This window comes from Aliidiomarina minuta (assembly GCF_003987145.1).
Classification (GTDB): Bacteria; Pseudomonadota; Gammaproteobacteria; order Enterobacterales; family Alteromonadaceae; genus Aliidiomarina; species Aliidiomarina minuta.
In genome coordinates, this window is record NZ_PIPL01000001.1 from 2,065,580 (window position 1) to 2,122,381 (window position 56,802).

60 protein-coding genes (2 of these 60 only partly in view) are annotated in these 56,802 nt (G+C 47.8%); 38 read left to right on the forward strand and 22 right to left on the reverse strand.

Features of this window, described 5'->3' with window-relative positions; translation table 11 throughout:
- Positions 1 to 297: the 5' end (the start) of an AI-2E family transporter gene (locus CWE09_RS09915; protein ID WP_126803802.1), read on the reverse strand. It extends 798 nt beyond the left edge of the window; the window shows 297 of its 1,095 coding nt (coding positions 1-297); the start codon lies at positions 295 to 297; its stop codon lies off the left edge, out of view.
- A 219-nt stretch (positions 298 to 516) separates the two neighbouring features.
- On the opposite strand from CWE09_RS09915, the gene nhaD reads away from it, so the two are divergent.
- Positions 517 to 1,953: a sodium:proton antiporter NhaD gene (gene nhaD / locus CWE09_RS09920; RefSeq protein WP_126803803.1), complete on the forward strand. Its 1,437-nt coding sequence runs from the start codon at positions 517 to 519 to the stop codon at positions 1,951 to 1,953.
- On the opposite strand, the gene CWE09_RS09925 is transcribed toward nhaD, so the two are convergent.
- The 5 genes from CWE09_RS09925 to CWE09_RS09945 are packed head-to-tail and all read right to left on the reverse strand — an operon-like array spanning position 1,950 to position 6,061.
- Positions 1,950 to 2,291: a TraR/DksA family transcriptional regulator gene (locus CWE09_RS09925; protein WP_126803804.1), complete on the reverse strand. Its 342-nt coding sequence runs from the start codon at positions 2,289 to 2,291 to the stop codon at positions 1,950 to 1,952. The genes nhaD and CWE09_RS09925 overlap by 4 nt on opposite strands.
- An 18-nt stretch (positions 2,292 to 2,309) precedes the next feature.
- Positions 2,310 to 2,735 (reverse strand): hypothetical protein, encoded by a 426-nt coding sequence (locus CWE09_RS09930; protein ID WP_126803805.1) that lies wholly within the window; start codon positions 2,733 to 2,735, stop codon positions 2,310 to 2,312.
- Positions 2,728 to 3,633: a patatin-like phospholipase family protein gene (locus tag CWE09_RS09935; protein WP_241974355.1), complete on the reverse strand. Its 906-nt coding sequence runs from the start codon at positions 3,631 to 3,633 to the stop codon at positions 2,728 to 2,730. The genes CWE09_RS09930 and CWE09_RS09935 overlap by 8 nt, the downstream gene beginning before the upstream one ends.
- A 58-nt stretch (positions 3,634 to 3,691) precedes the next feature.
- On the reverse strand, positions 3,692 to 4,552 hold the full coding sequence (locus CWE09_RS09940) for a universal stress protein (RefSeq protein ID WP_126803806.1): 861 nt from the start codon (positions 4,550 to 4,552) through the stop codon (positions 3,692 to 3,694).
- 27 nt (positions 4,553 to 4,579) lie between these two features.
- On the reverse strand, positions 4,580 to 6,061 hold the full coding sequence (locus CWE09_RS09945) for a SulP family inorganic anion transporter (protein WP_126803807.1): 1,482 nt from the start codon (positions 6,059 to 6,061) through the stop codon (positions 4,580 to 4,582).
- Between the two features lie 367 nt (positions 6,062 to 6,428).
- Between CWE09_RS09945 and CWE09_RS09950 the strand changes: the two genes are divergently transcribed.
- From CWE09_RS09950 to CWE09_RS10050, 21 genes are all read left to right on the forward strand, one after another.
- The gene (locus CWE09_RS09950) at positions 6,429 to 6,875 is read left to right on the forward strand and encodes a flavodoxin domain-containing protein (RefSeq protein ID WP_126803808.1); all 447 of its coding nucleotides are present in this window, start codon (positions 6,429 to 6,431) and stop codon (positions 6,873 to 6,875) included.
- A 510-nt stretch (positions 6,876 to 7,385) separates the two neighbouring features.
- Complete coding sequence (mnmG, locus tag CWE09_RS09955; protein WP_126803809.1) at positions 7,386 to 9,287, forward strand: tRNA uridine-5-carboxymethylaminomethyl(34) synthesis enzyme MnmG; 1,902 nt, start codon at positions 7,386 to 7,388, stop codon at positions 9,285 to 9,287.
- A 56-nt stretch (positions 9,288 to 9,343) separates the two neighbouring features.
- Positions 9,344 to 9,967: a 16S rRNA (guanine(527)-N(7))-methyltransferase RsmG gene (gene rsmG / locus CWE09_RS09960; RefSeq protein ID WP_198679749.1), complete on the forward strand. Its 624-nt coding sequence runs from the start codon at positions 9,344 to 9,346 to the stop codon at positions 9,965 to 9,967.
- Positions 9,968 to 9,986: 19 nt separating this feature from the next.
- Entirely contained in the window at positions 9,987 to 10,772 is a 786-nt protein-coding gene (locus CWE09_RS09965; RefSeq protein ID WP_126803811.1) for a ParA family protein, read from the forward strand.
- Between the two features lie 35 nt (positions 10,773 to 10,807).
- The gene (locus CWE09_RS09970; protein WP_126803812.1) at positions 10,808 to 11,698 is read left to right on the forward strand and encodes a ParB/RepB/Spo0J family partition protein; all 891 of its coding nucleotides are present in this window, start codon (positions 10,808 to 10,810) and stop codon (positions 11,696 to 11,698) included.
- A 154-nt stretch (positions 11,699 to 11,852) separates the two neighbouring features.
- Positions 11,853 to 12,251, forward strand: coding sequence for an ATP synthase subunit I (locus tag CWE09_RS09975; RefSeq protein WP_126803813.1), 399 nt, complete (start codon positions 11,853 to 11,855; stop codon positions 12,249 to 12,251).
- Between the two features lie 14 nt (positions 12,252 to 12,265).
- Positions 12,266 to 13,117 carry a F0F1 ATP synthase subunit A gene (atpB, locus tag CWE09_RS09980; RefSeq protein WP_126803814.1) on the forward strand — a complete coding sequence of 284 codons (852 nt, stop codon included), beginning with the start codon at positions 12,266 to 12,268 and terminating at the stop codon, positions 13,115 to 13,117.
- A 47-nt stretch (positions 13,118 to 13,164) separates the two neighbouring features.
- On the forward strand, positions 13,165 to 13,419 hold the full coding sequence (atpE, locus tag CWE09_RS09985; RefSeq protein ID WP_126803815.1) for a F0F1 ATP synthase subunit C: 255 nt from the start codon (positions 13,165 to 13,167) through the stop codon (positions 13,417 to 13,419).
- Between the two features lie 38 nt (positions 13,420 to 13,457).
- Complete coding sequence (gene atpF, locus CWE09_RS09990) at positions 13,458 to 13,928, forward strand: F0F1 ATP synthase subunit B (protein WP_126803816.1); 471 nt, start codon at positions 13,458 to 13,460, stop codon at positions 13,926 to 13,928.
- 17 nt (positions 13,929 to 13,945) lie between these two features.
- The gene (gene atpH, locus CWE09_RS09995; protein WP_126803817.1) at positions 13,946 to 14,479 is read left to right on the forward strand and encodes a F0F1 ATP synthase subunit delta; all 534 of its coding nucleotides are present in this window, start codon (positions 13,946 to 13,948) and stop codon (positions 14,477 to 14,479) included.
- Between the two features lie 14 nt (positions 14,480 to 14,493).
- Complete coding sequence (atpA, locus tag CWE09_RS10000) at positions 14,494 to 16,035, forward strand: F0F1 ATP synthase subunit alpha (protein WP_126803818.1); 1,542 nt, start codon at positions 14,494 to 14,496, stop codon at positions 16,033 to 16,035.
- A gap of 63 nt (positions 16,036 to 16,098) precedes the next feature.
- Positions 16,099 to 16,959 carry a F0F1 ATP synthase subunit gamma gene (gene atpG, locus CWE09_RS10005; RefSeq protein WP_126803819.1) on the forward strand — a complete coding sequence of 287 codons (861 nt, stop codon included), beginning with the start codon at positions 16,099 to 16,101 and terminating at the stop codon, positions 16,957 to 16,959.
- Positions 16,960 to 16,997: 38 nt separating this feature from the next.
- Positions 16,998 to 18,383, forward strand: a complete 1,386-nt coding sequence (atpD, locus tag CWE09_RS10010; RefSeq protein WP_126803820.1) for a F0F1 ATP synthase subunit beta — start codon at positions 16,998 to 17,000, stop codon at positions 18,381 to 18,383.
- An 18-nt stretch (positions 18,384 to 18,401) separates the two neighbouring features.
- Positions 18,402 to 18,830 (forward strand): F0F1 ATP synthase subunit epsilon, encoded by a 429-nt coding sequence (locus tag CWE09_RS10015; protein WP_126803821.1) that lies wholly within the window; start codon positions 18,402 to 18,404, stop codon positions 18,828 to 18,830.
- A 121-nt stretch (positions 18,831 to 18,951) separates the two neighbouring features.
- Positions 18,952 to 19,848 carry a hypothetical protein gene (locus CWE09_RS10020; RefSeq protein WP_126803822.1) on the forward strand — a complete coding sequence of 299 codons (897 nt, stop codon included), beginning with the start codon at positions 18,952 to 18,954 and terminating at the stop codon, positions 19,846 to 19,848.
- A gap of 193 nt (positions 19,849 to 20,041) precedes the next feature.
- Entirely contained in the window at positions 20,042 to 21,007 is a 966-nt protein-coding gene (locus CWE09_RS10025; protein WP_126803823.1) for a glycosyltransferase family 2 protein, read from the forward strand.
- Between the two features lie 123 nt (positions 21,008 to 21,130).
- On the forward strand, positions 21,131 to 22,501 hold the full coding sequence (gene glmU, locus CWE09_RS10030; protein WP_126803824.1) for a bifunctional UDP-N-acetylglucosamine diphosphorylase/glucosamine-1-phosphate N-acetyltransferase GlmU: 1,371 nt from the start codon (positions 21,131 to 21,133) through the stop codon (positions 22,499 to 22,501).
- 16 nt (positions 22,502 to 22,517) lie between these two features.
- A complete protein-coding gene (glmS, locus tag CWE09_RS10035) occupies positions 22,518 to 24,347 on the forward strand; it encodes a glutamine--fructose-6-phosphate transaminase (isomerizing) (RefSeq protein ID WP_126803825.1) in 1,830 nt (609 codons plus the stop codon).
- A gap of 212 nt (positions 24,348 to 24,559) precedes the next feature.
- Complete coding sequence (locus CWE09_RS10040; RefSeq protein WP_126803826.1) at positions 24,560 to 24,976, forward strand: hypothetical protein; 417 nt, start codon at positions 24,560 to 24,562, stop codon at positions 24,974 to 24,976.
- Between the two features lie 15 nt (positions 24,977 to 24,991).
- The gene (locus CWE09_RS10045; protein WP_126803827.1) at positions 24,992 to 25,423 is read left to right on the forward strand and encodes a hypothetical protein; all 432 of its coding nucleotides are present in this window, start codon (positions 24,992 to 24,994) and stop codon (positions 25,421 to 25,423) included.
- A gap of 24 nt (positions 25,424 to 25,447) precedes the next feature.
- The gene (locus tag CWE09_RS10050) at positions 25,448 to 25,906 is read left to right on the forward strand and encodes a hypothetical protein (RefSeq protein WP_126803828.1); all 459 of its coding nucleotides are present in this window, start codon (positions 25,448 to 25,450) and stop codon (positions 25,904 to 25,906) included.
- Positions 25,907 to 25,929: 23 nt separating this feature from the next.
- Here the strand turns inward: CWE09_RS10050 and CWE09_RS10055 are convergent, their stop codons facing one another.
- Positions 25,930 to 26,577 (reverse strand): TetR/AcrR family transcriptional regulator, encoded by a 648-nt coding sequence (locus CWE09_RS10055; RefSeq protein ID WP_198679702.1) that lies wholly within the window; start codon positions 26,575 to 26,577, stop codon positions 25,930 to 25,932.
- A gap of 104 nt (positions 26,578 to 26,681) precedes the next feature.
- Between CWE09_RS10055 and CWE09_RS10060 the strand changes: the two genes are divergently transcribed.
- Complete coding sequence (locus tag CWE09_RS10060) at positions 26,682 to 27,302, forward strand: hypothetical protein (protein ID WP_126803830.1); 621 nt, start codon at positions 26,682 to 26,684, stop codon at positions 27,300 to 27,302.
- An 88-nt stretch (positions 27,303 to 27,390) separates the two neighbouring features.
- Here CWE09_RS10060 and CWE09_RS10065 read toward each other — a convergent pair whose 3' ends face one another.
- Both CWE09_RS10065 and CWE09_RS10070 read right to left on the reverse strand, forming a co-directional pair.
- Positions 27,391 to 27,906 carry a response regulator transcription factor gene (locus CWE09_RS10065; protein WP_126803831.1) on the reverse strand — a complete coding sequence of 172 codons (516 nt, stop codon included), beginning with the start codon at positions 27,904 to 27,906 and terminating at the stop codon, positions 27,391 to 27,393.
- Entirely contained in the window at positions 27,903 to 29,075 is a 1,173-nt protein-coding gene (locus CWE09_RS10070) for a sensor histidine kinase (RefSeq protein WP_126803832.1), read from the reverse strand. The genes CWE09_RS10065 and CWE09_RS10070 overlap by 4 nt, the downstream gene beginning before the upstream one ends.
- Positions 29,076 to 29,271: 196 nt before the next feature.
- Here CWE09_RS10070 and CWE09_RS10075 point away from each other — a divergent pair, with 196 nt between their 5' ends.
- Genes CWE09_RS10075 through CWE09_RS10090 form a run of 4 tightly spaced genes read left to right on the forward strand, consistent with a single transcriptional unit; the run spans position 29,272 to position 33,487 of the window.
- Positions 29,272 to 31,308, forward strand: coding sequence for a TonB-dependent receptor (locus CWE09_RS10075; protein ID WP_198679704.1), 2,037 nt, complete (start codon positions 29,272 to 29,274; stop codon positions 31,306 to 31,308).
- Entirely contained in the window at positions 31,305 to 32,735 is a 1,431-nt protein-coding gene (locus CWE09_RS10080; protein WP_126803834.1) for a hypothetical protein, read from the forward strand. Before CWE09_RS10075 ends, CWE09_RS10080 begins: the two co-directional genes overlap by 4 nt.
- A gap of 59 nt (positions 32,736 to 32,794) precedes the next feature.
- A complete protein-coding gene (locus tag CWE09_RS10085; RefSeq protein WP_126803835.1) occupies positions 32,795 to 33,010 on the forward strand; it encodes a TIGR02450 family Trp-rich protein in 216 nt (71 codons plus the stop codon).
- A 21-nt stretch (positions 33,011 to 33,031) separates the two neighbouring features.
- Positions 33,032 to 33,487: a hypothetical protein gene (locus CWE09_RS10090; protein WP_126803836.1), complete on the forward strand. Its 456-nt coding sequence runs from the start codon at positions 33,032 to 33,034 to the stop codon at positions 33,485 to 33,487.
- Here CWE09_RS10090 and CWE09_RS10095 read toward each other — a convergent pair.
- A complete protein-coding gene (locus CWE09_RS10095) occupies positions 33,465 to 33,941 on the reverse strand; it encodes a DUF4442 domain-containing protein (protein ID WP_126803837.1) in 477 nt (158 codons plus the stop codon). The genes CWE09_RS10090 and CWE09_RS10095 overlap by 23 nt on opposite strands.
- Positions 33,942 to 34,020: 79 nt before the next feature.
- On the opposite strand from CWE09_RS10095, the gene CWE09_RS10100 reads away from it, so the two are divergent.
- Positions 34,021 to 34,944: a pirin family protein gene (locus CWE09_RS10100; RefSeq protein ID WP_126803838.1), complete on the forward strand. Its 924-nt coding sequence runs from the start codon at positions 34,021 to 34,023 to the stop codon at positions 34,942 to 34,944.
- Between the two features lie 6 nt (positions 34,945 to 34,950).
- On the opposite strand, the gene CWE09_RS10105 is transcribed toward CWE09_RS10100, so the two are convergent.
- The 4 genes from CWE09_RS10105 to CWE09_RS10120 form a co-directional block, all read right to left on the reverse strand.
- On the reverse strand, positions 34,951 to 35,667 hold the full coding sequence (locus tag CWE09_RS10105; protein WP_126803839.1) for a YebC/PmpR family DNA-binding transcriptional regulator: 717 nt from the start codon (positions 35,665 to 35,667) through the stop codon (positions 34,951 to 34,953).
- A gap of 73 nt (positions 35,668 to 35,740) precedes the next feature.
- Entirely contained in the window at positions 35,741 to 36,274 is a 534-nt protein-coding gene (locus tag CWE09_RS10110; protein ID WP_126803840.1) for a DUF3617 domain-containing protein, read from the reverse strand.
- Between the two features lie 24 nt (positions 36,275 to 36,298).
- The gene (locus tag CWE09_RS10115) at positions 36,299 to 36,775 is read right to left on the reverse strand and encodes a prepilin-type N-terminal cleavage/methylation domain-containing protein (protein WP_126803841.1); all 477 of its coding nucleotides are present in this window, start codon (positions 36,773 to 36,775) and stop codon (positions 36,299 to 36,301) included.
- A gap of 89 nt (positions 36,776 to 36,864) precedes the next feature.
- On the reverse strand, positions 36,865 to 39,393 hold the full coding sequence (locus CWE09_RS10120; protein ID WP_126803842.1) for a S8 family serine peptidase: 2,529 nt from the start codon (positions 39,391 to 39,393) through the stop codon (positions 36,865 to 36,867).
- A 327-nt stretch (positions 39,394 to 39,720) separates the two neighbouring features.
- Here CWE09_RS10120 and CWE09_RS10125 point away from each other — a divergent pair, with 327 nt between their 5' ends.
- The 5 genes from CWE09_RS10125 to CWE09_RS10145 are packed head-to-tail and all read left to right on the forward strand — an operon-like array spanning position 39,721 to position 43,348.
- The gene (locus tag CWE09_RS10125) at positions 39,721 to 40,152 is read left to right on the forward strand and encodes a curlin subunit CsgB (RefSeq protein ID WP_126803843.1); all 432 of its coding nucleotides are present in this window, start codon (positions 39,721 to 39,723) and stop codon (positions 40,150 to 40,152) included.
- 19 nt (positions 40,153 to 40,171) lie between these two features.
- Complete coding sequence (locus tag CWE09_RS10130) at positions 40,172 to 41,770, forward strand: hypothetical protein (RefSeq protein ID WP_126803844.1); 1,599 nt, start codon at positions 40,172 to 40,174, stop codon at positions 41,768 to 41,770.
- Between the two features lie 33 nt (positions 41,771 to 41,803).
- Complete coding sequence (locus tag CWE09_RS10135; protein WP_126803845.1) at positions 41,804 to 42,184, forward strand: curli production assembly/transport protein CsgE; 381 nt, start codon at positions 41,804 to 41,806, stop codon at positions 42,182 to 42,184.
- Between the two features lie 11 nt (positions 42,185 to 42,195).
- Complete coding sequence (locus tag CWE09_RS10140) at positions 42,196 to 42,585, forward strand: curli assembly protein CsgF (RefSeq protein ID WP_126803846.1); 390 nt, start codon at positions 42,196 to 42,198, stop codon at positions 42,583 to 42,585.
- A gap of 1 nt (position 42,586) precedes the next feature.
- A complete protein-coding gene (locus tag CWE09_RS10145) occupies positions 42,587 to 43,348 on the forward strand; it encodes a CsgG/HfaB family protein (RefSeq protein WP_126803847.1) in 762 nt (253 codons plus the stop codon).
- A gap of 49 nt (positions 43,349 to 43,397) precedes the next feature.
- Here the strand turns inward: CWE09_RS10145 and CWE09_RS10150 are convergent, their stop codons facing one another.
- The 3 genes from CWE09_RS10150 to CWE09_RS10160 all read right to left on the reverse strand — a co-directional run bounded on the left by CWE09_RS10150 (position 43,398) and on the right by CWE09_RS10160 (position 45,470).
- Entirely contained in the window at positions 43,398 to 44,075 is a 678-nt protein-coding gene (locus CWE09_RS10150; RefSeq protein WP_126803848.1) for a helix-turn-helix transcriptional regulator, read from the reverse strand.
- 142 nt (positions 44,076 to 44,217) lie between these two features.
- Complete coding sequence (locus tag CWE09_RS10155) at positions 44,218 to 44,487, reverse strand: hypothetical protein (RefSeq protein ID WP_126803849.1); 270 nt, start codon at positions 44,485 to 44,487, stop codon at positions 44,218 to 44,220.
- A 50-nt stretch (positions 44,488 to 44,537) separates the two neighbouring features.
- Positions 44,538 to 45,470 (reverse strand): L,D-transpeptidase family protein, encoded by a 933-nt coding sequence (locus tag CWE09_RS10160; protein ID WP_126803850.1) that lies wholly within the window; start codon positions 45,468 to 45,470, stop codon positions 44,538 to 44,540.
- 203 nt (positions 45,471 to 45,673) lie between these two features.
- Here CWE09_RS10160 and CWE09_RS10165 point away from each other — a divergent pair, with 203 nt between their 5' ends.
- Positions 45,674 to 46,204, forward strand: coding sequence for a phosphatase PAP2 family protein (locus CWE09_RS10165; RefSeq protein WP_126803851.1), 531 nt, complete (start codon positions 45,674 to 45,676; stop codon positions 46,202 to 46,204).
- Positions 46,204 to 47,262: a glycosyltransferase family protein gene (locus tag CWE09_RS10170; RefSeq protein WP_126803852.1), complete on the forward strand. Its 1,059-nt coding sequence runs from the start codon at positions 46,204 to 46,206 to the stop codon at positions 47,260 to 47,262. Before CWE09_RS10165 ends, CWE09_RS10170 begins: the two co-directional genes overlap by 1 nt.
- Before the next feature lie 16 nt (positions 47,263 to 47,278).
- Here CWE09_RS10170 and CWE09_RS10175 read toward each other — a convergent pair whose 3' ends face one another.
- Together CWE09_RS10175 and CWE09_RS10180 are read right to left on the reverse strand one after the other, a co-directional pair.
- Positions 47,279 to 48,949, reverse strand: coding sequence for a M28 family metallopeptidase (locus CWE09_RS10175; RefSeq protein ID WP_126803853.1), 1,671 nt, complete (start codon positions 48,947 to 48,949; stop codon positions 47,279 to 47,281).
- Positions 48,950 to 49,063: 114 nt separating this feature from the next.
- On the reverse strand, positions 49,064 to 49,444 hold the full coding sequence (locus tag CWE09_RS10180) for a DUF4168 domain-containing protein (RefSeq protein WP_126803854.1): 381 nt from the start codon (positions 49,442 to 49,444) through the stop codon (positions 49,064 to 49,066).
- Between the two features lie 214 nt (positions 49,445 to 49,658).
- Between CWE09_RS10180 and CWE09_RS10185 the strand changes: the two genes are divergently transcribed.
- Genes CWE09_RS10185 through CWE09_RS10195 form a run of 3 tightly spaced genes read left to right on the forward strand, consistent with a single transcriptional unit; the run spans position 49,659 to position 53,281 of the window.
- Positions 49,659 to 51,146: a sensor histidine kinase gene (locus CWE09_RS10185; protein ID WP_241974334.1), complete on the forward strand. Its 1,488-nt coding sequence runs from the start codon at positions 49,659 to 49,661 to the stop codon at positions 51,144 to 51,146.
- 34 nt (positions 51,147 to 51,180) lie between these two features.
- Positions 51,181 to 52,539 (forward strand): sigma-54-dependent transcriptional regulator, encoded by a 1,359-nt coding sequence (locus CWE09_RS10190; RefSeq protein ID WP_126803855.1) that lies wholly within the window; start codon positions 51,181 to 51,183, stop codon positions 52,537 to 52,539.
- Positions 52,540 to 52,597: 58 nt separating this feature from the next.
- Positions 52,598 to 53,281, forward strand: a complete 684-nt coding sequence (locus tag CWE09_RS10195; RefSeq protein ID WP_126803963.1) for a type 1 glutamine amidotransferase domain-containing protein — start codon at positions 52,598 to 52,600, stop codon at positions 53,279 to 53,281.
- On the opposite strand, the gene CWE09_RS10200 is transcribed toward CWE09_RS10195, so the two are convergent.
- From CWE09_RS10200 to CWE09_RS10210, 3 genes are all read right to left on the reverse strand, one after another.
- The gene (locus tag CWE09_RS10200; protein WP_241974335.1) at positions 53,278 to 55,332 is read right to left on the reverse strand and encodes a TonB-dependent receptor family protein; all 2,055 of its coding nucleotides are present in this window, start codon (positions 55,330 to 55,332) and stop codon (positions 53,278 to 53,280) included. The two genes, CWE09_RS10195 and CWE09_RS10200, sit on opposite strands and share 4 nt — an antisense overlap.
- Positions 55,333 to 55,337: 5 nt before the next feature.
- The gene (locus tag CWE09_RS10205) at positions 55,338 to 56,477 is read right to left on the reverse strand and encodes a PQQ-dependent sugar dehydrogenase (RefSeq protein ID WP_198679707.1); all 1,140 of its coding nucleotides are present in this window, start codon (positions 56,475 to 56,477) and stop codon (positions 55,338 to 55,340) included.
- Between the two features lie 86 nt (positions 56,478 to 56,563).
- Positions 56,564 to 56,802: the final stretch of a hydrogen peroxide-inducible genes activator gene (locus CWE09_RS10210; protein WP_126803856.1), read on the reverse strand. Its footprint extends 676 nt past the window's final position; the window shows 239 of its 915 coding nt (coding positions 677-915); the start codon falls outside the window, past its right edge; it ends in the stop codon at positions 56,564 to 56,566.

Here is a 56,802-nt window from a genome sequence, read left to right on the forward strand (position 1 = left end):
AAGAGGTTTAACAATGCCATAACTAACAGATGCTATCAGGGCAATCACCATTAACATTAAGACCAATGCAGACAAAGCTCTGGGCACTTTAAGCCGACGTTCGGCTTTGCCAACCAAAGGCGCCAGCAACATGCTTAACAACAAGGCCAGTATGATAGGCAACAGAATTTCATGGGCCAGATACAAGGTATACAAAACGGCAAGGGAAAAAAGACCGTAGATAGGCGTAGTAAGATCCTGCTTTTTCAGTACTTCCTGTACCGAATACCCTGATTTTTGCTGATTATCTTCAGACATAATTCTCTCTTTAAAACCGCTCACTAAACAAGACTAGGTAAAAAACTTAATTAAGCATAGGTAGTTTTCATATAATTAAAGTTTGCACGAGCGTCAAAGCAGGACCCTTGTTATAATTAGCTGCCTTTTAGAGCTCTCTCCCCTCAGAGTCCTCAGGCAAAAAACGGGACCTCTTCCCAACATCCGTAAGTTAAACGAAACCGACTACAAGGCTCTGTTATGAACCCCTGGTTACTCGGCGTGTTCGCTTTAGGCTTAACACCCACCCCTGCGTTGGCCGCTACCGGCCCTATTGATCTGACCCAAAGTGCTATTGGCATTATTGCCCTGGTTATATTTGTTGCTGCTTATTTACTGGTGATGGGGGAAGAAAAGCTTCACCTGAGGAAATCCAAACCCGTTCTGGTAGCCGCTGGCCTTATCTGGGCATTAATCGGTTGGCACTATGTACAGGCAGGCATGCCTGATGAAACCAGCGATGCTTTCAAACATACCCTGCTTGAGTTCTCCGAACTCATGCTGTTTTTATTAGTAGCCATGACTTACATAAATGCCCTGGAAGAACGGCGGGTATTTGATGCCTTGCGCTCCTGGCTGGTGCGTAAAGGGTTCAGCTACCGAACCTTATTCTGGATTACCGGCATTCTGTCTTTTTGCCTATCCCCTATCGCCGACAACCTGACTACCGCATTGTTGATGTGCGCGGTTGTCATGAAGGTGGCACAGGATGATAGTAAATTCATAGCCTTAAGTTGCGTTAACATAGTGATTGCGGCCAACGCAGGCGGTGCTTTCAGTCCTTTTGGCGACATTACTACCTTAATGGTCTGGCAAGCCGGAATGCTCGAATTTCAGGAGTTTTTTGTACTCTTTTTACCCGCTCTGGTCAGTTACCTTATTCCGGCAACCATCATGTATTTCTTTGTTGCCAGAGAAAAACCCGGCGGGCTTATTGAAGATATAGAAATGAAACGAGGCGCCATTCGCATTACCTGCTTATTTCTGCTTACCGTGGCTACCGCTGTATGTTTTAAAACCTTCCTTCATCTGCCACCTGTCATGGGCATGATGATGGGTCTGGGTTATTTGCAGTTTTTTGGATACTACCTCCGTATGACTTTACCCGGTTCTCTCGCCCGTAAAAAAGCCTTGGCCGAGCGCAAAGGCGATGAACAGGCATTACGTCGTTTAGGGGGTGTGGTGCCTTTTGATGTATTCAGCCGGGTGCAGCGTGCGGAATGGGATACCCTGCTCTTTTTCTATGGTGTGGTGATGTGTGTCGGTGGTTTAGGCTACATGGGCTACCTGGCTATTGTATCCAACTTCCTTTATCTGGAATGGAATGCCACAGGCGCCAACATAGTGCTGGGCATTATCTCGGCTGTCATAGACAACATCCCGGTTATGTTCGCCGTGCTGACCATGCAACCGGAGATGTCACATGGTCACTGGTTGCTGATTACCTTAACCGCAGGCATTGGCGGTAGCTTATTATCAGTAGGTTCCGCGGCTGGTGTTGCCCTGATGGGGCAGGCCCGTGGTCATTATACCTTTTTCGGGCATCTTAAATGGTCACCGGTCATCTTACTCGGTTATTTTGCCGGTGTTGGCCTGCATATGTGGTTAAATGCAGCCTATTTTTACAAGTTCTTTTAACTTTTCTCTAATAGCTGCAAGCATTCAATGCAACGGAGCGTCGTTGGCTCAATTGCCAGGCGCTTCTCATTGATAGCTTCACCACAGTCAATACAATAACCATAGTCGTCTTCAGCAATGCGCCTCAAGGCGGCTTCTATCTGCAATAACTGTTGTGCACGGCGCCGCTCTGTAGCCTGGGCCATCTGTTGCCCCTGCATAGCATCCATACGCGAAAGCCGACCAACACTTTGCTGGTCCAACTGCACCGGCTTCTGTGAATCTGCGCTGGACGCTGAGGCTTGCTGTAACTCAGATTTGAGCGCCTGCAATCTGGCCTTATAAACTTCACTGTCCATTACTTTCAACCTTCTGATTTAACCTTTATAACCCACAGGCGGTCTTTTTATCGGGGTTTTATGATAGCGCTTACGCACCCAGTTTATCGCCTTTAACACACCAGGGCGCAATATAATCCAGCGCTCCATTCGGTATTTTCCAGACACATCCGATACCGCTAATGCAACCAGAATAGTAAGCAACCCCTGACCCGGGGCGAATAACATAATGACACCCGCAATTAGCAAAATAAGAGCCATAAAATTACGTAACAACGTGTACCAGAAACCCACTTTACTCTTGTGCCTGCGCCGTCTTGCGGCCAAAAAATAGTCGTCCGGCATTTTCACGATCAGCACCGGAACCAGAATTAATGACACCAAAGCCAGCAATACGCTAATCGAGGTTAATAACGGAATCCAGGGGGCCAGAACTTGATAGGCCTGCACAAAAAAATCATTCATGATGACCGTTTCTTACCATTAAATGATGGACGAATTCTTTCCCTTTGTGTTTACCATGTAAATACCCCTTTTTAAGAGCTTCCAGATTACGCGACAAGCGGCTTAATCTGAATTCAGGGCCTGGCGCTATCATTCTTACCCGACTGTCTTCCGGCGGTGCATCAATAAAATCGAGTGACTTGTTGTAATGACTGTAACGCTGCCGTGTGGCTTTTGCCAATGCTGGTTGTTTTCGCAATACCGTATTAGCGAACATCCGGTTAGCCGGGCGTTTCCGATAACCATGACCTTGTGAAAGTATCACGGTAATATCACGAGCCCCCCAATTATAAGCGGTCTCGACAGGAATAGAGTCGCTCAAACCACCATCGGCCATAGCCATGCCTCTCAGCTGAGGATAATCCCGGTAAGCAATAGGAATGGCACAGGTAGCGGATAGTACAGGGTACATATTCTCCGCGCAGACTTCACTGTAACAAGGTTTACCATCACGTATCCGGGTCGATACCACATACAGCGGAATACCACGCGCCTTAAACGTATCCTGGTCCAGTTCCACTTCGCGCAGTGTCTCTTCCAACAGCCATTTTATATCAGTTAAGTGACCGCCAGTCAGTGCGCGTCGAAAGTTTATGAACTCAGGACTGATGCCCTGACGGGAGAATATATTGAAGGTGCGCTCGTAATCTCCGGAGAGATAACTTAATGCAGCTGTCGATCCTGCTGACACACCAATAACAAAGTCAAAAGGATAAAAATCAGCCTCGATAAAAGCATCGAGCACCCCGGCTGCGAAAACTCCGCGCATGGCTCCGCCTTCAACCACGAGGGCGCGATTACCATGGGGCACATGCGGCATTAACATAAGAACCTCACTGATTTCACTACTCTTCAGCATAGACAAAAAAGCCGCCTTAAGTTAGGCGGCTTTGTAATCGCTGTATCTTTCAGTCTGTTTATCGTAACAGTAAAAGTGGTACTTTAGTTGAGGTTAACAAACGATTGGTATGACTACCGACAAAGAATTCACGAATTCGTGAATGCCCGTACGCTCCCATCACCATAGCGCCAATCTGATTCTCAGAGACATAGTTTAAGAGTACTTTTTCAACATCTCCCGCTTCAAGATTTGCAGTGACATCAAAACCGGAAGACTGCAGGCGTTCTTTAGCCCAGTTTAACTGTTCCTGATGGTCATCCGTTTCCGCAGCCACCATGACCACATGAACAGGGATACCTTTAAATAACGGACTGTCTGCGACCATTTCCACCGCTTTGCGCGAGGTAGCACTGTTATCAAACGCAATCATAATACGTTGCAAAGGCTGAAACTTACCAGTAATCACCCATACTGGTCGACTCACAGCACGTATAACCCGCTCGACTTGATGACCTATATGCTGACCCACACCCTCACCATGGCGACCCTGTCTGCCAATTACCAGCAACCGGGTTTCGTCTTCGACTTCAAGCAAGGTATCGACCAGATCACCATGACGCTGACGAGTACTGATTTCAGCGTTTCCGGCACTACTACTTTCAAGATGCCGCTGTGCACTATCAAGTACCATCAAACCCTGACGGCGTGCCAGTTTGGCTCGTTTTTCTTCGATCTCAGCCAGTTCTATAAGTAAATTCTGCCGTGTGTCCACGCCAATATTACCACTGAAATCGGTCTCAGTCGGTTTACGTACATCATCTAATACATTCAGCAATACCAGCGATGTGCCCATACGTTGAGCAGACCAGGCTGCATAATCGCACACTGACTGAGTTAATCCACTGCCGTCAATACAAGCAACTGTATGTGTAGTCATCGTTTAATCCTTATCACCGGCCACTACTTAGTGGCCGCCCATTAATTTATCTGCAGCTTCTGGTTTATCAGCTACGCCGAATTTATCAACCACAGTTGCAGTGGCCTTGTTCATACCAACCACTTCCACTTCTGTACCTTCACGACGGAACTTAAGAATCACTTTATCCAGTGAAGAAACCGAGGTGATATCCCAGAAATGAGCACGATCCAAGTTTATAGTTACCTTATCAAGGGCTTCTTTAAAGTCAAAGGACTCGACAAATTTATCCGCTGAACTGAAGAATACCTGACCTGTAACAATGTAATCGCGACTATGACCATCTTTTGCAAGCTTAGACGATACATACATGTAATTGCTAACTTTTGCTGCGAAGAAAATAGCGGCAAGTAATACGCCAACAAATACACCGTAAGCCAGATTATGCGTCCAGACTACAACAACTACGGTAGCTACCATCACTATATTAGTGCTCATAGGATGTTTCTTAAGGTCTGTTATTGAAGACCAGCTGAACGTACCTATAGCTACCATGATCATAACGGCTACCAGGGCCGCCATTGGAATTTGCGAGACCCAGGGGCTTAAGAATACCACCATCACAATTAACACTACGCCGGCAACAAGAGAGGACAAACGTCCGCGTCCACCAGACTTGACGTTAATAATAGATTGGCCAATCATGGCACAACCAGCCATACCACCCATCAAACCTGAGCCTACGTTCGCAATACCTTGACCACGACACTCTTTGTTACGGTCACTCTTAGTATCCGTTAAATCATCAACTATGGTTTGCGTCATCATTGACTCAAGCAAACCAACTACTGCAAGGGTCAGTGAATACGGCAGGACAATAAGCAGCGTTTGCAAAGTCCATGGTACATCTGGCCATAGGAATACGGGCAGGCTATCCGGCAATTCACCCATGTCACCAACGGTGCGAATATCCATACCTAAATACATAGCTAAAGCGGTTAAGACTACAATGCATATCAAAGGCGAAGGAATGGCTTTGGTAATGTAAGGTAAACCATAAATAATAACCAGGCCGCCTGCAGTCATCGCATAAACATGCCAGGTAACATCGGTTAACTCAGGCAATTGCGCCATGAAAATCAAAATAGCCAACGCATTAACGAAACCAGTAACCACCGAGCGCGATACAAAACGCATCAGACTACCCAGTTTCAAAGCCCCGAAAATAAACTGAATAACCCCAGTCAGCAAAGTGGCTACTAACAGATATTCAAGCCCATGGTCACGAACCAGAGTGACCATCAATAACGCCATGGCTCCGGTAGCAGCAGATATCTGGCCAGGCCGCCCACCAACAAACGCCATAACGACACAGATACAGAAAGAAGCGTACAAACCCACTTTAGGATCAACGCCAGCAATAATAGAAAAGGCTACGGCCTCTGGAATAAGCGCTAGGGCGACTACAATACCCGCGAGTACATCACCGCGAATATTAAAGAACCAGGACTGCTTTATTTGGTCGAACATGAGAAAATCCTTATTAAAGCAATAAATAGATCCTGTCGAAACGCCCACAAGGGCTTCGAAGACAGAATAATTTTGAAATATGGTGAAAAATCACCCATGTGTATTTTTTTAGTAAAGGTATACGCTCTGGTATCTGTAGCAAGATCCAGCGTATTAAAGGTTAGGAAAACCTTGGGAAATGATAGTTTTACTAGGGCGGCGTAAGCTGCACGTTAAAAGTCCTGCTTTAAATTAATAAATACGACTTACCCATAAAGTGGTAAGTTGAAAAACGAGCGCGAATACTACTCGAAAAGAGTGTGTAAAACAACCAACAGCCCTTATTAATAGATTTTTGAACTCAAATTCAGCCAAGGCAATCTTATTTATGACAATTCATATTCTGGTGGGTACAACGTCAGGCAACACCGAATTCTTAGCTCAGGAAATCAGCGATCATTTACAACAACAAGGATTTGCCCCCGAGTTCCACGATTTACCTGAGTACCAGGCAATAGCTCAACAGGATTGCACCTGGATACTGTGCATAGCTACTCATGGGGCAGGCGAATATGCTGATAGCATTGCCCAATTTATGCAGGATATTGAACAACATAAACCTGATTTAAGTCGTCTGAAGATCGCCATAGTTGCTGTCGGCGACTCCAGTTATGACACTTATTGTAAAGCCGGACAAGATGCAGAGCAGCTGCTCACTCAATTGGGAGCTGAGCAGATAATCCCCCGGTTAGAGATAGATATGATGATAGAGCTGGATCCTGAAGGAAAAGCTATGCAATGGCTAAAAAACTGGCAGGATCGCTTAACATCATAAATTGGGTATAAAGTTACCAACAAAGAAAAAACTGTTAAACAAGGATTTACGCCAATAAGTCAGATCTTACCCACAGTTTAGATCAGTAACTATCCCCAGATTTTAAAAGCTGTGCATAAACCCTGATCAAAGCTGTGATCCTGAACCGTATAACTTTGGGGATAAAAGCCATTGTGGATAAGCCCTGATTTATACCACTGGTTACACCCACTTTAGATCGCTGTTTACCCACACCTAAAAGGATCGCCTAAGATCCTGATCTCTTACTATAAAATGCCTTTATGCACAGAAAAGGGCTGAGCTAGTAGTAGTAATAATAAAAAGATCTAAATAAAGATCTTATAATAGATCCTTAACGACCCTTATGTTCACAGACTGTAAAAAAGCAGCGACTAACCTGAAACAGACGTTTCTAAGCAAAGCGATTCAAGGTAAAATGCTTGGCTAAGCGATCCTTTTTTTCTTTGCTGCACAGCAATGATCGCAACATGTGCAGGACCGAGGTATGAAATGGCAACTGAACAGATATTTGATGTAATAGTAATTGGAGGCGGTCATGCAGGTACCGAGGCCGCTCTAGCTGCTGCGCGCATGGGGCAAAGCACTCTGTTACTGACACACAATATTGACACTTTGGGCCAGATGTCCTGTAATCCTGCGATCGGAGGTATTGGTAAAGGCCATTTGGTTAAAGAGATCGATGCAATGGGCGGGATCATGGCAAAAGCAGCTGACCATGCAGGTATTCAATTTCGTACCCTGAATGCTTCAAAAGGGCCTGCTGTTCGTGCAACCCGCGCCCAGGCAGATCGCAACCTGTACAAAAACTTCATCCGACAAAGCCTTGAGCATCAGCCTAATCTGCGTATTTTCCAGCAAGCCTGTGACGATCTTATTGTTAAAGAAACCCCGCAAGGTCAGAAAGTATGCGGCGTGGTTACTCAAATGGGTCTGCGTTTCCTGGCCCCTTCAGTGGTATTGACCGTAGGTACTTTCCTCGGTGGACAAATTCATATTGGTTTGTCTAATCACAAAGGTGGAAGGGCTGGCGATCCACCTTCCATAGCACTGGCTGACCGTCTTCGTGAATTGCCGTTACGGGTTGACCGTTTGAAAACCGGTACTCCACCGCGTATTGACTCCAATACCATTGATTTTTCAGTTATGCAGGAACAGCCTGGTGATAATCCAACGCCAATATTTTCTTTTATGGGATCACAACAGGATCACCCTAAGCAAATCAGCTGTTACATCACCCATACCAATGCCAGAACGCATGATTTAATTCGCGAAGGACTGGATCGCTCCCCTATGTACTCTGGGGTTATCGAAGGTGTTGGGCCCCGTTACTGCCCATCGATTGAAGATAAAGTGATGCGCTTTGCGGAACGTGACAGTCATCAGATTTTTGTTGAGCCTGAAGGTCTGAATTGCACTGAAGTCTACCCTAATGGTATTTCAACCAGCTTGCCTTTTGACGTTCAGCTTGAGCTGGTACGGTCTATCAAAGGTTTTGAAAACGCGCACATAACACGACCTGGTTATGCCATTGAATATGACTTTTTTGATCCTCGCGATCTGAAACATTCGTTGGAAACTAAATTTATTGATGGTTTGTTTTTTGCTGGTCAAATTAACGGTACCACTGGTTATGAAGAAGCCGGCGCTCAGGGCTTAATAGCAGGCATGAATGCAGCTTTACAGGTGCAGGGCAAAGAAGCCTGGACACCACGCCGTGACGAAGGCTACATAGGGGTTCTGATAGATGATCTGGCGACGTTAGGAACCAAAGAACCCTATCGCATGTTTACTTCACGTGCTGAATATCGTTTATTACTGCGTGAAGACAATGCTGATCGTCGCCTTACCGCTAAAGCCCGTGAAATTGGTTTAGTAGATGACTCGCGCTGGGCCCGTTTTAATCAGAAAATGGAAGCAGTTGAACTTGAACAACAGCGTTTACGTTCAACCTGGATAGGCAAAGATCACGCGTCTATGGCACAACTGAATCCGCTGCTTAAAACACCGGTGAGCAAAGAAGTTAATCTGGAAGAATTATTACGCCGTCCAGATGTAAATTACCGTATGATGACGTCGGTTGAAGGTTTAGGCCCCACTCTGGAAGATCCGCAGGCCGCAGAACAGGTTGAAATACAAACCAAATATGCCGGTTATATAAGCCGTCAGCTGGATGAGATAAAAAAGAGTCTGCGCCATGAAAATACGGCCTTACCGACATCTTTTGACTACAGCAGTATTTCAGGGCTGTCCAACGAGGTGATTGCTAAATTAGCTGAACATAAACCGCAAACGGTAGGACAGGCCGGACGGATTTCAGGTATCACTCCGGCTGCTATCTCAATGTTGCTGGTACATCTTAAAAAGCAGGGTTTATTGCGTAAATCGGCCTGATTATAATTATTGAGTAAAACCGAGTAGAAATCATGACTGAGCAGGTAACCCCTGAGATACTTACCCAGCGCCTCGAGCAATTACTGGCGAACACTAGGCTAACGGTTACTGAACATCAGCAACAACAGCTGGTAAATCTGGTGATGCTGCTGAATAAATGGAACAAGGCTTATAATCTGACTTCAGTGCGCGATCCTGATGCTATGCTGGTCCGCCATATTATGGACAGCCTATTGGTCTCGCCTTTTTTGCAGGGCGCTAGAATCGCTGATGTGGGTACTGGCCCCGGTTTGCCTGGTTTACCCCTGGCGATCTGTAATCCGGATAAAGAATTTGTGCTCATTGATAGTCTGGGCAAACGTATTACATTTATTCGCCAGGTCATACATCAGCTTAAACTCAATAACGTAACTGCGGTACAAAGCAGAGTGGAAGATTACAGGCCTGATCAGGGTTTCAGCTGTGTTACCAGTCGCGCATTTGCGTCACTTGCAGATATGCTTGCCTGGTGTCATCATTTAAGGTCTGCGGAAGGTTGCTTTCTGGCCTTAAAAGGCCAGCTTGATGAACAGGAGTTAGCAGCTATTCCCGAAGCATATCAAATACATGCGACCCATCGTTTACTGGTACCTGAGCTCGATGCCGAGCGTCATGTGGTTGATATACGACAGTTAGCATAATTATAAATCAGAGGCGCCTGTGGCTAGAGTTATTGCAATTGCAAATCAGAAAGGTGGTGTGGGTAAAACCACCACAGCGGTGAACTTAGCTGCCTCCATGGCCGCCACGCGACGTAAAGTATTACTTATTGATTTGGATCCCCAGGGCAATGCGACCATGGGTAGCGGCGTTGATAAGTACAATGTTGAAAACACCATTTATAATCTTCTGGTGGATGAGAAAAAAGTTGAAGACGTAATTGTGCGGGATACCGATGGCAAATATGACCTTATGGCTGCCAACGGCGATGTAACTGCTGCTGAAATTAAGTTAATGGAAGTATTCTCACGGGAAACCCGTTTACGTCGTGCGTTGGAACCGGTACGCGATCAATATGATTTTATTTTCATTGATTGCCCGCCTTCCTTAAACCTGCTCACGGTAAATGCCATGGCTGCAGCTGATTCGATTCTGGTCCCTATGCAGTGCGAATACTATGCACTGGAAGGTTTAACCGCATTGATGGACACCATAGAGCAGTTAGTTGATGTGGTGAATCCAGACCTGAGCATAGAAGGCATTCTGCGTACCATGTACGACCCACGTAATCGCCTGGCCAATGATGTTTCTGAACAACTTAAAAATCACTTTGGTAATAAAGTTTACCGTACCGTTATTCCACGTAATGTGCGACTGGCTGAGGCACCAAGTTTTGGTGCGCCTGTTATGTACTATGATAAATCATCGACAGGTTCCAAAGCATACCTGGCGTTAGCCGGGGAAGTTATTCGACGGACTGAGCAGGATAGCGCGCAGGCTTCTTAAAAGAGGCCTACTACTTAAATAATAAAGGGTTCATTATGTCAGCAAAAAAACGAGGTTTAGGGCGAGGTCTGGATGCCCTGCTTACGGACAGTGCCAGCGCTGCTGCGCGTCATAGTTCGCAACAACCTGCTATTGAAGATATTGCTGCTGACAACGGTGAATTGCAAAAGTTACCGCTCGAATTTCTACAACCCGGGCGTTTTCAACCACGTAAGGATATGTCACCAGAAGCACTGGAAGAACTGGCTAATTCAATCCGCGCCCAGGGCATTATTCAGCCGGTCGTGGTACGTAAGCTGGCGACTGACAGTTATGAAATTATTGCAGGTGAAAGACGCTGGCGAGCGGCCCAGCTGGCCAAACTGGATAAAATCCCCTGTCTAATTAAAGACGTTGGCGATGAAGCCACTGTTGCTATAGCGCTGATTGAAAATATTCAGCGTGAAGACCTGAATGCCATGGAAGAGGCAACAGCGCTGCAGCGGTTGTTAGATGAATTTAATATGACCCATCAGGGTGTAGCTGAGGCTGTGGGTAAATCCCGTACGACAGTAACTAATTTGCTACGCCTTAATAATTTACATGACGATGTGAAAACCTTACTGGAGCGTGGCGATATTGAACTGGGCCATGCAAAAGTGCTACTCGCTGTTCAGGGTAATGTACAGAGTGATATTGCACGTATCATAGTGGCTAAGGCTTTAACTGTGCGTGAAGCAGAAAAACTGGTCAATAAAGCACTGAATCCTACAGAGAAAAAACCGCAACCGGAACCTGATGCGAACGTGCAGCAACTGGAACAGCAATTAAGCGAACGCTTAGGCGCTGCAGTAGCTATTTCGCACAACAGAAAAGGTAAAGGTAAAGTGGTGATAAACTATTCAAGCCTGGATGAACTCGACGGTATCCTGACTCATATTAAGTAACTTACTATTTTTATAGTTATTTTATTGGCGTCCATATATGCCAATGGTTTCGCTCCTGAAAAGTTGCAATTTGCACTCAAAACTTTATAATCGCCCGAGTTTTTAATGCACCGCTGTACGCTGGTGCAGAATTGGTCAGGTGGTAGGAAAAAGCATGTCGCGGTCAGCTCAGAATCGAATAAGTGCACCGGGACGCCATTTAGCTATCAGGTTACTGACCCTGCAAGGTGTTGTTGCCCTTGTCTTTATTGCCTTATTCTGGATTTTTCAAGGAGCAGGCGCTGCGCTCACAGCTTTTGTCGGAGCGGCTATCAGCCTGGTACCTAATATTGTATTTGGCGCATTCGCTTTTTTACACGGCGGAGCGCGATCAGCACGAAGTGTTGTAAACAGTTTTTATGCCGGCGAAGCATTTAAGTTAATGCTTAGCGTAGTTTTATTTATTTTAGCTTTCACACTGCTTAACGGACCCTGGTTACCCCTTTTCGTCGTTTACGTAGTGATTACCTTTATGCATTGGCTGGCACCGATTTTACTTTTAAAAACTAACTAGATTGGGTTATTAACATGGCTGCAGATGGAAACATGAGCGTCACTGGTTACATCACCCACCATTTATCGAATGCACAGGTAGGCTCAGGTTTCTGGACCTGGAACGTGGATTCCATAGCATGGGCGGTGTTTCTGGGGTGTGTCTTTGTATTTAGCTTTGCCTATGTAGGTCGTAAAGCTACTACCGGGGTACCGGGCAAATTTCAGTGCCTGGTGGAAATGATAGTTGAGTTTGTCAGTGGCTCAGTGCGTGAAACCTTTCATGCTAAAAGCAAATTGATAGCGCCACTGGCTTTAACCATTTTCATGTGGGTGTTTTTAATGAACCTCATGAAACTGGTCCCTGTTGACTGGTTCCCTACTCTTGCAGGCGTATTGGGTGTGTGGCTGGCTAGCGGCATGTTGGCTGACGGTGTTTCTGAATCTAATCTCGGCTTTTTCGAAAAAGCCATGGAACACCCGTGGAGCTATATGAAAATAGCCCCAACTACGGATTTAAATACCACCCTGGCGCTGGGTCTGGGTGTATTTGCTCTGATAATTATTTACTCAATAAAGCACAAAGGTCTTTTAGGCTTTATTAAAGAGCTGAGCTTCACCCCGTTTAATCACTGGGCACTGATTCCGTTCAACCTGGTGCTTGAGCTGGTTACTCTGGTCGCTAAGCCTATCTCACTGTCGCTGCGTTTATTCGGTAATCTGTACGCTGGTGAGCTTATATTTATCCTGATTGCCCTTATTGGTGTATTCCAGCTTCCGCTGCATTTCGCCTGGGCTGTCTTCCATATTCTGGTCATTTTGTTGCAGGCCTTCATCTTTATGATGTTGAGTATTGTCTATTTGAGCATGGCATCTGAAGACCACTAGAATTTATTTTTACTTTAACTTTAACTATCTGAAAACTGGAGAGATCAATGGAAATTGTAGTTTCAACAACAATCATCGCTGTAGCCATCATCCTTGCTGTTGGTGCACTGTCTACTGCTATCGCATTTGCTATCATGGGTGGCAAATTCTTAGAAGCTACTGCACGTCAACCAGAAATGGCTGCTCAGCTGCAGACTAAAATGTTTATTCTTGCAGGTCTTATCGATGCTATTTCTATGATCGGTGTTGGTGTTGCGTTGTTCTTCGTCTTTGCAAACCCGTTTGTTGGGTTAGTAGCTTAATTGAATATCGACGGTCACCAACTTAGAGGAGGTCCGTTGTGGATATCAACGCAACTCTGATAGGTCAATCGATCGCGTTCGTGTTCTTCGTACTGTTTTGCATGAAGTACGTATGGCCACCGTTGAACAACGCCATTGAAGAACGTCAGAAGAAAATTGCTGATGGTCTGGCAGCGTCCGAACGCGCAGAGAAAGACCTTGAGAAAGCACAATCGCTCGCTACTGAAGAGCTGAATAAAGCGAAAGCGCAGGCAGCAGAACTCATCGAACAGGCGCGTAAACGCGGTGCCAAAATTGTCGATGACGAAACTCAGCGTGCCCATGAAGAGCGTGAGAAAATCATTGCCTCGGGTCACACTGAAATTGAAGCTGAGCGCAATCGTGCGCGCGATGATTTGCGCAAGCAGGTCGCGATGTTGGCCATTGCTGGCGCCGAGAAGATTATCGAGCGTGAAGTGGATGCGTCGAAGCAAAGTGACATAGTTGAAAAACTAGTCGCTGAATTGTAATCACGGGGGTTGAGCAAATGTCAGAATTGACTACGGTGGCTCGCCCCTATGCGAAAGCAGCTTTTGATTTTGCTGTTGAGCATGGCGCGCTTCAAGAATGGCAGAACATGTTGTTCTTTGCTGCAGCAGTAGCAGAGCATGACAACATGCGTACCTTTCTGAAAAGCGCCGTTGGCCGCGATCAGACAGCGTCTGTATTTATTAGTGTGTGCGGCGAACAGCTCGACGAGAAGGGTCAGAATTTTATTAAGGTTCTGGCTGCTAACGAACGTTTAAGTACATTGCCTGCGGTCGCACAAGCTTACATAGCTTTGCGCGCAGACTACGACAACGAAGTGAGTGTCGATGTTACTTCTGCGGTTGCCCTTGATAAAGAGCAGCAGGCCAAATTAAGCGCCGCGTTAGAAAAACGTCTCGCACGCAAAGTTAAGCTCAATTGCAGTGTTAATCCGGAGATCATTGGCGGCCTGTTAATCCAGGCGGGTGATACCGTTATTGACGGAACTCTGAAAAGTAAGCTCGCGAAGCTTGCCTACTCACTGCAATCATAATCGGGGACGAGAGCATGCAACTGAATTCAAATGAAATTGCAGAACTGATCAAAAAACGAATTGATCAGTTTGAAGTCGTCAGCGAAGCTCGTAACGAAGGTACCATCATTGCAGTAACTGACGGTATTATTCGCATCAATGGCCTTGCAGATTGTATGCAGGGTGAAATGATTGAGCTTCCTGGAAATCGTTACGCTATCGCATTGAACCTGGAGCGCGACTCTGTAGGTGCGGTAGTTATGGGTCCTTATGCGGATCTGCAGGAAGGCGTAAAAGTACAATCGACAGGCCGCGTACTGGAAGTTCCGGTAGGTGAAGCCCTGTTAGGTCGTGTGGTGAACACCCTGGGTGCACCTATTGACGGTAAAGGCGCAATTGACGCTGCTGGTTTTGAGCCGGTAGAGAAAATTGCACCAGGCGTTATCGAACGTCAGGCTGTTGATCAGCCTATCCAGACTGGTTATAAGTCAATCGATGCCATGATCCCAGTAGGTCGTGGTCAGCGTGAGCTTATCATCGGTGACCGTCAGACCGGTAAAACAGCCATTGCTGTGGATGCCATTATTAATCAGAAAAACAGTGGCGTTAAATGTGTTTACGTAGCTATTGGTCAAAAAGCATCGACCATTGCTAACGTAGTGCGCAAGCTGGAAGAGCATGGTGCTTTGGATCACACCATCATTGTGGCTGCTTCTGCTTCTGAGTCGGCTGCATTACAGTTCCTGGCGCCTTACGCTGGCTGTACTATGGGTGAATTCTTCCGTGACCGTGGTGAAGACGCACTGATCATATACGATGACCTGTCTAAACAGGCCGTTGCATACCGTCAGATTTCACTGCTACTGCGTCGTCCACCAGGACGTGAAGCATTCCCAGGTGATGTTTTCTATCTTCACTCGCGTCTGCTTGAGCGCGCATCTCGTGTAAACGAAAACTACGTAGAAAAAGCCACTAACGGTAAAGTGAAAGGTAAAACCGGTTCGTTAACCGCCCTGCCTATCATTGAAACCCTGGCCGGTGACGTATCCGCTTTCGTACCTACCAACGTAATCTCGATTACCGATGGTCAGATTTTCTTAGAAACTGATCTCTTTAACGCGGGTATTCGCCCGGCGGTTAACGCAGGTATCTCGGTTTCACGTATCGGTGGTGCAGCACAGACTAAAATCGTTAAGAAGCTGGGTGGCGGTATCCGTCTTGCCCTGGCTCAGTATCGTGAACTGGCAGCATTTGCTCAGTTTGCTTCTGACCTTGACGAAGCGACACGTGCGCAACTTGAGCATGGTCAGCGTGTAACTGAGCTGATGAAGCAGAACCAATACAAGCCAATGAGCGTTGCCGAAATGGCGGTATCTATTTATACCGCTGAGAAAGGCTTCTTAAAAGACGTTGAACTGAATAAGATTCTGGCCTTCGAAGAAGCGCTGATTTCTTACATGAACAGCGAACATGCTGAGCTCATGGCTACTATTAATGAAACTGGTAACTACAACGACGATATCGATGGCCAGCTAAAAGCTGCTGTCGAAAAGTTCAAATCCACACAAACGTGGTAATTGAGCAGCCGCCCACTCGCAAGAGTCGGCGGCTACTGTCGTTTTAGTCGCAGGAGGTATGTCATGGCCGGCGGTAAAGAGATAAAAACCAAGATCGGGAGTATTAAAAATACTCAGAAGATCACCAATGCAATGGAGATGGTTGCTGCCTCGAAAATGAAACGAGCGCAGGAGCGTATGGAGCAAAGTCGCCCCTATGCTGATGCTATCCGTAATGTTATTGGACATATTGCCCAAGGCGACCTGGACTTTACGCATCCGTACTTGATAGAGCGTGAAGTTAAGCGAGTAGGTTACATTGTTATTTCTACTGACCGTGGTCTTTGCGGTGGTTTGAACGCAAACGAGTTCAAAACCGTACTCCGTGATGTCCAGCAGTGGGACAAGCAAGGTGTAGAAGTCAACTTCGCAGCCGTGGGCAGCAAAGCAACATCGTTCTTTAAGCGCGTTGCTGGCAGTTTAACATCACAGGCCTCAGGCCTGGGTGACAAGCCGTCAGTCGGCGACGTGATTGGTACGGTTGCTGTAATGCTTGAAGCATTCGATAAAGGCACGATTGATCGCCTGTACCTGGTGTATAACCGTTTTGAAAACACCATGACTCAGGAACCTGTTATCAATCAGCTATTGCCTTTGCCGAAGTCAGATAGTGCCAAGCGTGATCACGCCTGGGACTACATCTACGAGCCGAACGCGAAATCTATTCTGGAAACGCTGATTAAGCGTTTCATTGAAAGCCAGGTCTATCAGGGCGTGGTCGACAATGCGGCAAGTGAACAAGCCGCTCGAATGGTCGCTATGAAAGCCGCTACGGATAACGCGGGTGATATTATTGATGACTTGCAGTTGGTCTACAACAAAGCTCGTCAGGCAGCGATCACCCAGGAAATTTCGGAAATTGTATCCGGCGCCGGTGCGGTATAGGCAAAGGTCCTAAGAATTAAAGAGTTAGAGGAAACGTCATGAGTCAAGGTAAGGTAGTCCAAATCATTGGCGCCGTTGTGGATATAGAATTTCCACAAGACGCAGTGCCAAAGATCTATGACGCGCTCCGCATCACCGAAGGTCAGCTGGAAGGTTTGACCCTTGAAGTACAGCAACAGCTTGGTGGCGGTGTCGTGCGTACAATTGCAATGGGTTCTACTGATGGTTTGCGCCGCGGTTTAAGCGCGATGAACACCAATGAGCCTATTATGGTCCCAGTAGGTCTGGAAACTCTGGGCCGTATTATGAACGTTCTGGGTGAACCAATCGATGAAGCTGGCCCAGTCGGTGAAAAAGAGCGCATGTCAATCCACCGTGCAGCCCCTTCGTATGAAGACCAGTCAAGCTCGGTTGAGCTGCTGGAAACCGGCATCAAGGTTATCGACCTGATTTGCCCGTTTGCCAAAGGTGGTAAAGTTGGTTTATTCGGTGGTGCCGGTGTGGGTAAAACGGTAAACATGATGGAGCTTATCCGTAACATCGCAATCGAGCACAGTGGCTATTCAGTATTTGCCGGTGTTGGTGAGCGTACACGTGAGGGTAATGACTTCTATTACGAGATGAAAGATTCAAACGTACTGGACAAAGTTGCGCTGGTATATGGTCAGATGAACGAGCCACCGGGTAACCGTTTGCGCGTTGCTTTGACCGGTCTGACTATCGCTGAGAAATTCCGTGACGAAGGTCGCGATGTGCTTTTCTTCGTTGATAACATCTATCGTTATACCCTGGCCGGTACTGAAGTATCAGCACTTCTGGGTCGTATGCCATCAGCAGTAGGTTATCAGCCTACGCTGGCTGAAGAAATGGGCGTACTGCAGGAGCGTATTACTTCAACCAAGACAGGCTCAATCACCTCAATCCAGGCCGTTTACGTACCTGCGGATGACTTGACTGACCCGTCACCAGCCACTACCTTCGCCCACTTGGATGCGACTGTAGTACTGAACCGTGATATCGCATCTCTGGGTATCTACCCAGCGGTGGATCCTCTGGATTCAACATCACGTCAGCTGGACCCTCAGGTTATTGGTCATGAGCATTATGATACCGCTCGTGGTGTGCAATCAGTTCTGCAACGTTATAAAGAACTGAAAGACATCATTGCCATCCTGGGTATGGACGAGTTGTCAGAAGAAGATAAGCGTACAGTAGCCCGTGCTCGTAAGATCCAGCGCTTCCTGTCACAGCCGTTCTTCGTAGCAGAAGTATTTACCGGTTCACCTGGTAAGTATGTATCGTTGAAAGACACCATTGCCGGCTTTAAAGGCATTCTAGAAGGTGACTACGATAATCTGCCAGAGCAAGCGTTTTATATGGTCGGTTCTATTGAAGAAGCGGCTGAAAAAGCGCGTAATATGTAATCAGGCCGGAGGTTTGTAATGGCGGTATCAACAGTACACCTGGACATCGTAAGTGCAGAAGAGAAACTATTCTCGGATAAAGTGCGCGCAATTCAGGTGACAGGTAGCGAAGGTGAGATGGGTATATTACCAGGCCATCTCCCTTTGCTGACCGCCTTAAAGCCAGGCATGGTACAAGTGACTTTTGCTGACGGTAAAGAAGACCTGTTTTATATTGCAGGTGGCTTTATGGAAGTTCAGCCCGATCACATTATTGTACTGTCTGACACTGCCGTTCGTGGTGGTGATTTGGACGAGCAGGCAATTACGGCTGCCAGAAAGCAAGCTGAGGAAGCCATGGCGAATGCCAAGGGCGACACCAGTTATGCCGAAGCAGCCGCTGAGCTTTCTCGTGTCGTGGCACAGCTGCGCGTATTACAACAGTTACGTCGCCGCAAAGGTGGTTAACAACCTTTAAGCAATAAGCTTACTTAAAAAACCCGGCTAATAAGCCGGGTTTTTTGTATCTATGTTTCGGTATAATATGGATAAACCGCAGCTAAATTATTTACCGGATTGAATTAAGCGAATGCAGATAATAAAACGGGTACAGCATTTTTCTGAGTCACTTTCCTATCGTGTGGCCCGCAAGCTCAAGTCACTGGAAGCCAGTCGAGTGAAGCGTAAGTGTTTAGAGCGGGTAGCTGAAGGCTGGGAATGCCGACAAGAGCTAGAGCAGGCCGACCACTCGCTTCCCGCTAGCCTGATGATAAACCTGACTTCTTTTCCGGATCGTTTTGGCACCCTGCACTTAACTTTGAAATCGCTGCTTTTGCAAAATGTGAAAGCAGACGCGGTGAACTTGTGGTTATTTGAAGGCGATAAAGATCAATTACCGCAAAATGTATTAGATTTACAGCAATCCGGTTTGAGTATTCGTTGGGTCGATGAAGATATTCGATCGTATAAAAAGCTGATACCTGCATTGCAGCAATTTCCGGATGCATTCCATGTAACCGCTGACGACGACATTTACTACCGGCCTGACTGGCTTAAGTCTTTGGTCGAAGGATATACCGGGGATAACAAGCAAATCCTTGCGTTACGGGCTCATTTCGTACGTCGCTTTAAAGATGGAACTACACAACCGTACCGTAAGTGGGAAGCAAAGACAGAGCGTAGAGGTCCTTCAAAAGATTTATTTTTTACCAGTGGTGGCGGTGTGTTATTCCCGCCAGGCTCTTTGCACCCGGATGCCCGTAAAACACAAATTGCAGTAGACTTAGCGCCCACCGCTGATGATCTCTGGTGGTTTGTCATGGCGCTTATAAATGGCTCTACGGTAAGAAGAGTTGGTGAAAATAAAGGGCTGGTAACCTGGCCCTCTGTCGAAGCCAGCTACTTATGGGGCATGAATAAGTCGGCGGAGCATGGGAATGATATGCAACTTAAGAACCTTCTACGTCATTATAAACTTAAGATTTGATGAGCATGTTGAATAAATTCTGACTAAGTACATTAAAGTGAGTAGTTGATTTTTAAAGTTTTGAATAGAAGTAAAAGCAAAAACTGGAACCATTTGCGCCCTATTTGAAACCTATGTATTATTCTGTTTTTAACAAGAATATTTCAGAATCCTGAACTCAAATCAGGTGACTAAAGCAGTAAAGGATTTCGTAGTGAGCATTTCAGTAGTTTTGCCAGTATATAACATGGCACCATGGTTAGAGACGTGCATGGAATCTCTGAATCAGCAGACAGATAGCGATTTTGAAGTAATTTTTGTTAATGACGCTAGTAAAGATAAATCTTTATCCCTTTTATCTGATTTTGAAAACCAATACGAAAACGTAACTGTAATTGATTTGTCCGTTAATGTTGGAACCTTTCACGCCAGGCGTGAGGGAGTAATGAAGTCACAGAGAGGGCACGTACTTTTTCTGGATCCAGATGATAGTTTAGATAAAAAAGCCATAGAAACTCTTAAATCAGTCATCAATAAATCTGGTGCTGATTTTATTGTTTATGATGTGGAAGATAGCGGAAAACCTCCTAATAAGCAGCCATTAGCCTTTGCCCATAATAAATTAAATAAAAATAAAAATACTGTATTAGATTTTTATTTAAAAGAAGTTAACAGAAGTGTCTGGGGTACTCCGGGTAAATTAATAAGTCGTTCTGTGCTTGTTAATTCATATGAAGAGCTCAGTTTTATTAAGTCCAGGTTATGTTCCTCTGAAGATGTGTTATTAAACATTGTATCCGTAGGTTTATCTAAAAGTTTAGAATATCTGCGCCGTCCGCTGTATCGTTATTTCAGGAGGCCAGGCAGCGCCTCCAGAACCGTGGATTTAGGAAAAATACGTGAAAATTTTGAGCAGAAAGGGACGGTCATTAATTCACTGAACCATATTAAGTGTAAATGGGAAAAAGAGAGTTCGACAACTGATTACTCTGAGCTGGAATTGACCATTCTGGAGTTAAGGCTCAAGAGCCTTATGGGTGTCAGAAAGCACCTTCCTTTGCCCTCAATGAGCTTAAGTTATCAGGAATGTCTGAAAGAGTCTTATGCCCAAAAGCCTGATTTAAAAAAGTTGGTTTTTATGGCTGCTCATCGACTAAGTTTCAGCTCTATCCGACTATAGACCGCTGATTCACTTCCTACAATTTATGCATGACTTTTTATCTCATGCTTTTCAATTTAAGGGCAGCGAAGTAAGTGGTAGACTAGCCCCCATTAGTAAAATTCCTCGGTATGGTTTAAAGCAATGGAACAGAACAGTATCAACGCGGTCATCCTCGCTGCGGGCAAAGGTACCCGTATGCGCTCAGGTCTGCCCAAAGTATTGCACCCCATAGCTCACAAACCTATGGTGGCACATGTTATTGAGACGGCACAGGCGGTAGGTGCTAATAAGGTACAGCTCGTGTATGGCCATGGTGCAGCAAGCCTGAAGGCGCGTTTAAATAACTATCAGGTCAACTGGGTTGAGCAGGCAGAACAGTTGGGTACAGGTCATGCGGTGCAACAGGTAATACCGCATATCAACGATCAGGATAGTGTACTCATTCTGTATGGCGATGTACCTCTGATTCAAACTGAGACGCTGCGACAATTATTAGTCGCCAAAGGCGACAGCGATCTGGCTCTTTTAACCGTTAACCTGCCGGACCCCTCCGGCTATGGTCGCATCATGCGCGATGAGCAGGGTGCGGTTACTGGTATTGTAGAACATAAAGACGCCACCCCGGCGCAACGGTTAATCAGCGAAGTGAACACTGGCATCATGGCGGCCAGCGGCCAATCGCTGAAACGCTGGTTGTCTGCTTTAAGCAACGATAACGTCCAGGGCGAATACTACCTGACCGATGTAGTGGCTATGGCCGCTAATGAAGGGGTGGTTATTGCCAGTAGTCAGCCGGCCAACGCCGCTGATGTGGAAGGTGCTAACAATCGAGTGCAGTTGGCGGCTCTGGAGCGGGCTTATCAGCAGCGCATAGCGGAAGATTTGATGCTTGCAGGCGCTACCTTAATGGACCCGGCACGCATTGATGTGCGCGGTGAGGTTAGCGTTGGCAATGACGTTGTTGTTGATGTGAATGTGATTTTTGAAGGCAAGGTTCATCTGGGTGAAGGAGCCGTGATTGAAGCCAACTGCATACTACGAGATTGCACTATAGGCGCAGGTGCCCGGGTGAAAGCCAACAGTGTTATCGAAGGCGCAATATTGGGCGAACATGCTCAGGCGGGACCTTTTGCCCGTTTGCGCCCCGGTGCGGAACTGGCTAAAGACGCTGCCGTCGGCAACTTTGTAGAAATGAAGAAGTCGTACTTAGGCGAAGGGGCGAAAGCCGGCCATTTGGCTTACCTGGGCGATGCTCATATTGGTGCCGGTGCTAACATAGGTGCTGGTACCATTACCTGTAATTATGATGGCGTGAATAAATTTAGAACTGAAATAGGTGAAAACGCCTTTATTGGTTCTAACAGCTCTCTAGTCGCCCCCGTCCATATCGGTGCTGGCGCCACCACGGGTGCAGGTTCAGTGATAACAAGCGACGTTGCCGACCAGGAACTGGCCGTTGGGCGCGCTAAACAACGTAATATTAGCGGCTGGAAACGTCCGGCTAAAAAGTAATAATAAGGATTTCAATATGTGCGGGATAGTAGGGGCAACAGCAGAGCGTCGGGTAGCGGATATTCTACTGGAAGGTTTACGTCGTTTAGAGTACCGCGGATATGATTCTGCGGGCATGGCCTTACTCAATGACCAGGGCCTGCATACCGTCCGCCGGGTAGGTAAAGTGAAAGAGCTGGCGAATGCTGCTGAAGAGCAAGGCAGTAATGGTTATGCTGGCATCGCTCATACCCGTTGGGCAACCCATGGGGGCGTCACCGAAGCAAACGCTCACCCGCATGTCTCCAGTGACACCCTCGCCGTCGTACACAATGGCATCATTGAAAATCACGAAAGCTTGCGTAAACAATTGCAGGGCTTAGGTTATGTGTTTGCTTCACAAACCGACACTGAAGTTATTGCGCACCTGGTGCACCACGAAATGAAAAGCGCCCCGACCTTGCTGGCTGCGGTGCAAAAAGCCGTTAAGCAGTTAGAAGGCGCCTATGGCACCGTAATTATGGATCAGCGTGAACCTGGTGAATTGATAGTGGCACGTTCAGGCAGCCCATTGGTGATAGGACTTGGCATTGGCGAAAACTTTGTTGCTTCCGATCAGCTGGCGCTATTACCTGTGACCCGCGAATTTATCTATCTGGAAGAAGGCGATGTGGCTTCGGTGTCGCGTCAGAAGATTGCCATTTTTGATCATCAGGGCAACGCTGTAGAACGCGAACAAATCACCTCGGACATGCAGTATGACGCCGGTGGTAAAGGCGAATATAGGCATTTCATGTTAAAAGAAATTCATGAACAGCCTTTTGCGGTGCGTAATACCCTGGAAGGTCGCTTGCTGGATGGCAAAGTAGCCCTTGATGCTTTTGGCCCCGGTGCCGATGCTATTTTCAAAGACGTTCAGCACGTGCAAATCGTAGCCTGTGGCACTAGCTACCATGCGGGCATGGTGGCCCGTTACTGGTTAGAAGAATATGCTGGCGTGTCCTGCAATATTGAAATCGCTTCCGAGTTTCGCTATCGCAAATCCCATGTATTCCCGAACAGCTTGTTAGTGACCATTTCTCAGTCCGGTGAAACCGCCGACACCCTCGCCGCCCTGCGCCTGGCTAAAGAAATCGGTTATCAGTCCAGCTTAAGCATCTGCAACGTAGACTCTTCTTCTATGGTGCGTGAATCGGATTTAGCTTTCCTAACCCGTGCCGGCGCAGAGATCGGTGTGGCTTCCACCAAAGCCTTTACCACACAGTTAGCTGGCTTGTTGATGTTAACCGCCGCTATCGGCCGTTACCATGGCATGAGCGATGCAATTGAAGCTCGTATTACTAAAGCGTTGTCCTCTTTGCCAGCTAAACTGGAAGAATGCCTGGGTATTACTACTGAAATTGAAGCGCTGGCGCCGGAGTTCGCAGACAAAGACCACAGTCTTTTCCTGGGGCGTGGCAATCAGTACCCAATCGCTATGGAAGGGGCCCTTAAACTGAAAGAAATCAGCTACATTCATGCCGAAGCCTACGCCTCCGGTGAACTAAAACACGGCCCGCTGGCGCTAATAGACGCCGATATGCCGGTTATAGTAGTAGCGCCCAACAATGAGTTGCTGGAAAAGTTAAAATCTAATGTCGAAGAAGTGCGTGCACGGGGCGGCATTATGTATGTCTTCGCCGATCGTGATGCGAACTTTGTCAGCGATGAGAGCATGCGGGTTATTAACCTGGCGCATGTCGATGAACTGATAGCGCCCATCATCTACACCCTGCCCTTGCAGTTGCTCAGCTACTACGTCGCCATCATCAAAGGCACCGACGTAGACCAGCCCCGCAACCTGGCAAAATCTGTCACCGTCGAGTAGGGCAGGCTCCGCCTGCCGTTACGGGTGTGGCGTAGTAATAAAGCTTCATATTTAAACCCCGTATCAAACTGTTTTACGGTTTGATACGGGGTTTTTCATTTTCTTTAGCTCACAACCATCATTTATCATTTTGGAAATGATACGAATTCCCGCCTCATAATGGCTTAATTTTTGCACAGTTTTTAGTGTTAATTAAAAGAGAGGGAATTTTAATGGAAATTAATACAACTTCACCGAGAGTAAACGTCCTTACCACGAACTTAGTTGATCAGCCATCTCAAGAAGCGGCAGATCATGTGAAACATGCCTCTCAAAGCAATAACCAGGACAGCAACGTTGATTTCAGAAACATGAGTCGAGATGAGCTGAAAGTGTGGCTCAATGAGGAAATCAAAGCTGGAAATATGACCCTTGATGAAAGCCGACCATTTATGCACATGACACTTAATTTAAATGCGCAAACGCTAGAGCCAGGTAAGGGTTCTGAACCGGTTAACTTTATGCAAATGGCGGAAAATGTAGCTGAGTTTCATCGCTCAATTGGTAATAACGACTCTGCGGATGGACTCGACCGAGCTCTGCAAATAATGCATAAAGAGCAGCGCGGACCGTTGAGCGTAACCATCTGAAAAAAGGAGACAAGGATGAATATTTCAAATTATTCTGTACAACCAACATCTAATGTTACGTCGTCTAGTAGTAACAAGCGTCCTGTCACTGAACAGCTGTCGAACAAAAGCCCCGATCTACATACAGACCGCGTAGAAATCAGTACCGCTGGTTATGAAGCGCTGAAGGATAACGAAGGTCAAAAGAACATAGATATTAGAAATGCTTCCTATCACGACATTGAAAAGATTGCTGACCAATTGTTCGACGATGGTAAGATATCAGGTGGAGAACGAACGCTAATGAAGGTCTCCGCTCACCTCGAGATTATGAGTAAGCACGGCAAAGATTTAGATAAAAAAATAGATTTTCTGGAGGCATGGAAAGGGTGGGCCAGCTTTCAGCAGCCGTCCGTACAGGATGGTCCTCATCAGTCCATTTACGCCGCTTTACTTGAGTTGACTTGATGAATTAAAAAAAGGAGAGATAGTATGAATATTGATGGAAACAGTCACTATATGACGCAGGTTCGTCCGACTTCGAATGCAAGTGGTTCCCCCCAGGCCGACAAGAACACAAACGAGGTAACTCAAGATGCCGCTTCGGATTCTGCAAGTAGTGGCCCTAATTTTCATAACATGACGATTCATGAGCTGGAAGCATGGCGAAATGAGCAATATGAAAAAGGGATAGAGTTACCAGAAGGCATATCATTTGCGATCAGCGCGTTGTCGCTCAACAATTGGCAGATTAATTCTGCAACCGGTGAATTGGTACTCAAAGATCAGGTGGAACTTGATAAAAAGTATAATTTGTTCGATCAGGCGCAAAAAGGCGTCGACTTCTACCTTGGCAGAGGTGATTCTGAGCGCGCTCAAACCTGGCAGAATCTAATCGATTTTATGAATAATCAACAAGCCAGGGCTAAAGAAATAGATATCCTTGTATAGCCTAAAGGTAGTGAAACCTTTGCTTATTTCTGGCGGGATAATTGCGGGCTGTTGAGGCCGTGTAAGAAGATCTCAGTACGTGCCCTAATATGCCGGCGCAGGGCGTCCTGATTAGGAAGAACATGCTTTCCGAATCGAACTCTGTCCAAAAGGCCACCACTCCACAACCCCAGGAGGGCTTCTGCCAGCTCTCTGTCGTCAGCACAGTCTGGCCCTGGGGCATGCCGGAGAAAGTCGAGCGCATCGAGCGTGATATCTATGGCTCGCTCATAGCCCGCATCAAGCACTTGCTGCGCTAATTCAGGATAGCTTTCGGCGCCAGCGGCTAAGGCATTATCAAACTGCACTATCTCCTTCTTGCACATAAGAGACAGCAACCAGCATCCGGTATCTATAAGGTGATCCAGGTTTTTATTCTCTGCAGTCGTTAATTTCGGCGGAAAACCTGGGTGATTGTTGGTAGTTATTTGAACATAATCTTTGATTAGTTTTTCTTTTGAACCGAAACGTCGGTAAACGGTGGCCTTAGAAACTTCCGCCTCTCTGGCTACGCGCTCCATGGTAAGGGCGCTGAGACCCTCAGCACATACAATATGGCCAACTACCTCGAGCATGCGCTCGGTTTTATGTTGCTCGGTTGGACGCCCCGGGCTGCGTTTTGATGTCTTCATGCTGACCATAATACATTTTTGATACGCTACTGTTCAATAATTAGTTGACGCAGGCTGATAATCCTATTTATGATACGGTTACGTATCGTAAATAAGGTTGTCATATGAAAAGCCACAATGAGGATGAGTATCGTAAACCTCCAGTGACTCCGTCAGTGGACTGGCAGTACCCATCACCTTCAGGCGGGCTGGATCTTTTTATCGGTCCAGGCGCCAGCAAAGCCGAGCTTTGTCTGCAGTTTTTACCAACTTTAGTATTGGCATTTGCGATGACCGGGTGGGCTGGCATCAAGATGGAAAGCTGGAGTTGGTGGCAGTTCATTGTTTTCTGGATTCTGCTGGTTGATATGATCGGAGGTGTAATAACCAATGCGACCGCGAGTGCAAAGCGCTGGTATCATCGTTATCAGATAGCAGCCAAAGACCATCTCCTTTTTGTTGCACTGCATGCTATTCAGCCATTACTTATAGTGATTTTGTTTGCTCCTGAAAACCCAATGTATTTTGTAGTTACCTTCGGTTGGTTACTAGTGGGTGCATTAATGATTTTAAAGTGTGCTGTCTATTTACAGCGACCTTGTGCAGGCGCCTGGGTTGTTGCGGGTATTTTACTTGAGCAAGCTGTACTGGATACCCCCGAAGGGTTTGAGTGGTTCTTTGCTGTCTATCTGATTAAAGTTTTGATGTCTCACTTACTGCTTGAAGCACCTTATAAGGCTAATTGAGTTCGGTAACTAATGTTGTAAGGGATACTGGTATTTTCACGCCCCCTTCTTTCTTCGATCCTGGTTTTCTTCGTCTGAATAAGCTTTGCTACAACGTGCTTTTTTTCAAGAGCTTACGCTGTAAGGTGCGGCGGTGCATGCCCAGGGCGCGTGCGGTGGCGGACACATTGCCCTGATGTTGTTTCAGCACCAGCTGTATGTATTCATATTCCAGAGCTTCAACGCTAATGGGTTGATCGATGCGTAGTTCTTTAGTGGATGTGCCCTCAATTTCCTGCAGCAGAACCTTAAAATCAATGGGTTTGCTGAGATAGTTGTCGGCCCCTAGCTTAATGGCTTCAACGGTTGTTGTGATGCTCGCATAACCGGTCATCATGATTAGGTTGGCTGAGCGCCAGCGCGCTTTGAGGCGCGGGATAAAGGGCAAGCTCGATGCTCCGTCAATGTTGAGGTCGAGTAAAATACTGTGTAGCGGGCTTTCGTCTAAGTCCAGTGCATCTTTGGGGTTGCTGGCGGTTAATGTCTGCCAGTTGGACTTGGCGAATCTGCGCGCCAGTACCGCGGAGAATAGTGGGTCGTCATCAATAATAAGCACTTTCTTCATGAGGGATCCTGAACCGGCAAGGTTACGCGCTGGCGCACAAAATCTGACTCCACCACTATCTGAAGGGCGCCGCTGAAGCGTTCCAGAGTCGCATTACTTAACAATACCCCTACTCCCAGTCCCTGCTCACTTTCGACCGCGAAGCGCCCCAGATTAGCGAGCGACTCAGCAGGGGTACCGCTTATGCTGTTTTTGACTTCAAATTGCCAGTTGCCTTCACTCACCGAACTGCTGACCTGAACCTGGGTGTTGGGGGTGTCTTTGGCGCTTTGCTTGGCATTGCGTATTAGGGCCAGCAATGCGGGCAATAAAGTTTTGTCGGCATATACCTGTGCGTTGCTGGCTGACATGTTCCAGTGCATTTCAATGTCGGCCAGCATAAGTGCGGTCTGCTCCTGCAGACTGTGCTCAAGAGAGGTCACTGAAATCATCTCTAAGGTATTTTTCTGAACACTTTGAATAGTGTCCCTGAAGTCATTGAGTAAGACCGTGATTCGGCCTGTAGTTGTATTCAGATCTTTAGCTAAAGGGTCATTGGCATTTTGTTCATTGAGCTCTTCAAGCAGCAGTTTCAGGGTAGATACAGGGGAAGCCAGTTCATGGGCAAACTGGGCTGAGACGGTGCCGACAGCGACTAACTGTTCCTGGCGTAGCTGGTTTTCGCGCAGATGTTGAGTTTTTTGCTGCTGGGCAATAAGGCTGCGTTGCATGAGCTGAATAACCAGCGCCAGCAACGTGGCAGCAAAGAAGAAAGTAATGCTCATGCCAATAAAGTGCAGAGTATGTTCGCCGTGGCTTGATTCCCGGGTGACTAGATCCAGTAAAAAAGCCAGCTGCACGCTGATCAGCAGAGCGAAAATCAGCCAGGCTTTGCGGTTATTTAAAACCAGAAAGGCGGCAGCAATGAGGATCAAAGGTGCGGCGTTGGCGGCATTCATAGCACCACCCGATATGGCCAGAGCGGCTGACCAGAGCAGAGATAAACTCAGCAGCTGACTGAAGGGTGATTTTTTTGATACCCATCCCAGTAGCATTGCTAATACAGTAAGCGCTATCCATAACCTGTTGGATGGCGGTCCAGTAAAAAAGCATAGCAGCAGGAAAAGCCCTGCTGTGCCCGCCAGCAGACCTGTTAAATAGTAGGCACCGGTTTTTGTTGTTGAAAGCACGTGCTGGCTCCTGATTGATGCCGGATGAAGGCTATTCTCTATCATTTATCCGCCTGATGCATAGAGACTGCGACCTTATGACGCATCTTAGCCCAAAGCAGGGACTGCTATAGTCACTTTTTTATTTCCGAACTCCCCGACAATAATGAAGCATATAGCAATGGGTCTGGCACTGATGCTTTTCGCAGGCAGCAGTATGGCAAAGAATGATTATGAAGTCATAGTGGTCACCTCTACTCAGGAGCAAAGATCAAAATCTGAAATTGCCGAATCGGTATCGGTATTTGGTCAGGATGAGATTGAAGCGGTACTGCCCGGCCATCCTTCTGATTTATTAAACCGGGCTGCGGGTGTGCATGTTAATAACCTGGGCGGTGAAGGCCACATGACCTCCATTCGTCAGCCGCTGTCTACGGCGGGCGTATATCTTTTTCTTGAGGATGGCGTACCGACCCGCCCGACTGGGTTTTTTAACCACAATGGCCTGTATGAAATTAATTTAAGTCAGGCAGCCTGGGTGGAAGTGACTAAGGGGCCTGGTTCTGCGCTGTATGGCAGTGACGCTATTGGTGGTGTAATAAATAGCATGACGGCGACGCCTACTGAGGAAACCAGCGCTCAGGCGACGCTTGAAATGGGCGGCGACAACTGGCAGCGAGCTTTGATTTCGGCCAGTAGCGGCATAGGTACAAAGAACCAGGCGGGAGTTAGCTATAACCGGACGCAAAGCGATGGTTACCAGGAAGCCTCGGAGTATCAGCGCGATGCCTTAACCCTGCGTCTGGATTCGCAGTTATCAGATGCCATCAACGCAAAAACTATATTCTCCATGAACCAGGTGCGTCAAAGTGGAGCTTCCGGCCTGCGCGAAGATGATTTTAACGCGAGCCCAAGAAGCAATTATTTTGCCGGCGATGTGGGTGCCCGTGATGTGGATGCCTTTCGTTTGTCCAGTGAGCTGACTATAGGCATAGATGATCAGCGGCGACTGACGTTGATTCCATTTTATCGGCATAACGATATGACCTTGATGCCGCCGTGGATGGTCAGTTTTGACCCTAATCAGCAACGCACTGAATTTGAAACTCTGGGTTTATTAACAAGGTACCGCCAGCGTTTTGAGCATAGCGAACTTATTACCGGACTGGATATTGATCGTTCTGATGCGGACTATCACGAACGCAGAGTCATAGTGGATAGCGATGAAGCGGGAGTGCTTAGCCGCATTACTGACACCGACAGAGTAAATTATGACTTTAATGCCATACAGACCGCGGTTTCGCCGTATGCTCAGTATGAACAGGTAATTGGAGACTGGCGCTTAAGCGCTGGTGTGCGGCATGACCGTTTTCATGTCGACTACAGTGATAACCTGCCAGAAATTGTACCTGAGCAGGGGATTTTCCCCGGGATTCCTTTTCCGTCAACCCACCTGCGTCCGGCGAGCCAAAGCCTGAGTTTTTCGCGCACCACTCCTAAACTGGGCGCTATCTACTCGTTAAGCTCACGTCAGGAGATTTATGCCAGTCACCGGCATGCATTTCGCGCCCCTACCGTTGGCCAGTTGTTCCGCTCCGGGGCCTCAGCAGGTACTGAGGGATTGGCACCTGTCACGGCGGTCAGTAATGAATTAGGCTGGCGCTTACGGCAGAGCGCCTATGCCGTTGAGCTGGCAATCTATGATCTTCAGGTGGACAACGACATTGTCACTATTATTGATGACGAGCAGGTTACCCGACGAAATGTGAATGCAGGCAAAACTGAACATCAAGGGGTTGAGCTGGGTATAAATGCTCAGTTGAGCAACGCCTTTTCAACCAGTCTGGCATTTTCCCGTACCCGACAGCGCTATCGGAATTTTGAGTATGTGTGTGGCGATACCACCTGTAACTTTGCGGGCAATGACTTGCCCAGAGCACCTCGCAACATGGCCAATATGAGCCTGGCATGGCAACCCGCTGAACTGGATTCGCTGCGTTTGGAGGCGGAGTACAATTACCTGGGTTCGTATTATACGGATGAAACCAACAGCGCCCGTTATGGTGGCCACCAGCTGGTCAATTTTCGTGCGCAGTATGCCATTACTCCTAACCTTGAGCTCATACTGCGTCTTGAGAATGTTTTCAATGAAGCTTACTCGGCGTATACCAGCAACCAGGTCGGAAGCAGCGAGTTAGAGTATCGGCCCGGGCTTGCCAGGCGCGGCGTGCTAGCCTTGCGGTGGCGGTTATGAGAAGCCGGGCTTTTTGGTTGGGCCATGCCCGCACTTTACATCGCAGACTTATGTGGCCCGCCGGTATTGCCCTGATCTGCTTTGTAGTGTCGGCGATTACTCACCCCATTATGGTCTGGACCGGGCCTCAGGCTGAGCATCATCGTCCGCCGGCGATGCATGCATCCGTCGCCGTCTGGCAGGAGAATAGCGGGTTACTGAATCAGTTACCGGAAGTGAAGCAGGTGTTGCTAACACCGACTGAAACCGAGCCAGCGCTGCGGGTGACAACCGCGGACGCTGTTCATTACCTGCGTAACGGGCAGCCACTAGCTGACCATTTTGATCAGGAGCAGGCGGTTTGGCTAGCCCGGTATTATCTGGGCGAACAGGTGAGTCAGTCGGCAATCAACTCGGTTCAGTTTATTGATGCCTTTAGTGAAGCGTACCCGTCGGTAAACCGGCTGTTGCCGGTATGGCGCGTCGAATTTGATACAGAGGATCAGCTTCATGTATACGTAGATACGCAAACCCGCAGCCTGGCTTTAGTGGCGAATAACTATAAAGTGGTGTTGCAGCAGGTGTTTCAATGGCTGCATACCCATAGCTGGTTAGATGCAGTACCCCCGTTGCAGTTTTTGGTGACCTTTTTGCTGGTATTGTCTTTATTGGTATTTTCCCTTGCCGGCACTGTACTGATTTTTGCCTATCCGTTTGCCCGACGTATTAAGCAGCCTGCCAGGCGCTGGCATAGGGGGCTGGCGCTGGTTTTGTATATACCTTTAATAGCGCTTGCTGGCAGTGGTCTTTATCATACGCTCTATAAACAATTGCAAAACGCTCATGAAGGGCCGCAGCTGCTGTCGGAGGCGAGCACTGGCCAGCTGTCGATGCCTGAGTTGCCGTCACACATTGATGAGGTTCAGCAACTGAGTCAGGTGGTTTTTGCAGAGGGTTCGTCAGGTGTTCGTTTGCAGCTACCCGCTGATAATTACGCAACTTCCCGCTCTGAGCGTTATGCCGGGCGGCCTTCACATAACGAGGCTGTCTATCTGAACGAAACTGGCATCATGGACTATTCAGATTCGGATCTGGTGAATGAGTTACTGGACGCGTATGGGTTCGCAGCGCCTAAGACGTTAACTCTGGTGACCCGTTTTGGCGGTCTGTATGATTTTCGCAACAAAAGGCTTCCGGTATGGAAGGCCGTTTATGAGCATGAAGTGATTTTTGTGGACCCTTCAGCCCAGGTTCTCGTTGAGCGTGTCGCCACCAGCAGTCAATGGGAACGCTGGAGCTTTTCGCAGCTGCATAAATGGAACTTCACGACCCCCTTGTTGACCCGTCAAGGCCGCGATATTCTGGTGGTTGTTGTTTTAGTTGGGTTCCTGGTGTTGCTCTTGGTGGGGATTCGACTGGCTGTTAAGAAAAGGCTCAAAGTGCGCTAAAAGCCTCATAATGACGTATCCAGCTACATCAATACTGAAAGCTTACGCAGGACCTCGCAATGCATCAGATTAACCCGAAAAAGTTAATTAACAGTAAATGGACGGCGGTGGTGCCGAAAATGAAAGAAAAACACTTTATGGTGACTGAAGTCGAGTTCGATGAAGACGAAAAGCTTATCGGCTGCTCGATCGAAGCTGTCATGTCAAAACGTGTTTTTGAAATTGAATGGCGTGACTTAAAAGACGAAACACAATGGTTACAGGGTTGGAAGTAACCGGATAAAAGGTAAGGGATTATGACTGTGGTCAGTAAGGCGGGTTACAAAAGCTTACTAGGTATTATTATCCTGGCGCTGCTGATTGGCGCATTGATATATGGTGTGGTTCGTTTAGCCCAGCCGTCACCATGGCAGCTGCTGGAAGCTGAGTTTAGTCAAACGTTGAGCGGCACTATGAGTGAGCTTGAAAACGGCGAGGTTTACTTTAACCAGTATAGCTTTTATGCCGGAGACGGACGTTTATGCCGGATATACTATTATGGTGAACAGGACCTTACCGAAGGTCTGGTCTGCTGGCATGAGGAATCCGGATGGCAGTATATGCTGGCTGAGGAAGGGCCAGACTCGGTCACTCAGGACGACGCCCCTTCCTTGATTCGTGAGGTTATGGCCGAATTGGAGCCAGGCGATACCTTGTCTCTGGCTGAAGAGCGGCAAGCTCTGGCCGCCATCAACGACCGGCCTTCTTCTTAACATATAGGGTTTTATGCACCCGGGCGACCAGGTCGCCTTGCTCGTCGGTAATGTCCAGATCCCACTCAGGCAACACCGGGTCGCCACTGGCGGCCTGCTCTTTTATGTCGGCTAACTTAGCCGGCGTTATTGCAAACTGAGCTTTGACAGTTCCCTTGCCTGGGCGTATAAATTTTATGCTGGCGGCTTTGTCCCAGACAATATAGTCATTGCCCAGACTGCGCATCAGCAGCAACATATACATAGGGTCGACCATACTGTAGAGCGAGCCACCAAAGTGAGTGCCTACATAGTTGGTGTTGTACCAGTGCTGGCGCATGATCACAGTGGCGCTGCTGAAGTCTGCATTGATATGGGTGACCTTAATGCCAGCCCCCCGGTAGGGTCGGTACCAGTTGAGTAAGAGGCGAAGGGCCCGGGGGCTGGACAGCCGACGACGAATATAAGCGCGCATAAAAATCCCTGTAGTAAGCTAAGATGCTAAGCTTATCTGGAAACATAACCGTACGCCATGTCATAAAGGAGCCTGTCAGATGAGCAACCGAGGCCAGAACCCGCAAGCTTTGCAAGGCAAAGAAACCCACCCTGAGCATGTATTAGAGCGTCTGACTGCTCGTGAGGCCGATGTCGGGGGCATTCCTGTAGCCCGGGTAATACCGGTGCGAGGGCGACGTGTGATAGGCCCCTGGTGCTTTCTCGATCATGCCGGGCCAGTGCAATTCAGTGAGAGCAATCAAGGCTTTGATGTGGGGCCGCACCCGCATACTGGTTTGCAGACCTTTACCTGGATGTTAGAGGGTGAAGTTCTACACCGCGATAGCCTCGGCAACGAACAGGTGATTAAACCCGGTCAGGTCAATCTGATGACTGCAGGGCGTGGCATTGTGCATACTGAAGAGTCTTTGTCTAAAAGCGGTGCTTTGCATGCAACGCAGCTGTGGATAGCTTTGCCCAAAGAAGATAAAGCTACCGCGCCCCGGTTTGATCATTACCCGAAACTACCACGCTGGACTCAGGATAAGGTCGATTTCACCCTGCTAACGGGCAATTATCAGGATCAGAAAGCCCCCACACTGCACTTTTCGCCTATCCTGGGCATGGACATACAAAGCCCTGGGGATTCTGAGTTAAAGCTGTCACTGGATACCAACTTCGAACACGGTGTTTTTGTCTTGCAGGGCGAGCTTGAAATTGAAGGCGAGACCTTTACTGAGAATGAACTGGCTTTTCTGGGCCTGGGCCGGGAACACATTGAATGTAAACTGAAAGCCGGCAGCCGGGTGCTATTGGTAGGCGGTGAACCCCTGGAGAGCGAGATTGTGATCTGGTGGAATTTTGTTGGTCACAGTAAAGAAGAAGTGCGTCAGGCGGTAACTGACTGGCAACAGGGTACGTCGCGTTTCGGTAAGGTCGAAGGTTACGACGGGCCTCCGATGGAAGCACCGTCGCTGCCCTGAGTCTCTTTAGTACTGGGCGTTGTGGTAGATGTTCTGTACATCATCCACATCGTTCAGCATGTCGAGAAACTTCTCCAGCATGGCGACATCATCGCCGCTTACTTCCGTTGAAGTTTGCGCGATGAATTGAATGTCGTCGGTTTCAAAGTCAATGCTTTCGAAGCTTTCCTGTAATGCCTGACGAGTTTTTGCATACTCAGTATGTGGGGCGAACACTGTGATCATACCGTCTTCAGATTCTACGTCGGTAACGTCGACATCGGCTTCCATTAAAGTTTCCAGTACGGTGTCTTCGTCATCACCGGCAAAAGCAAAAATAGCGCAGTGGTCAAACATGTGCGCGGCGGTGCCGGGCGCACCAATTTTGCATTTAGTTTTAGTGAAGCAGTTACGTACGTCACCGTAAGTGCGGTTGGAATTGTCGGTCAGACAGTCGACGATCACCATGCAGTTACCCGGACCAAAACCTTCATAACGGGCTACGGCGTAGTCTTCGCCACCGCCACCTTTGGCTTTATCAATAGCTTTACTGACAACATGCGCGGGAACCTGATCTTTTTTTGCACGCTCAATCAGCGAACGTAAGGGCAGATTGCCGTCCGGATCTATGCCACCCTGTTTGGCGACCATATAAATTTCGCGTCCATATTTGCTATAGACCTTACTTTTTGCATTTGCCGTTTTCGCAATCGATTCTTTACGGTTCTGATAGGCTCTGCCCATGGTGTTATCCTGTCAGCCAATAGTAGAGTGCGAATTTTACACCCTGAGCGTTACATAATCCACGACTAGCTTTTTAACCGTCGCAATCATCCTGCAACCAGTAACCTTCCTGGGTCATCTGAATGTGCTCCTGACGGCCGGCCATCTCAGTACTGAACTCTGCACTGCCAGTATAGTGCTCTCTGTTCACCAAAGTCATACTGCCCTGCCCACTGTAAGGAGGATCACCAGCACATTCAAAGTCGAAATATAAAGTATCGTCCGTTTGCTGCTCAATACTTTGCTCACAATTTTCCTGTTGTGGCAGACTGCCGCGCTGAATGTCTTCCTCGGTGATGCAGATTTGCATCGTGGAGCCTGCCAGATCCAGGTTAATGCCCTGTTCGCGCATCATATTTTCAACCATACGGCGCTGGCTTTCGGGCAGGCTCTGTAGCTGACGCAATGCTTCCTCAATAGCGCTTTCCATCGCACCGCTCTCGCTTTCCATAGAAAAGCTGTGTTCCCATAAACCGGGCTTAATATCCAACTCAAAATCAGCGGCCAGCACTGATGAGCAGAGTAAGCTAAGCGCAATGGCGCCGCTGGTGATTGATTTTTTAAACATAATGTTACCCTCATTTAGTAGCTATCAACATTGGTTGGTGCGGGTTTCTATGGTTGGAGCCTGCACCCCTATGTCGTCATAGCGATAAATAACCCTGCACTCTGTACTTAATTTCTCGCTTGTGCGGGCAAAAGTGATGGCGTTTCCGGTACTTAATTCCAAATGTTCCCAGTCGTTAAGATTAACCACTTTATTGAGGTTCTCTACTGAGGCCGCCGGATATCCGAAACGTAGTAAAATTCCATTCTCTGAGCAATTGCCGTCGGCAGTATCAAATTTACCGCCCAGGCAGGACATATTTTCTGTTTCTAGCTGCCGAATACTGGCTTGATAGTGAGTGAGCTCGACCCCGGATTTCAATGCAGAGGAAAGGCTCTGTATAGCGCTATGTTCAGCGTTCGTCGAATAATTAAAAAACTGTGGGGCAGCTGAGACAGCCAGTATACCAAGTATCAGTATAACGATAATTAGTTCAACGAGTGTAAAACCGCCTTGTTTCATAGTTATATTTCCATAAATAAAGGGCACCTCGTTAAGAAGGTGCCCTTTTTTATAACACAGGTTTTACAATCTTCCAGTATTTACATCATTCAGAACTGGTAAGTTGCAGAACCACATCCAGCTTGTGAGCCTTCAGGACACACTTCGTAGTGAACGTCATCTTGATCCGTCTCAAAACGGTCACGATAGCGTTCCATACCACTTACGGTTTCAACAAACTCACCGTCACGGTAAATGTCTACGGCACCTTCTGCGCCAGACCAGCGGAGCTGGACTATAGCAGAGCCTGTGCGCAGCTTGACGCCACTCAGAACGCTGACATCAATGTCCGATAAGGCAATAGTCACACTCTTAGTGACTGAATCACTGAGTTCTTCTTCATCAGTTACTGTAAGTGTTACTGAGTACGTACCTTCTTCAGCATAAGTATGCTGTGGGTTCTGGTTGGTAGAGCTTGCGCCGTCACCGAAGTCCCACTCGTAGCTCATGATGTCGCTGTCAGCTTCACTTTCGTCGGTAAAGTTAACGGTCATGCCGTCGACTGAGTAGCTGAAGTCAGCTGCAGGAGGTCCTGGTACGCCATCGTCCTCAGTCGCAACGCTTAACACTAAGCCCCAGCTGTTAAGGGTTCCTGTGTCAAAAGCAGCGTTATCTGAAACGTGAAGCGTCCAGTCACCTGTCATGGACTCTCCGTTGAAGGTGCCCACATTCCAGGTTTCGATTAGATCGTCAGCGCTTCCACCAGCCCGATCATGCAGAACATGTTCGGTACCTTCAGGAGAAGTAAGAGTAACGATTAAATCGCCAATCCAGGTATGCGTAATATTAACACTGACTTCAGTGCCAAATACCGTACCTTCGTCAGAGACGCTGATAATGCTGCTGATACCTTCCGGATCGGCATCCGGGATATCAATTGGCGTGTTGTTTTCGAACGGAATGTCTACAATGCCTTGCGGGAATACATGCAGAGCGCCTTGAGCTTCACCGGTTAATTCTCCGGTTTCTGCGTCAGTGCCACTGATCACTACGCTGTACTCGCCCCAGGCAGTATTGGCTTCTGTATATACAGTTACCGTTACTTCATCACCTGGTTCAGCAGTCGTTGATGACAGTTCCACATCGAGTTCCGGAGAAACAGAAGCCGTTAACTCAACTTCACCGCTCCAGTCAGCCAGACTACCGACTTCAAGGCTGTACTCGGCATAGGATCCTGCTTCGATTTCCTGTGCCATCGGCGACAGACTTAAGCGGAAACCCGGATCCGGATCGGCGTCAATGAGTGCCTGATAGGCATTCAGACGGTTACCAGATACTGTACGGCCAGCCAGAGCAGACAGCGGGTCACCGGAGTCCATCATGATCTGTTTTACCTCGGTAATGCTCAGCTGAGGGCTGATTGACCAGATAAGACCGGCCACACCTGCAACATGAGGACTTGCCATAGAAGTACCGGAAGCCGTTGCATAACCTTCATTCAGGTAAGTTGATAGTATCTGAGTGCCTGGAGCACCTAAATCTACGCTTTCTAAGCCGTAAGTTGAAGTGCCCGACATGGCGTCGGTACGCGTAGTATTTGCAACCGCGACAATACCGTCCAGGTCATAAGAAGCCGGATAGCTAGGGATTACGTCGGAGTCGGTGCCGTCATTACCGGATGCTGCGACAAACATAATGCCCGCATCAATACCATCGGAGATAGCCATTTCCAGAGCTTCTGAATAGGCACCGCCACCCCAGGAATTGTTCGAAGCGACTATGTTTACACCATGGTTTAGTTTCAGGTTGGTGAAGTAGTCGACACATTCAATAGCGCCGGCAGTAGAACCGAATCCGTCAGCGTCCAAAAACTGACAGGCGACCATTTGCACATTCCAGTTCACGCCGACAACGCCCAGCTCATTATTGCCAACAGCGCCGATCGTGCCAGCTACGTGCGTACCATGACCATTTCCGTCCATGGGGTCGCCATAACCAGTAATCGCTGAGTAACCGTAACAGTCGTCAATGACCCCTGTACCTGAATCATCAACACCACTGTCGCAGATCTCATTAGGGTTGAGCCACATATTGGCAGCCAGATCCGGGTGTGTGTAGTCAACACCGGTATCAATAACGCCGATAACGATGTCCTGACTGCCGGTTGTGATGTCCCATGCAGGAACTGCACTGATATCAGCGCCTGCCGTTCCGCCCTGCTGACCTGTGTTTTGTAATGCCCACATGTCTCCGAAAGCCGGATCATTAGGAATGCTCAGCGGGTTAAACTCGGTATGCGTATTGTTAATCGAAATAATATAGTTTGGCTCAGCAACCTGAACTAAAGGATGTTGAGACAAACGTTTCATTACCCGATCCCGGTGTTGCGCATTGGCAACCCGAATTTTGTTGATGCGGCCGTTGGCTACATTTCGTAAGGAAAGATCGCGGCCGAGCGCATCAGTTTCACGCATCATACCGCCAACGCCCCGAATGGTTTCAAGACGTTCTTCCTTTGATATCTGGTCTTTAAAGACCACGAGCAGGGAGTCGTCCTCAGCCTGCTTGTTCGCTGCCATAGCAGAGCCCGCAAATAGGGCTAATGAAATGCCAACGACTAATGTCTTTTTATTAGTCATTTTGCTTCCTCAAATATTAAGTTTTGGTTGTTGTAGTGCCAGGAAATGTAAAGCACCTAAAAAGAAGTAGCACAAATCTGGGGTTTAAAAATAAAGAAGCAGGTAAAGACTGGGGTTTTCCTCAAATTAGGAAGAAGGTACTAGCCCTTGGTGACTAGCAAATTTTTAACAATCTCTATAACTATTTGTATTTATTGAGGTCTTATGGTTTTGACGTCGATTTTCGAGGCTAAAAAATAGCCCGATAATACGATTGTTAAGTAATTGTCAGCGGTTAGTCTTAGTCACGTATTTTCGAATCAATTCGATAGTAAGGAAGTTAGCACCGTGGCTATTTTTATAAGAACAATAATCGCGCTCACGTTCTCGTTATTTATGACAGCGACACACGCAAGTGATTCGTTGCCATTGCATTTGGCGAGTCTGCTTGAGCGTAACTCCATGGGGAGTATGACTGGTATCAGTGGTAATGCTGCCGAACTTCATCAGCTTGGTGATTATAACCATGCAATGGTGGAGCAATGGGGCGAACAAAATTACTTATATCTGATGCAAGACGGATTCGGGAATCAGTTCAATCTTCTCCAACAGGGGTTTGGTAATCAGGCTCATTTAGAACAGGTAGGAAATTATAACTCCGCGGATGTTATCCAGTCGGGTAACAGCAATGCTGTGTTTCTGCAGCAACACGGACAGGATAATTTTATATCGGTTCAACAATTGGGCAATCAATCTCAAGTTTCTATAACGCAGTATTAATACAATCAGGGAGACTTTTATGTCTATCTTAAAAACCAAAAAAAATACCTTAGCAATTGCAGTAGCGCTAGCATTTTCTGGCAGTGCCTTTGCAGATAACCAGTCAGCAACCGTTGAACAGGTTGGTGATGAAAACGAAGCCTATGTTGAGCAAGGTGGTATAGATCATGCCGCTACCGCTTTACAGTATGGCGATAGTAATGATGTCATTATTCTACAATCAGGAACGGGTCCTTTTTCAGGCAACGCTGCAGATTCTTTGCAGGATGGTCATGATAACAGTGCTGAAATCACTCAGGACGGTGACTGGCACATCGCTGAGTCTGAACAGGTTGGTGACGGTAACGTGACTACAATTACTCAGATGGATGACTGGCAGGAAGGTTTTGCTTACGTCTACGGTGACGACAACTTTGCGGCGCTGGATCAGTATGGCTTTTACAATATAGGCACTATCGAGATTGATGGTGATGGCAATGCCGCTTCTATTTATCAGGACGGTACTCAAAACTTTGCCGAAATTCTGTTATTTGGTGACGATAACGTGTCGGATGTTGTGCAGGAAGGTGATTTCAACGAAGCCAGCGCAGCGGCTTTCGGTAACGATAATGAGTTTTATCAGTCGCAGCAAGGTAGTGATAACTGGAGCCTGTTTGAAATAGAAGGTGACGGTAATACATTCCTGGGCGATACCACCGGCGACTTGAACGAGACAGGTGTACTATTTGGTGTAGGTAATGACAACTACGCTGACTTCTATCAGGTCGGTAACTCGAATGTCGCTGGCATCATAGGTCTGGATGGCGACAGCAATACTGTATTTACCATGCAGGACGGTGACGGCAACGTATTCATCGCTTATGACGTTGAAGGCAATGATAACTTTGTTGACGTGCTGCAGCGCGGAAATGACAACCTGTTCTTGTTAGACCCTCTGCAAGGCGATCAGAATGTAATTCTGGCTGACCAGCGTGGCGACCGTAACTTAATTGACGGTCCTTCAGGCATGGTAGGTAATGAAAATGAGGTTGATGTCTACCAGCGCGGCGACGATAACCTGGCTGTTTTTGAAACCGAAGGTGACCGTCACAATGTTTCGGTACAGCAAATTGGTGACTGGAACGAAGCGGTAGGTGCTTCATACGGCTATAACAACGATGTTGAAGTAAGCAGCCGTGGCGATTACAACTGGAATGCAGTAGCTGTTGATGGTGAGTATAACGACGTTGAAGCCTCTCAGTTTGGTGACGAGAATACCTCACTGGTTGAGTTTACTGGCGACGACAACACTATCCGTGCAAATCAGGATGGCGACAGTAATGAACTTTACGTTTCTTCAGGTGCAAGCGTTGCCAGCAACAATACAATTGATGCTGATCAGCAAGGCGATATTAACTTAATCGACCTTATGGTCACTGGTAACCAGAACCTGGTTAGCTTGCTACAGGATGGTACGAACAACAGTATCGAAGCTGAAGTTGGTGGTAACGGTGGTTCAGTTGACATCTTCCAGCAAGGCGATTATAACAGCGTAATGGGTCAACAAATGAGTAACAATAGTATGATGAGTGTTACCCAGGTTGGCTACGGTAACTCCGCTACTGTAATCCAAAACTAAGTTAGGACAGGCGGCTTCGGCCGCCTTTTTTTTATGTTGAAAAAGTTAGCACTGATAATTCTATTTTTAGTAAGCCCTTCTTCTTATGCCACTGACATTGAGTTAGGTGGCATTGTTATTGACCGGACTATTACAAGATTTGGCAAAGACTTCTTTTTTTATTACACAGGGTATTGGCGGGATATTCCCGCAACAGATGGCATTACCGTTGTTATTCATGAACAAGTATTTCCTCAGGCAGGAACCCGGCTATGGGTCGAAATGGAACGCGAAGTAATTTATGAAACCTATTTTGGTCGCCGACAGAATGATGTGCGAAAGACCGCAGAGCGAGCAATTATACTGAGCGTCAATAAGGTCGCTGAAATACAGGCGGAAGCCATGTTGGGTTCGCCCGTTAATAATAAACTATAAAAGGCAGCGCAATGAAAAAAACAATGATTACCGCAGGTTTGTTATTTCTATCGAGTCAGGCGGCAGCCACACAGCTAGTATACGAACCTGTTAACCCCAGTTTTGGGGGTAACGCAATGAATGGCAGTTACCTATTGCAGAAAGCACAAAGTCAGAATGACCATTCCCCGGCGGCCAGTCAACGCTCTTTCGTGCAGCGCTTTCAGGAGCAGCTGGAGCGCAATATTATCAACAGCCTGACACGACGCATTGCTGATGGCGATCTTGTGGAAGGTACTTATGATACAGGTGAATATACGGTAGAGGTTATGGGTCAGGGCGATGGTAGTGTACTGGTGCATATTATCAATAATGAAACTGGTGAAGTTACTATCATTACTATGCCTGGCTTCGGGGGTTAATATGAAGTATATCGCATTGATCACCCTGACTACGGTGATGTTGTCAGGCTGTTCGCTTTTCCCGAAGCCTGAGAATTATAATATTGAACCGGCTGAAATTGATCAGCGCAGTCCTGTTATGCAATATCTGCATGAATCCCCGGGTCCTTCAACGCCTATACCGGTTACGGTTTATGCTTTTCGCGATCAGACTGGACAATATAAGCCGCAGGCCAATGTTTCCAGCTTTTCTACCGCGGTAACTCAAGGCGGCACTTCGATGATGATCCAGTTACTTCTGGATTCGGGCTGGTTTGCTCCATTGGAGCGAGAGAATCTGCAGAATCTGCTTACTGAACGTCAAATTCACGGGTCGGCAAAGAAAGACCAAGAGTTACCTCCGTTACGCGAAGCACGTTTACTCTTTGAAGGCGGTATTATTAGTTACGATACTAATGTGACCACTGGTGGTATTGGCGCTGAGTATTTTGGCATTGGCGCTTCTGAGATGTATCGGGAAGATCAGGTGTCTGTTTATATGCGGGTCGTGGATGTACATACGGGACAGGTATTATTATCTGTATCGTCAACTAAAAAAGTGTTTTCAGTAGAGCTCAGAGCAGGGCTTTTCCGTTACGTATCACTTAATCGTTTAGCTGAGGCAGAAGGTGGCTTTACTATGAACGAGCCAGTACAGAACTCGGTACAACGAGCGATGGAAACAGCTTTGGTTGAGCTTATTGAGCGTGGTCAGGAGCGAGGTTTCTGGCGCGCGGCTGGTTGAGAATAAGGACCAGGCGGGTAAAAAAGCTGTGTAGCAATACACAGCTTTTTTAGTTTTTGAAATTAAAGTCTGGGTGGTAGTTCACAATATTGGATTGCTGAGACCAGCGTAATAGTTCTACCCGATTTCTGGCCTGAGTTTTGCGGAAAATTGAAGATAAGTGAGTTTTTACCGTATGAGCACTGATATTTAGCTGGTATGCCACTTCTTTATTACGTGCTCCTTGAGCTACCAGTTTAACAATATTAAGTTCTTGCTTAGTGAGCGAAGTTTGTGGGAAAGCACTGTCGCTATTATTAGTTTGTTCAAGCCTTCTTGTTAACATTTCGTTAACCAGCTCTGAAAGCAGCCAGCGTGGATAATAAAGTTCACCACTACTTAATACTTTAAAGGCTGTCAGCGTTTTATCCAGCTGGTCATCATGATAAATGATGCCACGAATGCCCAGATCCAGCGCATTTTGGGGATCGATGGCATCGCGCTCGGCATCATATACAAAAATTGCAAAGCGTTGAGCTATCAGATGAATTTCGTTGGCGACATGATTGTGGCTGAGTTGCTTTCCGGCCATTGAGTAGGCTACTAAAGTGTTTTCATGTGGCTCTATTTTAAACAGCTCACTTTTTTCCCTAATCTCTGTTTCTATCTCAATTGAGTTTGCCAATAGTGAAATGTTAGTTGGCTTACAGCTACTTGATACGATTATAAATTTATTATACTTGGACATAACATCCCTCGATAGCTAACTAAACATGGATGAATTTCACCCTATATCTTTAACCTGATGTTAACACTCTGTCCGTTTAAGAACCACAGTTATAAGCATAAAAAAAGCCCCATTTACGGGGCTTCCACGGAATTCCTGGGAGCTAAGTTTTGCTGCCCTGCATGCGTTCTTCCATACGCTGCATGCGTCTTTCTAATTCCTCTGCCCGATCCTCAGCCTGCTCTGCACGCTGACGTAGCTCTTCGACCTGACGTTCACAGTTCTCAGCGCTTTCAGCGGCCCGTTCTGCTGAGCGTAAATCAGCACGTAGCTGAGAAATTTCATCTTGCTGAGTTTGAGAGGCACAGCCTGTCATTAGCCCCAGCGTTAACAGTCCCAGTATTAAACCTGATTTAATATTCACACGTTTCATATTATTCCCCTTATGGCATGAAATTATATTGTAATTATTTATTGAACACCCTAATCATCATAATGTGCTAAATTTTGATTCACTGCAAATGGGATCCCATCTTTACGATTAAAGGCCTTATCTACTAGTGTCCAGTCAATTGGGGGGAGCTTGTGGCGCGCCCGCAATTCCACCAGCATTGTAACCATATCTTTGTGCGCAACGGCATTATCGGTTACGGAAACGGGGCGATGCGCTTCTATCAGAATGTTTTTCCCGGACCACCCAGTTTTTATAGGTTGCTCAATAATATTCACGGGCACCCCTATATAAGTCATTTCAACCAGTGCCTGTATATCCTGATTATTCATACGTATGCAACCTGCGCTGGCGCGGGTACCAATACCAAATCTTTGATTGGTGCCATGAATAAGGTAACCCGCTTTACTTAAGTTAATAGCGTAAGGTCCTAATGGATTGTCGGGGCCAGCGGGAATTTGCCGACGTACTTCTTTCCCCTGATCCTGCCAACGCTGACGTATTGATGCGGGTGGATACCAGGTTGGGTTAGCCATGCGCGCATTAATCTCCATACGCCCTATTGGCGTTGGTGTATTGCCTTGGCCAATACCAATCGGATAGGTATAAATAAGATTTTTTTCCGGCATGAAATAATAAAGACGATACTCTGCCAGATTAACGACTATTCCTTCCATGGGTGCCGTAGGTAAAATAAATTGCGTAGGCAATGTTACTTTAGCCCCAACTTCTGGAATCCAGGGGTCTAAATCGCGGTTGGCGGCAACGATTTCGTTATAACCTAAGCCATAACGTTCCGCGATATCTAATAAGGTCTCACCTTCTTCAACGGTAGTGCTTTGTATATTACCAATTACGCTGGAGCCCTCCGCTGGCCAGGCAAATTTATTATTGTCCTGTGCAGTGAGCGAAAATGAAAAAATAAAAATTAAACTAAAACCAAAAACTTTCACAAGGTACTTCATATGTGTCGCACTATCCCCCGAACTTATAGGCGCCTATCATACTGACATTTGAATAAATGGTTAAGTAATAACCGTAATTTTCTAATTCTTCATCAATATTCTTTCCGCTACTTTCATAAAAACGTCATATATCAGTAGCAATAGCTTCATTCAACCGGCCTATGGTAGCCCTGTGAGCAAAGCCACACAGCGAGGAAAACTTGATGAAGTGGATGCACCAAATTCAACGTCTGGATGAAGCGGGCTTTATCTGGTTATCAGCACAACTACGCTTTACTCCACGGGCGCAACCCGCGTTATGGGTTTCACGTAGTGGTGATGGTTATGGCTATCTGGCCTTTGTTGTCTTTGCTTATGGCATGGGATGGCCAGAAGCAAGCTTGCTGAGCCTGCTTTTATTGACCGGTTTTGCTATTGAGTTGCCTTGTTATTGGTTGCTGAAAAACCTGCTACGCCGACCACGCCCCTATCAACAGCTATCTTCAGTGGTCGCTGTGATCACCGCCAGCGATAAATTCAGTTTTCCATCCGGCCATACAACGGCGGCTTTCTTGTTTGCCAGCCTTTGTAGTACGCAACTGCCGGAGTTAACTTTTTACTTGTATGTATGGGCTTCGGCCGTTGGTCTGTCGCGAGTTGCTTTGGGTGTTCATTACCCGACTGATATAGCGGCGGGCGCCATGCTGGGAATTTTGCTATCGAGTTTCACCTTATTTATTTTCGGGGCTTTTTAATGAAAATACTGTATGCGATTCAGGGAACTGGCAACGGCCATTTAACCCGGGCTTATGCAATGGCGGCCGAGTTTGCACAGCGAGAGGACCTGAAAGTTGATTACCTGATCTCCGGACGGTCACCCTCAGCGCTTTTTGAAATGCAGGCCTTTGGCGACTTTAGCTGGCGACAAGGCCTTAGCTTTGCTACCCGAGGCGGTAGAGTGTCATTGTTGGGTACGGTAAGTAAAAATCCGTGGCTACAATTCTGGCAAGACGTGAAAGAGCTCAATTTAAGTTCTTATGACCTGGTTGTTACTGATTTCGAGCCAGTTGCCGCCTGGGCGGCGAAGCGACAAGGAGTGCCATGTGTTGGATTGGGCAGGCAATATGCTTTCCAGAAACACAATCATCAGTTACCCATCAATTCCCTACAACGCGCGATGTTAAAGCAGTTTGCTCCTTGTGATACCGCCATTGGCACACACTGGCAGGAGGTACCAGAGTTGGTGCCACCGCTATTGGGCCACGCATTAAACAGTGCAGGCCACGGGCGGACCGCTATGGATATAGGGCATTTTCTGGTGTATTTGCCTTTTGAATCGCTGGCTAAGATTAAAGAGCTGTTGGCTCCTTTTAATAACTTCCGCTTTAGTATTTTTCATCCGCAGGCGACTCGTATGGAAAATGCGCATTGCCAGTATTATCCCCCGTCCCGGCAGGGATTTGCGGAGGTATTTAGCCAGGTTCAAGGAGTAATCTCTAATGCTGGCTTTGAAACCAGTAGTGAGGCGCTGGCGTTGGGAAAAAAATTACTGGTGAAACCTTTGAGTGGGCAGTTTGAACAATACGCCAATGCTCATTGCCTGGCGGAACATGATTTGGCTTCTGTAATGTTTGGTTTAGATCGGGAGTGCATGTCCATGTGGTTACGGCATGCTATTCCAGCGCAGATCAAGTGGCCGGATATTGCACCGCAGTTAGTTAACTGGCTGGCTGACGGGGCGGATGAACCGGTGCGCAGCCTGAGTTTACGTTTGTGGGGGCAAGAAAAAGAAAACCGTCAGGCGACTGCCTGACGGTTTTAAGTTTTAATTACTGGCGCTGTTCGTCACTGCGTGTGCGCATAGCTTCAAATTCATTACCTTCAGCCCACTGCGGCCAACCGCGGCTATTTGCCAGGTGATTACCGATACGGAAATAAATCCATAAGTCTTGATGAGTGCCGCGTAAGTCCCATTCAGGGTCATACTCATCAGCTGGTTGATGGTAGGCTTCACGATTATATATAGCGCGTTGCTCCTGGCCCCATTCTTCACCTTTTTCAAAGTGATCATTACCGCCTTTGGCATACAGCATAGGAACGCCTTTGCTAGCCAGACTGAAGTGATCTGAACGATAGAAAATACCCGCTTCAGGGTTTGTTTCCGGTGCCAGGTAGCGGTTCTGAGCTTCTACATAAGGTTCTGCGTATTGCTGCATGTCGGAGTTTTCCCAGCCAACAACTACAAAATCCTTCATTGGGCCGTAGACGTTCATAACGTCCATGTTAATGCCAGCTGCTGCCTGTTCAAGCGGTAACATTGGATTATCCGCATACCAGGCTGAACCTAACAGGCCGCGCTCCTCAGCGCCAACCAGAAGGAAGACAACACTGCGTTCTGGTGCTTCTTCTGCCTGGGCAAACTTTTCTGCGATGGACAGAACACCGGCTGTACCGCTGGCATTGTCCTGGGCTCCGTTATAGATATCGCCACTGATAGGCTCGACACCCAGATGATCCCAATGAGCCATATAAATCACATGCTCTTCCGGGTATTTACTACCTTCAATGTAACCAAGAATATTATGCGTATCGATATATTCAAATTCGTTTTCTACGGTCATCGATAAGGATGTTTGCAGGTCAATGGCGGAGAAATCTTCAGCCAGCGCAAGCTCATGAGCTTCTCCCAGAGTCATACCAATGTTCGCGAACAGTTCTTCAGCTTTGTTGTCGGTAATCCAGCCTTCCAGAGTGCTGCGATCCATATTGCGATTTTCGCGAGCCAGGTCAAAACGAACCGGTGAACCACCGGCGATAACATTCCAGCCATAACCTGCAGGGCCAGTTTCGTGGATGATAATGGCGCCAGTGGCGCCCTGACGGGCCGCTTCTTCAAATTTATAGGTCCAGCGGCCATAATAAGTCATGGCATTGCCTGTAAATAAGTCGTCATCCTGGGTGGCATAGCCCGGGTCATTGACAAACATAACTACGGTTTTGCCTTCAACATCCAGGCCTTCATAATCGTTCCAGTCAAATTCCGGTGCAACGATGCCATAACCGACAAATACCAACTCGCTTTTGTTCACCTCAACCTGCTCTACTACCCGAGGTGTCCAGGCCATCATTTCTTCACGGTATTTGAATTCACTTTGCTCGTCGTTGTGTGAAAGTTGCATGTTAGTTACACGCGTCGGGGCGATGCGAACTAAGGGCACTGGCTGCAGGTAGCCATCTTCGTTGTACGGCTCTAGCCCCAGTGAAGAGAATATGTCCGTGGCGTACTCGATAGTGAGTTCTTCCCCACGTGTTCCGGGAGCCCGGCCTTCAAATTCATCGGACGAAAGTATGCGCAGATGTTCACGATAATTGTCATTAAAATGATAATCAACATAACCGTCTGCATCAACGGGGGGGGCAGTCTCAGGTTGTGGAGTCTGAGCTGGCGAACAGGCTACGGCAAGTAGGCTTGCGGCAGCGAGAAAAGTGAGTTGTCGCATGAGTCTTCCCTCTTGGTGTGGAGCAACATTTTTGTGACAACATCATAGCATTGAGATAAAAAAAAAGCGCGACCCAAAGGCCGCGCTTTTCCTGTTTGAGCAATGAAACTGCGATTAACGCAGGTCTTCAATTTGTTGCTGAACTTCAGGGTCGTTCTGCATGCGATATGCGATAGCGTTATATTCTTCAACGCTCAGACCACTGTCTTCAACTGCTTCAACCATTTCGCTCTGAGCTGAAATTTGTAGCTCTTGAGCTTCTTCCTGAGTTTCAGCGGCTTCAAGCTGCTCAACAAACTCATCGTTAATACGTTCAATATCGTTCAACGCTGATGCAAACTGTTCCAGTTGCTCTTGAGTTACTGGCTCATTCTGCATTTCTTCCATTTGCTGCTGTGCATATTCCTGCTGTTGTTGCTGTTGGTCCTGAGCAAGAGCTGGAACAGAAAACATAGCGGCTGCAAGTGCTGATAGTGCGAAAGTACGTTTTAACATAAGACGTTCTCCTCGTTGAAATATAATTTGTTAATTCACTAGTACTAAAGCGAACTCCATGCCAACCTTTCAGGGGTTGTTGTAAGTTATTGTTATATTTGATGTTTAAGTTATTTTTGGCGTTTTAGGCCGAGTTTGAAGAATTTAAAATGGAACTATAGTGTATACTTTTGTCACATATGACAGATTTGTCAGTGACAGAAGTGACACAACTATGAAAAAACTACCCCGCCAGTTCTGGCAACTTGCAGGCATGCAAAGAGCATTGCTCTTGTATGTGGTTCTGCCCTTACTGGTTACCGCTGGATTGGGCATTGGTTATGGCCTGGACCGCGTTTCTAAATTAGAGTCCGATCGATTAAAAGACGATGTCGAACTCATTGGCCGCGCCATTCGGCTACCTATAGGCGAAGCTTTGGCTGTTGGTGATGAGGAGGCCGTGCGCCGAACCTTGCAGTCAGTGTTTGATATTGGCCGGATTTACGGTGCTTCAGTATTTGATGTTAATGGTAACCAGGTTGCTGCAGCTGGCATTACTGAACGCGACCTGACATCCAGTCAGGTTGCCCAGCAGGTGGTAACTACAGGTGAACAACAGGAGCGTTACCGACAGGTCTCTGGCATGTTTTTGTTCTCTCATTTTATCCCTGTGTTTGATGACCTGGGGCGTACCAATGGATTTATCCAGATTAACCGGCGCGCTAGTGACTTTGATGCTTCTTTAGAGCAGTTATCAAGAACCGCCTGGGCAACTTGGTGGGTGATGTGTCTGGTGACTTTAGCTATTGTTATTTTCGGCCATTATGGTGGCGTGGGGCGGCATGTTAATGCGCTGAAAATGAGTATGAACAGAATAGAAACCGGGGAGCGTTCGCACCGTGCTCTGGAGACGGGCCCTACGGAAATCGCTGAAGTGGCGAAAGGGCTGAACCGAATGCTGGATAGCATTGATAGAAAAGACTTGGAACTGGCCAAGCGTCAGGCACATGAAGAAACCCTGGCCCAGCAGCTTCAGCATCAGGAAAAAATGGCTGCTATTGGTCGCGTGGCCGGCGGGGTTGCTCATGAACTGGGTGCACCATTAACCGTAATTGATGGTCGTGCCCGACGCTTATTAAAGGCGAACGAAAATCCTGATGAGATACGGCAGTTGACGGCTATTCGCGGGCAAGTGGCCCGGTTGACGCGTATTGTGCGGCAGCTACTTAACTATACCCGTCGCACGGGAAGTGGTTTCTCTAACGTGCAGCTTAATGAATTGATCAACGAATGTCTGGAAAACGTGCGTCATGAATTGCCCGAAGATGGTCCTCGATTGACGCTACTCTCTTCGCCATCTTTACATGCTTTATGTGATGAATCCCGTATCGAGCTGGCGTTGGTTAATATCATTCGCAATGCAGCTCAGGTTGCTGCAAAAAGAGTTGAGGTATCACTTGAGGACGGTGCTAACCAGGTCGTCATTCGGGTGCGCGATGACGGTAGCGGGCTGCCAGAAGATGTTGATGAATATCAGCTTCTGGAACCTTTTTACACAACAAAGGCACAGGGTGAAGGTACCGGGCTCGGCTTAGCTATTGTGGATAACGTAATGGCCGAGCATAACGGTAGCTTAAGTATTGGTAATCACGCTGATGGAGGCTGCGAGGTTACTTTGTGTTTCCCCAGGCAGCCGGACAGCCCGATTGAGCAGGAGTCTTAACGTGGTAGAAAAAGATGTGGTGCGGAAAAACACTATGGATGAACGAATTTACGTGGTGGAAGACGATCCTGGCTTACGAGAGTTATTGCAGGAAGAGCTGGAAGCCGAGGGTTACCAGGTGCAGGCGCAGGATTCGGTGGAACAGGCATTGCCTGAAATTGAAAACTGGCAGCCGGATTTGGTGATTAGTGATCTGCGTTTACCGGGTGCTAATGGTATGAGTATGATCCCACACCTGCAGAAGTTACCTGCAGCGCCGGCTATTTTGCTAATCACTGCCTTTGGAACGGTTTCGCAGGCGGTTGATGCTTTAAAACAGGGGGCCGATGATTTTCTTACCAAACCACTGGATATTGAGCACTTGTTGCTGGCTACCCGAAGGCTTATAGAAAACCGGCGACTGAAGAACACGGTGAATGCTTTTCGTCGCTCTCTGGGCGATAACTCTTTTCACGGCATGATTGGGAACAGCCGAGCCATGCGTGATCTGGTTAACCAAATTGCTCAGGTCGCGGGGGCTGAATCGGCCGTATTAGTATTAGGTGAAAGTGGCACTGGTAAAGAGCTTGTTGCTAAAGCTATTCATGAAGAAAGTAGTCGCAAAGACGGACCTTTTTTGGCAGTGAATTGCGCGGGTATTCCTCTGGAACTGATGGAAAGCGAATTCTTTGGCCATGCAGCGGGCGCTTTTACTGGTGCACAGAAAGCGCGCTCAGGTCTGTTGAAAGAAGCGGATCAGGGAACGTTGTTGCTGGACGAGATTGGAGAAATGCCGCTGGAACTGCAGGCCAAGTTACTGCGGGTGTTGCAGGAAGGCACTTTGCGTCCGGTTGGTAGTGATCAGGAAATTCAGGTTGATGTGCGGATTATAGCTGCAACGCACCGTGACCTTGAAGCTTTGGTCAGTGAAGGGCAATTTCGTGAAGACCTTTTTTATCGGCTGGAAACTTTTGCGTTGCAGGTTCCTGCTTTAAGGGAGCGGGGCGACGACCGGGAGTTGCTGGCACAGTTTTTCCTCGCCGCTCTGACCAAGGAAAATGACACACCTCCCGTGTTAAGTAGTGCGGCTCTGGACCGTATTTATAACTATCCATTTCCTGGCAACGTGCGCGAACTGCAGAATGCGATGGAACGAGCGGTTACGTTTTGTCAGGGCAAAGAGATTTTGCCGCAGCACTTACCGGACCGTATGCAAAAAGAAGCGCAGGTCAGTAATAACGAAGAACAAACACCTGGGTTTGGCGAAGTGCCGTTATCGCAGCTACGCTCCTTAAGTGATGTGCAACGAGACTATGTACGCTACGTATTGCGCGAATCTGGAGGCAATAAACGCAAGGCAGCTGAGATACTCGGGGTTACCCGACGTACGCTGTATCGTTGGCTGGAAGACTGATCCTGTTGCCCGGCGCAGGCGTAACAACCTTCGAAACTAAATAATAGAGAGTGTAATGATGAAAATATTAATGGTACTGACCTCGCACGATAAGCTAGGTGATACTGGCCATAAAACTGGCTTCTGGGTAGAAGAATTTGCAGCACCTTATTATGTATTCGCAGAACAGGGGGTTGATATTACCCTGGCATCGCCAGCCGGCGGCCAGCCACCGATAGATCCTAACAGTGAGGGTGATGATGCTCAGACCGAAGCTACCCGACGTTTTTATAAGGATGATGCTCTGCGTGAAAAGCTGGCGCATACTAAGCGGTTATCTGAAGTCAGTGCTGATGAGTTTGATGCGGTGTTCTATCCCGGTGGCCATGGTCCTTTGTGGGATCTGGTTGATGATAAAGACTCTATTCGCCTGCTTGAAAGCTTCTGGGAACAGGGCAAGGCGGTGGCTGCGGTCTGTCATGCTCCTGCGGTTTTACTGAATGCAACGCTGGCTGGCAAGCCTCTGGTCTCGGGTCGTGCGGTTGCCGGCTTCACCAACAGTGAAGAGGAAGCTGTGGAATTGACTAAGATAGTGCCTTTCCTGCTGGAAGATGAATTAAAAGCCAAAGGCGGGCGTTATGAATCGGGTCCTGATTGGGAACCTTTCATATTGCAGGATGGTCTGTTGATTACCGGTCAGAACCCGGCGTCTTCAGAACCCGCAGCGAAAGCTTTACTGCAGGTTCTGCACGGTAAGCCTTAAAAGCTTCGCTGAATAGTGACTCCTGCACTCAGCTGTCGGCCGGGTGCAGGTTCAAAAGAGCGGCCACTCCCCTGATTGACTACAACGGCTCCTACGTAGTCCCTGTCTAGTAGATTGTCTATACGTAACCACTGGTTAAAGGTCCAGCTCTGGTGGTCCTGACGGGCCTGAAGCGAAGCATTCCAGACCAGGGCCGAAGGTGCAAATTCGGTATTGTTATCGGTGGTTGCGATCCGTGAGCGGTAGAGAGCGCTGACGGCAGCCCGCAGCCGATTATCGTGCCAGGGCTGCCAGCTAAGCTGGCTGAACAAGTTGGTGTTGGCTATGCCCGGAAGGCGGCGACCATCCAGTTCGTCTCCTGTATAGCGAGCACTGATAAAACTGGCGCTGCTGCGCAGTTGCAAGGCAGGATGAAAATACCATTGATGGCTTAGTTCAGCGCCCTGGCGTTCTGTACGAGCGGCGTTGCGATAGGTTGTACGACCATCAATGGAGCGGTCGACGACGATATCGTCACGGCTTTGTATGTCGAACAGGCTGAATTGCAGCTGTCCCTGACGGCCCTGCCACTTGATACCAGCTTCGGCTTGCTCGATTTGTGCGGGCGTGAGTTCGGTATTCAGGCCGGTGCCTTCATTCTGATAGGCAAGCTCAGTCAGCGTAGGCGTTTCATAACCTTCACCAAAAGACACAAATGCAGACCAGTCAGGCAGAAACTGGTAATTCAGACCGGTTGACCAGGACTGCTCATCATAACTCAGTGACCCACTGTCATCCGGAACGACGCCTGGTACTATGTATCTGTCATCAACACTGAAATTGATTTGACTGTAACGGGCTCCAACGAACCAGTTCCAGTCATCACTAAACTGCCAGGTGCTGAGTGCGTAGATATCGTCACTTTCCACCTTGCCGGTTTCGTCGCGGCGCAATTCACCTCGTTGCCCAAAGTCATTTGCAAACCCCAGGCGGGTGTCTTCCTGGCGTTCCAGATCCAGTCCAAGGTTCAATTCCAGCCGCTGGTCTAAAGCATAAGGAAGCCAGCTATATTGTGCATGCATGCCATAGAACCCCCGCTCCAGATCAATAACGGCACCGGATGAGGTTTCGGCATCGCCAGGGAAAGGCAGATATTGTTCTATTTCACGCTGTCCATGCCAGCCAGCCACCTGCCACTGCTGGTTGTCCAGACGTTGGCGCAGGGTTATCGATTGCTGGCGGTGACGTATGCTTTTACGCGTGTTAAAGACGCTGGCGCCGGCAAAGGTTTGCTGAGGATCCTCGCGCCATTGTTCAGGGGTTAGCGACCCTGGGTCTTGCAGTAGGGGGGCATTGTTATCATCCAGGCGCGCAATCAGCTGAATGTTATTGTCCCATTCGTAATACATGCGTGCCGCCCACTGATCGCGTTCAACCTCTGACTGCTCACGATCGCCATCGGTGCGAAAGCGGGCATGATGCAAACTAAAGGCCATTGTATCTTCTCTATAAGCCGCGTCTAAAGTGCTACGGGCACGGCTGTTGGCGCCAGCCGCGTGGCCAGCCCTTAAATAACTGCTGTCCGGAATCGCGCTTTGAAAATCGATAATGCCGCCCGCACCATTGCCGTAAACGCCAGCTAAAGGCCCGCGCAGGACTTCTACCCGCTCGGGTTCATCGAGGAAAATACTGGATGTCTGTGCCTGGCCATCGGGCATCGACAAAGGAATGCCATCCAGTCGCATGAGAATGCCCCGTACACCGAAGGCGGCCCGGGCTCCGAAACCACGCAGGACAATGCGTGTATCCTGAGCGAAATTATACCGGGTATCCGCCTGAACGCCGGGAATGCCTTGCAATAACTCGGCGGCATCGACTCGTAACCCAGGGTGTTGCTGTTCCACAGAAACACGCTGCACACTCGCAGGAGTGGTTAACCAGGGTGTTTCTGTGCGGGTAGCGGTAACCACTATTCGCTCTTCAGAACTGGGTTTCGTCACTTCGTCGTCTGCCATGGCGGCAGGCATGAAAAGGCTCGCTGAAATAGCGAGCCCCAGACTGTGTTTGACCACGTTAACTACTCCGCAGGTGAAAGACGTAAAATTTTACCGTTCTCATGATCCGTTAACAGGTAGATATTACCGTCTGGACCAATACGGACTTCCCGGATGCGCTGGCCAAGATCCATATCTTCTTCGTGGATAACCCGATCACCGTCCATTTCTAATCGGGCCAGATTTTGACCACGAAGGCCGGTGGCCAGAATATTGCCCTGCCAGGCAGGGAATTGATTGCCGTCATAAAATGCCATACCGGAAACCGCGATAGAAGGGGTCCAGTGCCAAACGGGTAATTCCATGCCCTCTTTGTCAAAACCAATGCCTACCTCACCACCGCCGTATTGTTCGCCATGGGTAACCACTGGCCAGCCGTAGTTTTTACCAGCTTCAGGCAGGTTTACTTCATCGCCCCCCTGAGGACCATGTTCTACCGCCCACATCAGGCCAGTGTCAGGTTGGATATCCATACCCTGAATATTACGATGTCCGTAGGACCAGATTTCAGGTTGTGCACCCTCTTCACCGACAAAGGGATTGTCTTCCGGTACTGAGCCGTCGGGATAAATACGAATTAACTTGCCGGTGTGATTATCTAAGGTTTGCGCGTCGTCCTGGCGGTCGCCGCGATCACCGAGGCCGAGAAACAGATACTCGCCATCTGCGCTGAATATCATGCGGCCGCCGTAATGTCGGCCACCCTGTTCTTTCGGATACTGACTGAAGATAACTTCCAGGTCATGCAATGTGTTGTCTTGTAACCGAGCTTTAGCAACCGCAGTGCTGGTTATCTCACTACCTTCGCTTTCCGGCTCAGAATATGAGAAATAAATAATTTGGTCGTTCTCGTAATCAGGGCTCAGTTTGACGTCCATCAAGCCGCCCTGTCGCATAACTTTGATTTCAGGGAGGCCTTCTATGGGGTCGCCCTTATTGCCATCGGATTCAACAATACGCATGTGGCCTGCGCGTTCAGTGACCAGCATACGACCGTTACTCAGAAAGGCGATGCCCCACGGATGGTTGAGTCCTTCGCTCAGGGTTTCCACCTGAATATCAGCCCATCGGGTTTGTAGGGTTTCAGCCGAGGCTGAGGCGGTGTAGCCCGCAGTAAAGGCCAGGGTTGAGGCCAGGACCAGCGCTTTTTTCAGCTCACGCATAAAATCATGCTCCGATTAGTGTCAATTGATTAATAATGTACGTATATAGCGTAGACAAAGATTACTGTTTTATGTCTTCTTTCAACTTACTTTAAGGTACTTTGCGGCAACAATGCAGCCACTACCTCTGCTAATTTACGAAAAGTTTGCCGACGACTGGTGGTTGGTCGGAAAACCAGGCCAATTTCACGGTAAGCTTCACTGTCCGTGGGAGAGACCGGCACCAGACTGGTTTGTTTTAGAATACCCTGGTCGATGGCCATCTGCGGCACAAAGGTAGCTCCTACGCGGGCATCCGCCATTTGCACCAGACTATGCAGACTCG

Coding starts and splice junctions, on each gene's coding strand:
- CWE09_RS10100 (WP_126803838.1), top strand. CDS start 34,021: ATGAGCAACCGAGGCCAGAACCCGCAAGCTTTGCAAGGCAAAGAAACC.
- CWE09_RS10155 (WP_126803849.1), bottom strand. CDS start 44,487: ATGAAACGTGTGAATATTAAATCAGGTTTAATACTGGGACTGTTAACG.
- CWE09_RS10110 (WP_126803840.1), bottom strand. CDS start 36,274: ATGTTTAAAAAATCAATCACCAGCGGCGCCATTGCGCTTAGCTTACTC.
- CWE09_RS10085 (WP_126803835.1), top strand. CDS start 32,795: ATGCATCAGATTAACCCGAAAAAGTTAATTAACAGTAAATGGACGGCG.
- glmS (WP_126803825.1), top strand. CDS start 22,518: ATGTGCGGGATAGTAGGGGCAACAGCAGAGCGTCGGGTAGCGGATATT.
- CWE09_RS10165 (WP_126803851.1), top strand. CDS start 45,674: ATGAAGTGGATGCACCAAATTCAACGTCTGGATGAAGCGGGCTTTATC.
- CWE09_RS09930 (WP_126803805.1), bottom strand. CDS start 2,735: ATGAATGATTTTTTTGTGCAGGCCTATCAAGTTCTGGCCCCCTGGATT.
- glmU (WP_126803824.1), top strand. CDS start 21,131: ATGGAACAGAACAGTATCAACGCGGTCATCCTCGCTGCGGGCAAAGGT.
- atpG (WP_126803819.1), top strand. CDS start 16,099: ATGGCCGGCGGTAAAGAGATAAAAACCAAGATCGGGAGTATTAAAAAT.
- nhaD (WP_126803803.1), top strand. CDS start 517: ATGAACCCCTGGTTACTCGGCGTGTTCGCTTTAGGCTTAACACCCACC.
- CWE09_RS09950 (WP_126803808.1), top strand. CDS start 6,429: ATGACAATTCATATTCTGGTGGGTACAACGTCAGGCAACACCGAATTC.
- CWE09_RS10080 (WP_126803834.1), top strand. CDS start 31,305: ATGAGAAGCCGGGCTTTTTGGTTGGGCCATGCCCGCACTTTACATCGC.
- CWE09_RS10150 (WP_126803848.1), bottom strand. CDS start 44,075: ATGTCCAAGTATAATAAATTTATAATCGTATCAAGTAGCTGTAAGCCA.
- CWE09_RS10095 (WP_126803837.1), bottom strand. CDS start 33,941: ATGCGCGCTTATATTCGTCGTCGGCTGTCCAGCCCCCGGGCCCTTCGC.
- mnmG (WP_126803809.1), top strand. CDS start 7,386: ATGGCAACTGAACAGATATTTGATGTAATAGTAATTGGAGGCGGTCAT.
- CWE09_RS10195 (WP_126803963.1), top strand. CDS start 52,598: ATGAAAATATTAATGGTACTGACCTCGCACGATAAGCTAGGTGATACT.
- CWE09_RS10190 (WP_126803855.1), top strand. CDS start 51,181: ATGGATGAACGAATTTACGTGGTGGAAGACGATCCTGGCTTACGAGAG.
- atpA (WP_126803818.1), top strand. CDS start 14,494: ATGCAACTGAATTCAAATGAAATTGCAGAACTGATCAAAAAACGAATT.
- CWE09_RS10135 (WP_126803845.1), top strand. CDS start 41,804: ATGTTGAAAAAGTTAGCACTGATAATTCTATTTTTAGTAAGCCCTTCT.
- CWE09_RS10015 (WP_126803821.1), top strand. CDS start 18,402: ATGGCGGTATCAACAGTACACCTGGACATCGTAAGTGCAGAAGAGAAA.
- CWE09_RS10050 (WP_126803828.1), top strand. CDS start 25,448: ATGAATATTGATGGAAACAGTCACTATATGACGCAGGTTCGTCCGACT.
- CWE09_RS10045 (WP_126803827.1), top strand. CDS start 24,992: ATGAATATTTCAAATTATTCTGTACAACCAACATCTAATGTTACGTCG.
- CWE09_RS10105 (WP_126803839.1), bottom strand. CDS start 35,667: ATGGGCAGAGCCTATCAGAACCGTAAAGAATCGATTGCGAAAACGGCA.
- CWE09_RS09945 (WP_126803807.1), bottom strand. CDS start 6,061: ATGTTCGACCAAATAAAGCAGTCCTGGTTCTTTAATATTCGCGGTGAT.
- CWE09_RS10205 (WP_198679707.1), bottom strand. CDS start 56,477: ATGCGTGAGCTGAAAAAAGCGCTGGTCCTGGCCTCAACCCTGGCCTTT.
- CWE09_RS10040 (WP_126803826.1), top strand. CDS start 24,560: ATGGAAATTAATACAACTTCACCGAGAGTAAACGTCCTTACCACGAAC.
- CWE09_RS10180 (WP_126803854.1), bottom strand. CDS start 49,444: ATGTTAAAACGTACTTTCGCACTATCAGCACTTGCAGCCGCTATGTTT.
- CWE09_RS10115 (WP_126803841.1), bottom strand. CDS start 36,775: ATGAAACAAGGCGGTTTTACACTCGTTGAACTAATTATCGTTATACTG.
- atpH (WP_126803817.1), top strand. CDS start 13,946: ATGTCAGAATTGACTACGGTGGCTCGCCCCTATGCGAAAGCAGCTTTT.
- CWE09_RS10060 (WP_126803830.1), top strand. CDS start 26,682: ATGAAAAGCCACAATGAGGATGAGTATCGTAAACCTCCAGTGACTCCG.
- CWE09_RS10160 (WP_126803850.1), bottom strand. CDS start 45,470: ATGAAGTACCTTGTGAAAGTTTTTGGTTTTAGTTTAATTTTTATTTTT.
- CWE09_RS10170 (WP_126803852.1), top strand. CDS start 46,204: ATGAAAATACTGTATGCGATTCAGGGAACTGGCAACGGCCATTTAACC.
- CWE09_RS10185 (WP_241974334.1), top strand. CDS start 49,659: ATGAAAAAACTACCCCGCCAGTTCTGGCAACTTGCAGGCATGCAAAGA.
- CWE09_RS09975 (WP_126803813.1), top strand. CDS start 11,853: ATGTCGCGGTCAGCTCAGAATCGAATAAGTGCACCGGGACGCCATTTA.
- CWE09_RS10120 (WP_126803842.1), bottom strand. CDS start 39,393: ATGACTAATAAAAAGACATTAGTCGTTGGCATTTCATTAGCCCTATTT.
- CWE09_RS10075 (WP_198679704.1), top strand. CDS start 29,272: ATGGCAAAGAATGATTATGAAGTCATAGTGGTCACCTCTACTCAGGAG.
- CWE09_RS10145 (WP_126803847.1), top strand. CDS start 42,587: ATGAAGTATATCGCATTGATCACCCTGACTACGGTGATGTTGTCAGGC.
- CWE09_RS10175 (WP_126803853.1), bottom strand. CDS start 48,949: ATGCGACAACTCACTTTTCTCGCTGCCGCAAGCCTACTTGCCGTAGCC.
- atpD (WP_126803820.1), top strand. CDS start 16,998: ATGAGTCAAGGTAAGGTAGTCCAAATCATTGGCGCCGTTGTGGATATA.
- CWE09_RS09925 (WP_126803804.1), bottom strand. CDS start 2,291: ATGGACAGTGAAGTTTATAAGGCCAGATTGCAGGCGCTCAAATCTGAG.
- CWE09_RS10065 (WP_126803831.1), bottom strand. CDS start 27,906: ATGAAGAAAGTGCTTATTATTGATGACGACCCACTATTCTCCGCGGTA.
- CWE09_RS09935 (WP_241974355.1), bottom strand. CDS start 3,633: ATGCTGAAGAGTAGTGAAATCAGTGAGGTTCTTATGTTAATGCCGCAT.
- atpB (WP_126803814.1), top strand. CDS start 12,266: ATGGCTGCAGATGGAAACATGAGCGTCACTGGTTACATCACCCACCAT.
- CWE09_RS10090 (WP_126803836.1), top strand. CDS start 33,032: ATGACTGTGGTCAGTAAGGCGGGTTACAAAAGCTTACTAGGTATTATT.
- CWE09_RS10140 (WP_126803846.1), top strand. CDS start 42,196: ATGAAAAAAACAATGATTACCGCAGGTTTGTTATTTCTATCGAGTCAG.
- CWE09_RS09940 (WP_126803806.1), bottom strand. CDS start 4,552: ATGACTACACATACAGTTGCTTGTATTGACGGCAGTGGATTAACTCAG.
- CWE09_RS10020 (WP_126803822.1), top strand. CDS start 18,952: ATGCAGATAATAAAACGGGTACAGCATTTTTCTGAGTCACTTTCCTAT.
- CWE09_RS09970 (WP_126803812.1), top strand. CDS start 10,808: ATGTCAGCAAAAAAACGAGGTTTAGGGCGAGGTCTGGATGCCCTGCTT.
- CWE09_RS10055 (WP_198679702.1), bottom strand. CDS start 26,577: ATGAAGACATCAAAACGCAGCCCGGGGCGTCCAACCGAGCAACATAAA.
- CWE09_RS10130 (WP_126803844.1), top strand. CDS start 40,172: ATGTCTATCTTAAAAACCAAAAAAAATACCTTAGCAATTGCAGTAGCG.
- atpE (WP_126803815.1), top strand. CDS start 13,165: ATGGAAATTGTAGTTTCAACAACAATCATCGCTGTAGCCATCATCCTT.